The 56,377-nt window shown below is 54.3% G+C and carries 55 protein-coding genes and 1 pseudogene (1 of these 56 running past the window's edge); 14 read left to right on the forward strand and 42 right to left on the reverse strand.

The window, feature by feature from the left end; translation table 11 throughout:
- The 4 genes in view from ACLBWT_RS19595 to ACLBWT_RS19610 are tightly spaced (at most 38 nt apart) and all read right to left on the reverse strand, a layout consistent with a single transcriptional unit that may run on beyond the window.
- Nucleotides 1-269: the 5' portion of a molybdopterin-binding protein gene (locus ACLBWT_RS19595; RefSeq protein WP_447664858.1), read on the reverse strand. Its footprint begins 739 nt before the window's first position; the window shows 269 of its 1,008 coding nt (coding positions 1-269); the start codon lies at nucleotides 267-269; its stop codon lies off the left edge, out of view.
- A 2-nt stretch (nucleotides 270-271) separates the two neighbouring features.
- Nucleotides 272-766: a MogA/MoaB family molybdenum cofactor biosynthesis protein gene (locus ACLBWT_RS19600; protein WP_048748657.1), complete on the reverse strand. Its 495-nt coding sequence runs from the start codon at nucleotides 764-766 to the stop codon at nucleotides 272-274.
- 31 nt (nucleotides 767-797) lie between these two features.
- Nucleotides 798-1,319, reverse strand: coding sequence for a cyclic pyranopterin monophosphate synthase MoaC (gene moaC, locus ACLBWT_RS19605; RefSeq protein ID WP_049869274.1), 522 nt, complete (start codon nucleotides 1,317-1,319; stop codon nucleotides 798-800).
- Nucleotides 1,320-1,357: 38 nt separating this feature from the next.
- Nucleotides 1,358-1,978: a 5-formyltetrahydrofolate cyclo-ligase gene (locus ACLBWT_RS19610; RefSeq protein WP_447664806.1), complete on the reverse strand. Its 621-nt coding sequence runs from the start codon at nucleotides 1,976-1,978 to the stop codon at nucleotides 1,358-1,360.
- Nucleotides 1,979-2,124: 146 nt separating this feature from the next.
- Here ACLBWT_RS19610 and ACLBWT_RS19615 point away from each other — a divergent pair, with 146 nt between their 5' ends.
- From ACLBWT_RS19615 to ACLBWT_RS19625, 3 genes are all read left to right on the forward strand, one after another.
- Nucleotides 2,125-4,074, forward strand: a complete 1,950-nt coding sequence (locus ACLBWT_RS19615; protein ID WP_447664807.1) for an ABC-F family ATP-binding cassette domain-containing protein — start codon at nucleotides 2,125-2,127, stop codon at nucleotides 4,072-4,074.
- A gap of 1,010 nt (nucleotides 4,075-5,084) precedes the next feature.
- Nucleotides 5,085-5,510 (forward strand): hypothetical protein, encoded by a 426-nt coding sequence (locus ACLBWT_RS19620; RefSeq protein WP_447664808.1) that lies wholly within the window; start codon nucleotides 5,085-5,087, stop codon nucleotides 5,508-5,510.
- On the forward strand, nucleotides 5,510-6,586 hold the full coding sequence (locus ACLBWT_RS19625; protein ID WP_447664809.1) for a phosphodiester glycosidase family protein: 1,077 nt from the start codon (nucleotides 5,510-5,512) through the stop codon (nucleotides 6,584-6,586). Before ACLBWT_RS19620 ends, ACLBWT_RS19625 begins: the two co-directional genes overlap by 1 nt.
- A gap of 115 nt (nucleotides 6,587-6,701) precedes the next feature.
- Here the strand turns inward: ACLBWT_RS19625 and tsaD are convergent, their stop codons facing one another.
- From tsaD to ACLBWT_RS19650, 5 genes are all read right to left on the reverse strand, one after another.
- Entirely contained in the window at nucleotides 6,702-7,769 is a 1,068-nt protein-coding gene (gene tsaD / locus ACLBWT_RS19630) for a tRNA (adenosine(37)-N6)-threonylcarbamoyltransferase complex transferase subunit TsaD (RefSeq protein ID WP_447664810.1), read from the reverse strand.
- Nucleotides 7,766-8,284, reverse strand: coding sequence for a ribosomal protein S18-alanine N-acetyltransferase (gene rimI, locus ACLBWT_RS19635; protein WP_234993094.1), 519 nt, complete (start codon nucleotides 8,282-8,284; stop codon nucleotides 7,766-7,768). The genes tsaD and rimI overlap by 4 nt, the downstream gene beginning before the upstream one ends.
- Nucleotides 8,285-8,288: 4 nt before the next feature.
- Nucleotides 8,289-9,221 carry a tRNA (adenosine(37)-N6)-threonylcarbamoyltransferase complex dimerization subunit type 1 TsaB gene (tsaB, locus tag ACLBWT_RS19640; RefSeq protein WP_447664811.1) on the reverse strand — a complete coding sequence of 311 codons (933 nt, stop codon included), beginning with the start codon at nucleotides 9,219-9,221 and terminating at the stop codon, nucleotides 8,289-8,291.
- Nucleotides 9,221-9,709: a tRNA (adenosine(37)-N6)-threonylcarbamoyltransferase complex ATPase subunit type 1 TsaE gene (gene tsaE, locus ACLBWT_RS19645; protein ID WP_447664812.1), complete on the reverse strand. Its 489-nt coding sequence runs from the start codon at nucleotides 9,707-9,709 to the stop codon at nucleotides 9,221-9,223. The genes tsaB and tsaE overlap by 1 nt, the downstream gene beginning before the upstream one ends.
- Nucleotides 9,710-9,964: 255 nt before the next feature.
- Nucleotides 9,965-10,840, reverse strand: coding sequence for a YitT family protein (locus ACLBWT_RS19650; protein WP_447664813.1), 876 nt, complete (start codon nucleotides 10,838-10,840; stop codon nucleotides 9,965-9,967).
- A 297-nt stretch (nucleotides 10,841-11,137) separates the two neighbouring features.
- Here ACLBWT_RS19650 and ACLBWT_RS19655 point away from each other — a divergent pair, with 297 nt between their 5' ends.
- Nucleotides 11,138-11,341 (forward strand): hypothetical protein, encoded by a 204-nt coding sequence (locus ACLBWT_RS19655; protein WP_447664814.1) that lies wholly within the window; start codon nucleotides 11,138-11,140, stop codon nucleotides 11,339-11,341.
- On the opposite strand, the gene ACLBWT_RS19660 is transcribed toward ACLBWT_RS19655, so the two are convergent.
- Both ACLBWT_RS19660 and ACLBWT_RS19665 read right to left on the reverse strand, forming a co-directional pair.
- A complete protein-coding gene (locus ACLBWT_RS19660; protein WP_447664815.1) occupies nucleotides 11,338-11,535 on the reverse strand; it encodes an H-type small acid-soluble spore protein in 198 nt (65 codons plus the stop codon). The genes ACLBWT_RS19655 and ACLBWT_RS19660 overlap by 4 nt on opposite strands.
- Before the next feature lie 13 nt (nucleotides 11,536-11,548).
- Nucleotides 11,549-11,884, reverse strand: a complete 336-nt coding sequence (locus tag ACLBWT_RS19665; RefSeq protein WP_346775657.1) for a hypothetical protein — start codon at nucleotides 11,882-11,884, stop codon at nucleotides 11,549-11,551.
- 149 nt (nucleotides 11,885-12,033) lie between these two features.
- Between ACLBWT_RS19665 and ku the strand changes: the two genes are divergently transcribed.
- The 3 genes from ku to ligD are packed head-to-tail and all read left to right on the forward strand — an operon-like array spanning nucleotide 12,034 to nucleotide 15,025.
- On the forward strand, nucleotides 12,034-12,966 hold the full coding sequence (ku, locus tag ACLBWT_RS19670) for a non-homologous end joining protein Ku (protein ID WP_447664816.1): 933 nt from the start codon (nucleotides 12,034-12,036) through the stop codon (nucleotides 12,964-12,966).
- Entirely contained in the window at nucleotides 12,966-14,105 is a 1,140-nt protein-coding gene (locus ACLBWT_RS19675; protein WP_447664817.1) for an ATP-dependent DNA ligase, read from the forward strand. The genes ku and ACLBWT_RS19675 overlap by 1 nt, the downstream gene beginning before the upstream one ends.
- A gap of 5 nt (nucleotides 14,106-14,110) precedes the next feature.
- Nucleotides 14,111-15,025, forward strand: coding sequence for a non-homologous end-joining DNA ligase (ligD, locus tag ACLBWT_RS19680; RefSeq protein ID WP_447664818.1), 915 nt, complete (start codon nucleotides 14,111-14,113; stop codon nucleotides 15,023-15,025).
- Nucleotides 15,026-15,391: 366 nt separating this feature from the next.
- Here ligD and cls read toward each other — a convergent pair whose 3' ends face one another.
- A complete protein-coding gene (cls, locus tag ACLBWT_RS19685) occupies nucleotides 15,392-16,819 on the reverse strand; it encodes a cardiolipin synthase (RefSeq protein ID WP_447664819.1) in 1,428 nt (475 codons plus the stop codon).
- 310 nt (nucleotides 16,820-17,129) lie between these two features.
- Between cls and ACLBWT_RS19690 the strand changes: the two genes are divergently transcribed.
- Together ACLBWT_RS19690 and ACLBWT_RS19695 are read left to right on the forward strand one after the other, a co-directional pair.
- On the forward strand, nucleotides 17,130-17,657 hold the full coding sequence (locus ACLBWT_RS19690; protein WP_447664820.1) for a bactofilin family protein: 528 nt from the start codon (nucleotides 17,130-17,132) through the stop codon (nucleotides 17,655-17,657).
- Between the two features lie 175 nt (nucleotides 17,658-17,832).
- Nucleotides 17,833-17,970, forward strand: a pseudogene (locus tag ACLBWT_RS19695) (family 16 glycosylhydrolase); the annotation flags it as partial.
- Between the two features lie 94 nt (nucleotides 17,971-18,064).
- Here ACLBWT_RS19695 and ACLBWT_RS19700 read toward each other — a convergent pair.
- Nucleotides 18,065-19,660 (reverse strand): extracellular solute-binding protein, encoded by a 1,596-nt coding sequence (locus ACLBWT_RS19700; RefSeq protein ID WP_447664821.1) that lies wholly within the window; start codon nucleotides 19,658-19,660, stop codon nucleotides 18,065-18,067.
- A 91-nt stretch (nucleotides 19,661-19,751) separates the two neighbouring features.
- Here ACLBWT_RS19700 and ACLBWT_RS19705 point away from each other — a divergent pair, with 91 nt between their 5' ends.
- Nucleotides 19,752-21,512 (forward strand): sensor histidine kinase, encoded by a 1,761-nt coding sequence (locus tag ACLBWT_RS19705; RefSeq protein WP_447664822.1) that lies wholly within the window; start codon nucleotides 19,752-19,754, stop codon nucleotides 21,510-21,512.
- Nucleotides 21,490-23,097 carry a response regulator transcription factor gene (locus tag ACLBWT_RS19710; RefSeq protein ID WP_447664823.1) on the forward strand — a complete coding sequence of 536 codons (1,608 nt, stop codon included), beginning with the start codon at nucleotides 21,490-21,492 and terminating at the stop codon, nucleotides 23,095-23,097. Before ACLBWT_RS19705 ends, ACLBWT_RS19710 begins: the two co-directional genes overlap by 23 nt.
- A gap of 65 nt (nucleotides 23,098-23,162) precedes the next feature.
- On the opposite strand, the gene ACLBWT_RS19715 is transcribed toward ACLBWT_RS19710, so the two are convergent.
- The 29 genes from ACLBWT_RS19715 to ACLBWT_RS19855 form a co-directional block, all read right to left on the reverse strand.
- The gene (locus ACLBWT_RS19715) at nucleotides 23,163-26,828 is read right to left on the reverse strand and encodes a carbohydrate binding domain-containing protein (RefSeq protein ID WP_447664824.1); all 3,666 of its coding nucleotides are present in this window, start codon (nucleotides 26,826-26,828) and stop codon (nucleotides 23,163-23,165) included.
- A 238-nt stretch (nucleotides 26,829-27,066) separates the two neighbouring features.
- Nucleotides 27,067-27,870, reverse strand: coding sequence for an ABC transporter permease (locus ACLBWT_RS19720; protein ID WP_447664825.1), 804 nt, complete (start codon nucleotides 27,868-27,870; stop codon nucleotides 27,067-27,069).
- A complete protein-coding gene (locus ACLBWT_RS19725; RefSeq protein ID WP_447664826.1) occupies nucleotides 27,863-28,819 on the reverse strand; it encodes an ABC transporter ATP-binding protein in 957 nt (318 codons plus the stop codon). The genes ACLBWT_RS19720 and ACLBWT_RS19725 overlap by 8 nt, the downstream gene beginning before the upstream one ends.
- A 188-nt stretch (nucleotides 28,820-29,007) precedes the next feature.
- Nucleotides 29,008-29,256 carry a hypothetical protein gene (locus ACLBWT_RS19730; RefSeq protein WP_447664827.1) on the reverse strand — a complete coding sequence of 83 codons (249 nt, stop codon included), beginning with the start codon at nucleotides 29,254-29,256 and terminating at the stop codon, nucleotides 29,008-29,010.
- Between the two features lie 435 nt (nucleotides 29,257-29,691).
- On the reverse strand, nucleotides 29,692-30,195 hold the full coding sequence (locus ACLBWT_RS19735) for a DUF1854 domain-containing protein (protein WP_447664828.1): 504 nt from the start codon (nucleotides 30,193-30,195) through the stop codon (nucleotides 29,692-29,694).
- Between the two features lie 2 nt (nucleotides 30,196-30,197).
- Nucleotides 30,198-32,504: an ABC transporter ATP-binding protein gene (locus tag ACLBWT_RS19740; RefSeq protein ID WP_447664829.1), complete on the reverse strand. Its 2,307-nt coding sequence runs from the start codon at nucleotides 32,502-32,504 to the stop codon at nucleotides 30,198-30,200.
- 37 nt (nucleotides 32,505-32,541) lie between these two features.
- The gene (locus tag ACLBWT_RS19745; RefSeq protein ID WP_447664830.1) at nucleotides 32,542-32,997 is read right to left on the reverse strand and encodes a signal peptidase I; all 456 of its coding nucleotides are present in this window, start codon (nucleotides 32,995-32,997) and stop codon (nucleotides 32,542-32,544) included.
- Nucleotides 32,998-33,010: 13 nt separating this feature from the next.
- Entirely contained in the window at nucleotides 33,011-33,289 is a 279-nt protein-coding gene (locus ACLBWT_RS19750) for a PqqD family protein (protein WP_447664831.1), read from the reverse strand.
- Entirely contained in the window at nucleotides 33,286-34,089 is an 804-nt protein-coding gene (locus ACLBWT_RS19755) for a hypothetical protein (protein WP_447664832.1), read from the reverse strand. Before ACLBWT_RS19755 ends, ACLBWT_RS19750 begins: the two co-directional genes overlap by 4 nt.
- A 102-nt stretch (nucleotides 34,090-34,191) precedes the next feature.
- Nucleotides 34,192-34,401 carry a hypothetical protein gene (locus tag ACLBWT_RS19760; protein WP_447664833.1) on the reverse strand — a complete coding sequence of 70 codons (210 nt, stop codon included), beginning with the start codon at nucleotides 34,399-34,401 and terminating at the stop codon, nucleotides 34,192-34,194.
- A gap of 32 nt (nucleotides 34,402-34,433) precedes the next feature.
- Nucleotides 34,434-34,646, reverse strand: coding sequence for a hypothetical protein (locus ACLBWT_RS19765; RefSeq protein ID WP_447664834.1), 213 nt, complete (start codon nucleotides 34,644-34,646; stop codon nucleotides 34,434-34,436).
- Between the two features lie 37 nt (nucleotides 34,647-34,683).
- Nucleotides 34,684-34,890 (reverse strand): hypothetical protein, encoded by a 207-nt coding sequence (locus tag ACLBWT_RS19770; RefSeq protein ID WP_447664835.1) that lies wholly within the window; start codon nucleotides 34,888-34,890, stop codon nucleotides 34,684-34,686.
- Nucleotides 34,891-34,936: 46 nt separating this feature from the next.
- Entirely contained in the window at nucleotides 34,937-35,437 is a 501-nt protein-coding gene (locus ACLBWT_RS19775; protein ID WP_447664836.1) for a hypothetical protein, read from the reverse strand.
- A gap of 30 nt (nucleotides 35,438-35,467) precedes the next feature.
- Nucleotides 35,468-36,031, reverse strand: coding sequence for a VanZ family protein (locus tag ACLBWT_RS19780; RefSeq protein ID WP_447664837.1), 564 nt, complete (start codon nucleotides 36,029-36,031; stop codon nucleotides 35,468-35,470).
- 34 nt (nucleotides 36,032-36,065) lie between these two features.
- Nucleotides 36,066-37,019, reverse strand: a complete 954-nt coding sequence (locus ACLBWT_RS19785; RefSeq protein ID WP_447664838.1) for an LCP family glycopolymer transferase — start codon at nucleotides 37,017-37,019, stop codon at nucleotides 36,066-36,068.
- Nucleotides 37,019-38,164 (reverse strand): nucleotidyltransferase domain-containing protein, encoded by a 1,146-nt coding sequence (locus tag ACLBWT_RS19790; protein ID WP_447664839.1) that lies wholly within the window; start codon nucleotides 38,162-38,164, stop codon nucleotides 37,019-37,021. Before ACLBWT_RS19790 ends, ACLBWT_RS19785 begins: the two co-directional genes overlap by 1 nt.
- 10 nt (nucleotides 38,165-38,174) lie before the next feature.
- Entirely contained in the window at nucleotides 38,175-39,512 is a 1,338-nt protein-coding gene (locus tag ACLBWT_RS19795) for a UDP-glucose dehydrogenase family protein (protein WP_447664840.1), read from the reverse strand.
- A 15-nt stretch (nucleotides 39,513-39,527) separates the two neighbouring features.
- Nucleotides 39,528-40,898, reverse strand: coding sequence for a sugar phosphate nucleotidyltransferase (locus ACLBWT_RS19800; protein ID WP_447664841.1), 1,371 nt, complete (start codon nucleotides 40,896-40,898; stop codon nucleotides 39,528-39,530).
- A 25-nt stretch (nucleotides 40,899-40,923) separates the two neighbouring features.
- A complete protein-coding gene (locus tag ACLBWT_RS19805; protein WP_447664842.1) occupies nucleotides 40,924-42,360 on the reverse strand; it encodes an oligosaccharide flippase family protein in 1,437 nt (478 codons plus the stop codon).
- Nucleotides 42,361-42,373: 13 nt separating this feature from the next.
- Nucleotides 42,374-43,408, reverse strand: coding sequence for an NAD-dependent epimerase (locus tag ACLBWT_RS19810; protein ID WP_447664843.1), 1,035 nt, complete (start codon nucleotides 43,406-43,408; stop codon nucleotides 42,374-42,376).
- Between the two features lie 28 nt (nucleotides 43,409-43,436).
- Nucleotides 43,437-44,699, reverse strand: coding sequence for an O-antigen ligase family protein (locus ACLBWT_RS19815; protein WP_447664844.1), 1,263 nt, complete (start codon nucleotides 44,697-44,699; stop codon nucleotides 43,437-43,439).
- The gene (locus tag ACLBWT_RS19820) at nucleotides 44,696-45,916 is read right to left on the reverse strand and encodes a glycosyltransferase family 4 protein (protein ID WP_447664845.1); all 1,221 of its coding nucleotides are present in this window, start codon (nucleotides 45,914-45,916) and stop codon (nucleotides 44,696-44,698) included. The genes ACLBWT_RS19815 and ACLBWT_RS19820 overlap by 4 nt, the downstream gene beginning before the upstream one ends.
- Before the next feature lie 30 nt (nucleotides 45,917-45,946).
- The gene (locus tag ACLBWT_RS19825; protein ID WP_447664846.1) at nucleotides 45,947-47,089 is read right to left on the reverse strand and encodes a hypothetical protein; all 1,143 of its coding nucleotides are present in this window, start codon (nucleotides 47,087-47,089) and stop codon (nucleotides 45,947-45,949) included.
- A gap of 40 nt (nucleotides 47,090-47,129) precedes the next feature.
- On the reverse strand, nucleotides 47,130-48,296 hold the full coding sequence (locus tag ACLBWT_RS19830) for a glycosyltransferase family 4 protein (RefSeq protein WP_447664847.1): 1,167 nt from the start codon (nucleotides 48,294-48,296) through the stop codon (nucleotides 47,130-47,132).
- Between the two features lie 20 nt (nucleotides 48,297-48,316).
- Entirely contained in the window at nucleotides 48,317-49,018 is a 702-nt protein-coding gene (locus tag ACLBWT_RS19835) for a sugar transferase (RefSeq protein WP_447664848.1), read from the reverse strand.
- A gap of 6 nt (nucleotides 49,019-49,024) precedes the next feature.
- Nucleotides 49,025-49,924, reverse strand: a complete 900-nt coding sequence (gene galU / locus ACLBWT_RS19840) for a UTP--glucose-1-phosphate uridylyltransferase GalU (protein WP_447664849.1) — start codon at nucleotides 49,922-49,924, stop codon at nucleotides 49,025-49,027.
- 275 nt (nucleotides 49,925-50,199) lie between these two features.
- The gene (locus ACLBWT_RS19845; RefSeq protein ID WP_447664850.1) at nucleotides 50,200-50,895 is read right to left on the reverse strand and encodes a CpsD/CapB family tyrosine-protein kinase; all 696 of its coding nucleotides are present in this window, start codon (nucleotides 50,893-50,895) and stop codon (nucleotides 50,200-50,202) included.
- The gene (locus ACLBWT_RS19850; protein ID WP_447664851.1) at nucleotides 50,876-51,628 is read right to left on the reverse strand and encodes a YveK family protein; all 753 of its coding nucleotides are present in this window, start codon (nucleotides 51,626-51,628) and stop codon (nucleotides 50,876-50,878) included. The genes ACLBWT_RS19845 and ACLBWT_RS19850 overlap by 20 nt, the downstream gene beginning before the upstream one ends.
- Before the next feature lie 28 nt (nucleotides 51,629-51,656).
- Complete coding sequence (locus tag ACLBWT_RS19855; RefSeq protein WP_447664853.1) at nucleotides 51,657-52,022, reverse strand: hypothetical protein; 366 nt, start codon at nucleotides 52,020-52,022, stop codon at nucleotides 51,657-51,659.
- Between the two features lie 291 nt (nucleotides 52,023-52,313).
- Between ACLBWT_RS19855 and ACLBWT_RS19860 the strand changes: the two genes are divergently transcribed.
- From ACLBWT_RS19860 to ACLBWT_RS19870, 3 genes are all read left to right on the forward strand, one after another.
- The gene (locus tag ACLBWT_RS19860; RefSeq protein WP_447664854.1) at nucleotides 52,314-52,682 is read left to right on the forward strand and encodes a helix-turn-helix domain-containing protein; all 369 of its coding nucleotides are present in this window, start codon (nucleotides 52,314-52,316) and stop codon (nucleotides 52,680-52,682) included.
- A 256-nt stretch (nucleotides 52,683-52,938) separates the two neighbouring features.
- Nucleotides 52,939-53,097, forward strand: coding sequence for a hypothetical protein (locus ACLBWT_RS19865; protein ID WP_447664856.1), 159 nt, complete (start codon nucleotides 52,939-52,941; stop codon nucleotides 53,095-53,097).
- A gap of 621 nt (nucleotides 53,098-53,718) precedes the next feature.
- On the forward strand, nucleotides 53,719-56,377 hold a 2,659-nt coding region (locus tag ACLBWT_RS19870), incomplete at its 3' end, for an RCC1 domain-containing protein (protein ID WP_447664857.1).

The raw sequence follows: 56,377 nt of genomic DNA on the forward strand, positions 1-56,377 counted from the left end.
GGCTCGCCGATCCGCGTTCCTTCTCCTTGAAGAGCCTTGGCCATCCTCAGAGCCGCATCGTCCTCGTGCAGCTCGTCCTCGGCCAGCTCCATGACATAGATATGGGCTTTGCCGATATCCAGCAGGGCCGGTATATCGGCTGCTTCAATGACATGGCCTTTCTTGAACAGCCTGCCCTTGAAGCTTCCGGGAACGATTCGCGTCAAATCATGGGCCAGCCGGAGGCCGAGCGCATGCTCGACAGGCACTTCGCGCAGCTTGGTTTTCATGGTCACCCTTCATGCTCCCCTTCCCGGCCCGATACGATGCCGAGAGCATGAGGCAGCTGGTCGATGACCGCCATCAGGCATTCATGGACGCCCTTGGGATTGCCCGGCAGATTGATGACCAGCGTCCGGCCCCGGACGCCGCTGACGCCGCGAGAGAGCATCGCCTTGCGTGTACGCGACATCGTGCTGCTGCGCATCACTTCCGATATGCCGGGAACCAGCCTCTCGACGACCTTGAGCGTCGCCTCCGGCGTCACATCCCGCGGTCCAAGCCCTGTGCCTCCGGTCGTAAGCACCAGGTCGGCCTGATAATAATCCGTCATTTCGATCATGGCCGCCATGATTTCGTCCTGCTCGTCGGGCACGATCCGGTAATCCACGATATCCCCGTGCAGCTCCTCCTCGACCAGCTCGCGGATGACCTGCGCGCTCGTGTCCTCCCGCTCTCCCCTGAAGCCCTTGTCGCTTGCTGTGAGAACCGCTACCTTCCATCGCATCTGACGTTCCTCCCGTCCCCTGTCGCCGTTCTTATCCCCGCATGAAATCCCCGTTTTTGCCGCCTGACTTGGATACAAGCTCGGTCGGACCGATCACCATATCCTTTTGCATCGCCTTGCACATGTCGTACACGGTCAGCGCAGCGGCGGATACCGCCGTAAGAGCTTCCATTTCCACTCCGGTCACGCCTTTGGTCTTCACTGTCGCCTGGATGTAGAGCTTGTCCTCGCCATTATCCGAGAAGGCGATGTCTATGCCCGTGAGCGGGAGCGGATGGCACATCGGAATCCATGACGACGTGTTCTTGGCCGCCATGATTCCGGCCACTTGAGCCACGGCCAGCACATCCCCCTTGGAGATGCCGCCGGATTTGATCCTGGCCAGCGTATCCTCCGCCATCTGCACGGTTGTCCGCGCCGCAGCCGTTCTCGACGTCGTCTCCTTGCCCGTCACATCCACCATCCGGGCCCGTCCCTGTCCATTGAAATGGCTCAGGCTGTCCGCCTCGCCGCCATCCACGCCAGCAGGCAGCCTGTCATCTGCAGTCGCCATCCGCTTCCCCAGCTCCCTTCAACTATCGTTATCCGCCGTCAAGCCTGACGGGCGAACCATTGCATGCCCTCTTCCGTAATGAGGCCGTCCAGCTTGGCGTCATGCGGCTCCATCGGTACGGCATCGACGATCTGGAACGCGAACCCGATGCCGATCCATGGAGGCGGCTCTCTCCCGGCCGACCGGGCAGCATGCTCGAGCTTGAGGCGGTAGCGGTCGTAATAACCGCCGCCGTAGCCGAGCCGGCCCCCCTTGCCGTCGAAGCCGGATCCCGGCACCAGCACCGCATCCGGCAGAAATCCTTCCGGTAGCGCCGGCGCGACGGCCGGGTCGGGCTCCAGGATTCCATAGGCTCCGGGCTTCAGCTCCTCCCAGGAAGCAAGGCGATGCAGCGTCATCGACCGGTCCGGCAGCGACGCGCGGGGAACGAGGACATCGATTCCGGCTCGCCAGGCCCATTCGATCAGCGGCGACAGATCCAGCTCGGAGCGGAAAGCCGCATAGGCCGCCAAGCTTGCGCAGCCGCTTCCCTGCAGCCATTGGGCCGCTCGGTGGCATGCAGCCGCGGATGCGGCCATCCTTGCTTCGGGAGAGGCGGAATCCCGAATGTGAAGAAGACGTGCTCTTACCGATGTTTTGTCGTCCGGATGATTGCCCATCGTTCGAAGTAACCCCTCGCAGGCTCTTGGTCATAATTGTCTATAGTTTACCACTGAGACCTTTGTTTCGCCAATAAGGGTCGATTATGGCGGTCAATTGCGTTATTCTTAATAGAAGAAGAACGATTGAAAGGAACTTGGGTTCTATGCTGCTGCAAGTAAACGATCTGACCAAAAGCTACGGCATCACAACCATACTCTCCCGCATCTCCCTGCAGATCCAGGAGCGCGAGCGCATCGGACTTGTCGGGGTGAACGGCGCCGGCAAGTCCACCCTGCTCCAGATTCTGGCCGGCGTCCAATCGGCCGACAGCGGCGTCATTCATCGCGCCAAGGAAACCCGCATCGGCTACCTCGCCCAGAACAGCGGCCTGCAGTCGGGCAAGAGCATCGACGAGGAGATGCGTCTGGTTTTCGCCCATCTCGTGGAAGCCGAGCAGGAGCTGCGCAGGCTGGAGCATGAAATCGCCGATCCTTCCCTGCACGGGGATGAAAAAAAATACAACGACACCCTCGAGCGCTACGCCCGCAGATCCGACTGGTACCGGGATCAAGGCGGCTTCGAGATGGAGACCCGCATCAAAAGCGTGCTGCACGGCATGGGTTTCGGGGATACGGATCCCGCCACGCCGGTCTCGACGCTGAGCGGAGGACAGAAAACCCGTCTCGCGCTGGCCCGGATTCTGCTGCAAGCCCCCGACCTGCTGCTGCTGGACGAGCCGACCAACCATTTGGACATCGCGACGCTGACCTGGCTGGAGGATTATTTGCGCAGCTATTCGGGCGCCATTCTCATCGTCTCCCATGACCGCTACTTCCTGGATGCCACGGTCGGCACGATCATCGAGATCGAGCGGCATCAAGCCCGGCGTTATGCGGGCAATTACTCCCGCTATGTCGATCTCAAGGCGGCGGAATACGAATCGGCCATGAAGCAGTACGAGAAGCAGCAGGACGAAATCGCCCGCATGGAAGAATTCGTCCGCCGCAACATCGTGCGGGCATCCACGACCAAGCGCGCGCAGAGCCGCCGCAAGGCGCTCGACCGCATGGAGAGGATCGACCGCCCCGCGGGCGATCTCAAGCGGGCCAGCTTCCGCTTCGAGATCGAGCGCGCGACGGGGCGCGACGTGCTGGAGGCGCTGGATTTGTCCGTCGGCTTCGGAGACAGCGTCGAGCCGGTCTTCCGCGACGTCACGCTGCGCCTCGAGCGAGGGGAGACCGTCGCCCTCGTCGGCCCGAACGGAATCGGCAAGTCGACCTTGCTCAAGGCGCTGATGGGCAAGCAGGAGCTGCTCGCCGGCACGGTCCGGTGGGGCACCCATGTGAAGCTCGGCTACTACGACCAGGAGCAGACGGAGCTTAGCGGGACCAATACCGTCCTTGAAGAGGTATGGAAAGCATTTCCCGGCGTGGAGGAAGCCCGGATCCGGACGATCCTCGGCAACTTCCTGTTCAGCGGAGACGATGTCAAGAAGCGGGTCGGCTCCCTCAGCGGCGGAGAGAAAGCCCGCGTCGCCCTCGCCAAGCTGATGCTTCAGCAAGCGAACGTTCTTATATTGGACGAGCCGACCAACCATTTGGATCTGTTCAGCAAGGAAGTGCTCGAATCTGCGCTGCTCGACTTTGAAGGCACGCTCCTGTTCATCTCCCATGACCGGTATTTCCTGAACAAGATCGCGGAACGCATGATGGAGATGAGTCCGTCCGGCACAGTCGAATTCCTCGGCAACTACGACGACATGATCGAGAAAAAGAAGGAGATCGCAGAGCTTCTGCTTGAAGCCCGCGAGGCTTCGCGCCCCGCGGCCGGCACCTCTGCGGAAGGCGGCTCTGCGGTTCCGGCCGGCAGCGCTTCATCTTACGAGGCCGACAAGCAAGCTCGCCGCGACGAGCGGGCGAAGCAGCGCCGGATCGAGCAGCTTGAAGCCGACATCGCCTCGCTTGAGGCCGAATCCGAACGCCACGAGGAGCAGCTGGCGGATCCTGAAGTTTACCAGGACTACATCCGCCTTCAGGAAGTGCAATCCAGCCTGGACGCCGTCCGGGTCCGCCTGCAAGCAGCGTACGAGGAGTGGGAAGGACTTCTTGCCTGAGCGAAAGCCGGGCGGCTATAGGCCGGTTCCTTCCATTCTGATCAGCAAAAGAACCTTTCGGCCTTGGAGCCGAAGGGTTCTTTTGCGCTGGCATTTGCAGCATGTGCGAAAATTAGTTTCAGTCCAACACTTGCAATTCACTCATTTCAGGCGTATAATAAGTCCTATTGATTAACCCGCCTATTCCCCTTCTTTAGGAATCGATCATAACCCCCGATTCCGCCGTTTCTTGTTTCCCTTTTGATGAGACTGGCCTTAAAGAAATTCTGATTCACGCTGGCGCGGTCATTGGAGCCGCAAGGACGGAAGAGAGGTAGGGCTTCCGTTGTTTTGGAATGCGCAGTACGTAGAGAGCAGGACCAGACAAGCAGTTGCAGATGGAAAAGAAGCAGGAATGCAGTCGTTCTTCCGGGCCAAGCGCCGATCACCCGGTTGAATGGGTCAATCATAGACACGGACGCAGCAAGCTCCGTACATCAGGAACCGGCATGCCGGTAAGCCGCATGAGGCGCACGCAATTTAAATAGAAGGCCCTCCGCCTGAGCCCGCAAGGGGCCGGGAAGAGGGCCTTCGTCCATTTCATGCTGCCGCTTTCAGTTATGCACAGCGTTATCCACAACCCTGAATAAGTTGTCAGGCAATTCTGTTTTGAAATTCAATTCAGACGCCGCATTGCACTTGGATCCCCAGATCGGCATCGATCGAAGAACGGAGCTCCGACAAAATTATCCTCACTATCCACATTGTCCACAAGGCTGTATTGAAAAAAATATCCCCATTTTCTGCACAGCGTTTTTCCAGCAAGGAAGCGGCTGCAGCCCAGCTGTCCACAGATAAGGCCGGTGTTGTGGGCAATATCGTTCAGCAGCCGGGAAGACTGTCCGGGGTGACCGGGCAGGAAGGCTATGGTAGAATAGGACCCACACAGGAAATGGATGCAACATGTTCCAGTCTTTTGCCGTCATAGATTCAGTCAAGCTATACCGCAATGATCAAGAGGTGATTCCAGCATGAACCAAGACACGCCGGCCGTCTATTCGCGAATGGAAGCGGCCGTTCCCCGACGCACCGCCCGCAGGTCCCCCGTACCGTTCCTGATCGCCTGGCTCCTCATCACGGCTGCAGGCATAGCCGGAGCCTGGTTCTATACACAGCACTTGCAGCAGCAGATGTCCTTGCAGATCCAGCAGCAGACCGACATGCAGATCGCCGAGCTCCAAGCCAGGTACGACGAGAAGCTGGACATGCTGGAATCGGGTTACCAGACCGAGCTCGCCGCCTTGAACAGCAAGGTGCAGAGCCTCAATGAGCTGCTCGCTTTCACCCGCGACAACGCCAGCGGCAAGACCGACAACAGCAACAAGCTGTTCACCCAGCTGAGCGAAGTCCAAAAACAGCTCGACGAGCTGAAGAAAAACCTGGATGTGCTGAAATAATGCGGGGCATCGACGTGCGCGTCATCAATCGGCGCATGCTGCTCATGACCGCCCCATTCCTTGGAGCGCTTCTGTTCCTGCTGCTGCATCAGCCTGAGGTGAGGCTTCCCGGCTCGACGGCTGCTGTTCCCGCAGCGCCCAAGGACACGTCCGGACAAGTCCAGGCCATCGGGACCGGATTCGAGCAGGCCAAGACCAGCGCCGTCCATACGGCCGGCTCCATCCAGAAAGCCGCTGCGCTGTACAATCAGACCAGCCAGCGGATGAACGTCATTGCAGGCATGGCGCGCTCCCAGAGCGGCCGTCCGCTCGCCGTTTACGACCGCCGCATCAGCATTCCGCTCGGAAGCCCGTCGGAGACGATCCAGACGGACAAGCTTACCGCACAGCTGTTTTTCATCAAAGCCCAGAACTTCAACGGCTACGCGCTCAAAGTGAGGCTCAAGCAAGAGGGAGCGATGAAGCTGGCGATCGGCGGAGACAAGCCGGGCCGGGCGGAGACGACGCTCGCAGCCGTCAAGCGCTACAATGCCGTCGCCGGCATCAATGCCGGCGGATTCGCCGACGACGGCTCCGGCCGCCGGTACCCGCTGAGCACGACCGTCATGGAAGGGAAATACATCGGCGGATTCGAGCCGTCCTACAAGGATCTGTTCTTCGTCGGCCTGAGCAAGGAGCGCAAGCTGATCGGCGGAAAGTATTCGAGCCGCCACCAGCTGGACCGGGAAAACCCCGAATTCGGCGTCTCGTTCGTCCCTGTCCTGATGAAAGGCGGCGTCGCCCAGCCGATTCCGCTGAAGTGGCAGCTGAGCCCGCTGCGGGCGCCCCGTACCGTCGTCGCCAACTACAAGGACGACCAGCTGCTGTTCATCGTCGTGGACGGCTACAATGAAGCCGGCAGCTCCGGGGCTACGCTCGGCGAGATGCAGATCCTGCTCTCCCGCTTCAAGGCCGTGGACGGCTACAATCTGGACGGCGGCGGCTCCTCGACGCTCGTATTCAACGGCCGCATCGTCAACCATCCGTCGGACAAGAAGCTCCGTCCGCTTGCGACGAATTTCCTTTTCTTTTCTTGAACAGCAAAGGGGCAGTCGGCCAAGTCATTCCACCGGCTTGGGTTGCTGCCCCTTTTATCAGGAGTGCAAAGAGGCTGGCGCCTTCATGGCGCCAGCCTCTTTGCTTGAAAGAAAGTTATTCGGCCGGCATCGCAGGCCTGGCCTCGCGGACGGACCACTCCTCGAGCGACAGGCCGGGATCGGCCTTCAGATCGAAGCCGGTGAACTGGCTCCGCGTCCACTTCAGATGGGCGGCGGCGCCGATCATCGCGGCATTGTCCGTGCACAGCGAATGCGGAGGAATGAGCAGCGGCAGCCGCTCCGCGGCGCACAGCTCTTCCAGCCGGCTGCGCAGGCCGCGGTTGGCGGCGACGCCGCCGCACAAGAGCAGCTGCCGCGCTCCGAACTCCTTGGCGGCACGGATCGCCTTCACCGTCAGCACTTCGATGACGGATTCCTGGAAGCCGCGCGCAAGCGCAGGCACATCAAGCTCCAGCCCTTTCATTCTGGACTGGTTGATGGCTGCGAGCACGGCGGACTTCAAGCCGCTGAAGCTGAAATCGTAGGAGCCCGGCTCCAGCCAGGAGCGCGGCAGCTCGGCGGCATGCTCCGCCGCCGCTGCCTGCCGGTCGATGTGAGGACCGCCGGGATAAGGGAACTTCAACGCCCGGGCGACCTTGTCGTAGGCCTCGCCGACCGCGTCGTCCCGCGTGCGGCCGACAATGCGGAAGACGCCCTCCTCCTCCAGCATCACGAGCTCGGTATGGCCGCCGGATACGACAAGCGCCAGGCATGGATATTGAATCTCGCGCACGAGCGCATTGGCGTAGATATGCCCTGCGATATGATGGGTGCCGATAAGCGGCACGTCAAGCGCCATCGCCAGGCTCATCCCGGAGACGATGCCGACGAGCAGCGCGCCGACAAGTCCCGGCCCCTGGGTGACGGCAATGGCTGACAGATCCTTCGCCTCGATGCCGGCTTCGGAGATCGCCTGCTCGATAATGAGCGTGATGACTTCGACATGCTTGCGGGAGGCGACCTCCGGCACGACGCCGCCGAACTGGCGATGCGTCTCGATCTGGCTGGAGACGATATTGGAGAGAATCTCGCGTCCGCCGCGGATGACCGCTGCGGACGTCTCGTCGCAGCTGGTCTCGATGGCTAGAATAAGTTCGTTTTCCCTGTTCCGCTGTGCGCTCATTGGGCTTGTCCCTCCGCTTGCGGCTGCCCAAGCTCCGCCCACATGATCAGGGCGTCCTCGTTGTTGTCGGAATAGTAGCCCGGACGGATGCCGGACGGCTCGAAGCCGAATTTGCGGTACAGCGACTGGGCCACCTCATTGGTTACCCGGACCTCCAGCGTCATCCGGACGGCTCCGAAAAAGACCGCGAGCTTCTTCAGCTCGGACAGCAGCCGCGCTCCCAGCTTGCGTCCGCGGAACTCCCGGCTCACCGCGATGTTGGTCACATGAGCCTCGTCCATGATCAGCCACATGCCGCCATAGCCGATAATTTCTCCATGCAGCGTCATCACCATGTACCGCGCGAAATGATTATGTGTAAGCTCGTTCACGAAAGCATCGGAGGTCCACGGAGAAGTGAACGCCTCATGCTCGATCGCGATGATGGACGGGATGTCGTCGAGCTTCATCGAACGGAACACCAGGTCATCCTCGCCGGATGCAGCGTGAAGCTGCATGACGTCGTAATCCGCCATCGTTTTACGCCTCCCCGGGTTTCTCCAATAATTTAGCTTCCGCTTCAGCCAATTGCGTGTAGTTTGGAACAAATGCGTGCGCGTCATCCGCTTCACCTCCGGCTAGCCGCCTGCTTCCAAGCCAGGCTGCGCTGCGCCCTTCCATGACATGAGGCTGCCTTGCGACAGCAGGAGCTCCTCCGGGCAAGCCCGCAAGGAGGGATTCCAGCATCGAGATGGATTCCTCATGCTTTTCCAGGTCTCCCGTAAAGACAATCCGTTCCGGCCTCCCAGCGGCATCCGTAATCTCCAGCCGTTCATAAAGCCTGCGCGCCCAATCCGAAGCGAGCCGGATGGCGTCCGTTTCCAGACGTCGCCAGCCTTCCCTATCGGAAGCGGCAAAGAGAGCCGTATAGGCTTGTCCTCTCCGGGCGTCGATCAAGGGAACGGCCCAAGACGCTCCGACCGCATCAGCGGACCTCGCGGCATCATCCGCTTCGCCATGGCTGGCTACAGCCTCGGAGCTTTGGCCTGCATGCTCGCGCCATGCGCCGACGGCCATCGCCTCAAGCGTCGACACGCCGACGATCGGCAGCTTCCAGGCCCAGGCCAGCGTCTTCGCGACGGATGCCGCTATGCGGACGCCCGTGTAGGAGCCCGGGCCGATGCCCGCAGCGATGCCGTCCAGCTGCCCGGGGGAGATGCCGGCATCGGCGAGCAGCTTCTGTACGGCCGGCACGACATGCGCCGAATGGTTGCGCTCGGCCGGCGACTGGACGCTGGCGAGCACTTCGTCGCCCCGCGTCAAGGCGGCGGCAAGCACCGCCGTCGCCGTGTCCAGCGCCAGGACGAGCAGCTCTTCCCTTGGCTTGGCCTGCCTCAAGCTCGTGTCCGTTGCGCCATCAACTCGCGGAGAGCTCTCCGCTCCGGCTCCTGCGGCCGGATCATGCTCCGTCATTATACTGCTCCTCCCGTCTCGGCGATAAGCCTGCACCATTCCGCATAAGGGAGTCCGCGGCCTTCCAGCCGTATCCGCCTCTCGCTGCCTCCCAGATGCTCGATGTACAGCTCCAGCCTGGATTCCGGAATCAGTTCCGGAATCAGGCTCGCCCATTCCACGAGGGAGACGCCGCTTCCGTAGAAATACTCGTCCAATCCGAGCTCGTCGGCCTCTTCCTGCGACAGCCGATAGACATCCATATGGTACAGCGGCATCGTTCCGCTGGCATACTCTTTTATAATCGTAAAGGTCGGGCTGTTAACCACGCCCTTCACCCCGATCGCGGCGGCGAACGCCTGCGAGAACCGGGTTTTGCCCGCGCCAAGATCGCCATCCAGCGCGATCACCGTTCCGGGAGCGGCCCATGCTGCCAGCATTTCCGCGAGCCGGACCGTGTCCGACTCCTCCCGCGCGCGCCAACTGGCTGTTGCTGTGGCCTCTGTCATCTGTGTATCCCACCTTGCTTATGTTCCGCTTTCATCCGCTTCCGGAATCTTGTTCTCATTATATCGGCCCCCTTCCTCTGCCGCAACCGCAGCCCGGCGGGCTCCGCACGGACATCCGAACGCCATGGCGGACAGCAGCCGGCCGTCCTTCGCGGTGAGCCGTCGACGCCTGCGCTTGCCTGACGGCAGCGCACAGAAAAAAACTCCGCAGGCAGATGTCTGCCTTGCGGAGCATGCGTCCTGCCGTCGAGCGCGCTAGTGAATATCGCGCTTCTTGAAGCGGCCGCCCTTGACGTCATGGATATTGCCGACGGCCAGGAAGGCGCCGGGGTCCATGTCGGTCACGATCGATTTGAGCTTGGCTTCCTCGAGGCGCGTCACGACGACGAACAGCACTTTCTTGTCGCCGCCGGTGAATCCGCCCTCGCCGTTGAGATAAGTGACGCCGCGGCCCAGACGGCTCATGATGGCTTCCCCGATGTCGCGGTACTCGTCGCTGATGATCCAGACGGCCTTGGATTCGTCGAAGCCCTCGATGACGATGTCGATCATCTTATAGGCGATATAGTAGGCGATGAGCGAGTACATCGCACGGTCCCAAGAGAACACGAAGCCCGCGCTCGACAGGATGAACAGATTCGCGAACATGACGATCTCGCCGACCGAGAAAGGCAGCTTCTTGGAGAGGAGGATCGCGACGATCTCCGTTCCGTCGAGCGAGCCGCCGAAGCGGATGACGAGACCGACCCCGACTCCGAGCACCATGCCTCCGAAGATCGAGGCGAGGAACTCGTCGATCGTGAGCGGATCGACTTCATGCAGCAGGTAAGTCGTCAGCGACATGACGGCTACTCCGTACAGAGTCGACAGCGCGAAGGTCTTGCCGATCTGCTTATACCCCAGGAAGAGGAACGGAAGGTTGAGGAGGAAGAGGAAAAGTCCGAGAGGAACGTCAGTCAAATAAGAAAGCATGATGGAAATGCCGGTGATGCCTCCGTCGATGATGTTGTTCGGCACCAGGAAAATCTCCAGGCCTACCCCCATCAGGACGGCTCCGACGGTGATGAACAAGACCCGCTTGAACACTTCAAAGAATGGCAGCTTGAGATGCTGCCCCTGCGCTGTTACCATGCCCCCACACCCTTTCAATCTGTCTTGCTTATGACCTTTATGCTAATTATAAAGTATTTTCGCTCTAAATTAAAGGAAAAGGGTGGATTTAGCTAATTTTTAACGTATTTCTCCACAAAAAGACTCGTTATCTCCGGTTATCGATGGTTATCTTTCTTTATCTTGATTTTAACCCTGACATGACCGTCTAAAGCTTGTATCCCCATCTATCTATATGTATTTTCGCCCCTTCCCGTTATTCCGATCATTTGGTATCGTTGGGGATGCCGGACATTTCCGGCGGAAGGGGAAACAGCCATGTCAGCAGGCCGTCACAAGCCGTCATCACCGCCATCGGCTCGCGCCCAGCACGAGGTCGATCTCGCGAGGGGAACCTGGTCCCGCAAGCCGGCTACGCAAGTGCAGCCGAACCGCAAAAAAGAACAGCGCCGCTCTTGGTGCCGCAAAGGCAACGGGAACGACGCTGTTTTTTTGTTTTCACGAATTCAGCGCGGCCTTTAGTTTTCTCGGTGCGGCTGGCCTTCATGAAGCTGTTCGACCGATACGGTCTGCGTGTTCTGAGGGGTCGTGCCGACCTGCACGGTCGCCATGCCGTTCGCCTCGTCCACATTCTCGATCCAGACGGAGTGCCCGCCCAAGTGGACGGTCACCATATCCTTGGAGCCGTAGATTTCCATCGCTCTTTTTACATCCACCGCGAATTCCCTCCTATTCTCCGTCCTCTGCTTCTTCCTTCAGCATCATCGTATCCGTCGTCGACTCTCCGATATGGCCGTTGTGGATCGTGACCTGGCCGCCTCCGAGACCTTCGCCCACCATCCGGTCGATATCCATCTCGTAGTCGACCCTGCCGCCATGGTCGGCCGTCCGGCCGACGCCGGCATCCGTCATCGTGCGCGCTCCGCCTTCCTCCAGCGAGCCGTCCAGCTCCGTGCTCATTTCGGCAGCCAGATCCGGAAGGCTCTTCTCGTCGCGGCTGCTGGCCAGCATATGGCGGCTGTCCAGCCTGCGCTCGAGATGGCGGCGTATTTCCTGCTCGTCCATTCGCCTCACGCCTCCTTTCCGGGGCTGTCGTCAGCCTTAATGAGAAATATGCCCGCAGCAGCCGGGCTTCATGCATGGGAACCCCCTCCGGATGGGCACACTGGTAGGAAATAATGCCGGAACTCCGGCTGCAAGGAGGCGCGATAGCTATGCATACCGTATGGAAAGGCGCGATCAGCTTCGGACTGGTGCATGTGCCCGTCAAGATGTTCTCCGCCACGGAGGACAAGGACATCTCGCTGCGCATGCTGCATTCTGTCTGCGGCAGTCCGATCGCCTATGTGAAGGAATGCCCCGTATGCGACAGGCGAATCGAAACGAATGAAATCGTCAAAGGCTATGAATACGAGAAAGGCCGCTTCGTCACCTTCGAAAAGGAAGAGCTGGACCAGCTCGGCGGAGAGAAGTCCAAAACGATTCAGATCATCGATTTTGTCGCCTTGGAGGAGATCGATCCGATCTATTTCCAGAAAACCTATTACCTCTCCCCCGATCAGGCGGGTGGAGGAGCTTATTCGCTGCTGATGGAAGCGATGAAGGAATCCGGCAAGATCGGCATCGCCAAAATTTCCATCCGCTCCAAATCAAGCCTCGCCGCGATCCGCGTCCTCGACGGCTGCCTCGCGATCGAGACGATCTTCTATCCCGACGAAATCCGTCCGATCCAGCAGGTGCCGAACCTGCCCGGAGCGGTCGTTCTGAATGACAAGGAGCTGTCGATGGCCAAGCTCCTCATCGATCAGTTGACGACGCCGTTCGAGCCCGAAAAATACACCGACGATTACCGGAGCGCCATGCATGATCTCATCCAAGGCAAGATTGCCGGCGAAGACGTCCGCATCGCGCCGCAGCAGGAGCCCGCACATGTGCTGGATCTGATGGCCGCCCTGCAGGCAAGCCTGGAATCGGTCAAAGGACCTGCCGCAGCGCCCGTGCTCGATACCGGTGCAGCGGACAAGCCCAAGAAGAAAAGCGCGAAAGCGCCGGCAGCCGGTCTGGCGGACTCCGGAGAAACCGATAAGCCCGCGAAGAAAGCCGCCAAGCCGCGCGCCAAGAAAACCAAGGAATCCGGCGTTTCCTGATGCGCGCCGCGAAAGGCAGCCTTCCGCTCGGCCTGACGGCGCCGATGGCGCCCATAACGAGAGCCGATCTTCCGCAAGGAGAAGACTGGGGCTACCAGATCAAATGGGACGGCGTCAGGCTGCTTGCCGACATCGGCTCCGACGGCAAGGCGCTGCTGTATTCGCGCCAAGGATTGATCAAGAACAACATTTACCCCGAAGTTGTCGTCGTAATAGAGAAGGCTGCTCTCGGCCGCTGCATTCTGGACGGAGAGCTGATCGCCTGGACGGGCAGCAGGCCCAGCTTTCAAAAGGTTCTGCAGCGCGAGCGCATGCGCGGCAAGCAGGGCGGAACCAGGCTGACGCCGCTGCGGAATCCGGAGGTGCCGGCGGAGGCGATGGCCGGAGGCGCGGGCAGCAAGCATTCCGCCCACGACCTTTCCGGATCGGACGACAGGTTGCTGCGGCCGCAGCCTTCGCAACAGCATCCCGACATCGACAACCATGTCGATGCTGCCGATCGGCCGCAGCCTTCGCAGCCTCCCGCCGGACTCGCCTACGTGCTGTTCGATATGCTGGCGGCGGGAGGCCAGGATCTCAGAGGCCTGCCTTATCTGCAAAGGCATGAAGCCCTCCTGAGCCTCTCTCCGAGGCTGCCGGACGGCATGCTGGTGACGGAGCTTTACAGCGACGGAGAAGCTCTGTGGCATTGGGTCGCGGAAGCCGGCTGGGAAGGCGTCGTCAGCAAGCGCCTGAACTCTCTTTATAAGGAAGGCAAGCAGCACAAGGATTGGTTCAAGAAAAAAACAGCCCTGCTGCTGGATGTGGACATCGTCGGCCTCAAGATTCGGGATGGAATGGCGGCAAGCCTCGTCATGAGCGCCGAGGGGCAATATTTCGGCAGCGTATCGCTTGGACTGACCGGCGAGATGCGCGCGCTCCTGACAAGCCAGCTTGTGCCGGAAGGCGCATTCGCCGGCGGCTCTCTGCAAGCGGGGGCGGCCCTTCCTTTCGCCGCACTCCCGGATGACCTGAGAAAGGAACGGGTCGTCTGGCTTCAAAATCCTTTTCCTTGCACAGTTACCGGGCTGGAGATCACCGAGGCCGGCCAGCTTCGCCATCCCAAGATCGCCGGATTCGGCCGCCGGAGAGGAGATTAGCGTCCATGCCAACATCCAAAGGCTATCGCAGCGAAAAGGGAAGCATTACGCTGGACGGCCATCAGCTGACGATTACGAACCCGTCCAAGCCGCTGTGGCCGGAGATGGGCATCACCAAGCTCATGTATCTGGAGAAGCTTGTCCAGCTCTCCCCATTCCTGATTCGGCATTGCCGCGACCGCCATTTGACGACGATCCGTTATCCGCACGGCATCCATGACAAGTCCTTTTACCAGAAAAATTGCCCTGAGCCGCGGCCCGAGTTCGTCCGAACCCGGTCCGACGGCAGCATCGACTATGTCGTTCTCGACTCGCTGCCGACCCTGATCTGGCTCGGGAATCTGGCTTGTCTGGAATTCCACGCTTCCTTCGACCTGGCGGACGACCCTCAGCATCCGACCGAATGGGTCATCGATCTCGATCCTTCCGTCGAAGAGGAGCCGAGAATCATGGAGGCCGCATGGCTGGTCGGCGAGCAGCTGAGGGGCCTTGGCATCGAATCGATTGCCAAGACGAGCGGCGCTACCGGCGTACAGCTCATCGTGCCGCTGGCGGACCGGCTGAGCTTCGACGAACTGCGCTCCATCGGGATGTTCGTCGGGGGCTATATGACCCAGAAGCATCCCAAGCTGTTCACGGTGGAGCGGCTCAAGAAGAACCGCGGCGATCTGATCTATTTCGATTACCTGCAGCATTATCAGGGCAAGACGATTGCCGCTCCCTACACGCCGAGAGCCAGAGCCGGAGCGACCGTCTCCACTCCGCTGGAATGGGACGAAATCAGGCAAGGGGCGCAGCCGCGCGACTTTCACTTGCTCAATATCCATGATCGTCTCCAGCAGTGCGGGGATCTTCTTGCGCATGCCCCCAAGCAGGCGCTTCGTCCGATTTTGGATTTTTTGAAAAGCAGGACACTATAACCAAGATATGTTATAATATGCTACATTATGTATCATTCAATTGAAACATATGGGGTGAACGGGTTGAGTCTGGCTGTCGTCAAAGTGATTTGCTATAGCTGCGGGAATGCGGATTCATTCCCTTCCCTTAAAGACAAGCTAGGCTTATCCGACCCGGCTTCGAGAGAGCAAATAGCCGCAGGCTTGGAACGGAAAGCCTTGTTCCACACCTGCAGCCACTGCTGTACGCTGTTTAGAATCATAGAAGCCGATCTTGTTCCTCGGCCGCCTGCGCTTTGAATCTTCGAATCGCTGGCTTGCCGGCCGCATCATCTCTTCGGCCCGGCTCCTCCCGGGCCGGCTCATGCCGGTTCTCAGGCCAGCATTCTACAATAGCGGCGACAGCATATGCGCCGCCACTTCCGCCGCCTTCTGCGTCCACGGACGCGCCTCGAATTCGCCGAGCTTCAGCTCGTAGCAATCCTTCAAGTCAAGCATGAAGTCCTCCTCCAGCCTTCCGATCGCCTTGCTCCCGAACAGATTCGCATTGATCTCGAAATTGCTGAAGAAGCTTCTCATATCCATATTCGCCGTTCCGACCGACGCCATGAGCCTGTCCACGATCATGACCTTCGCATGGATGAAGCCTTTGCGGTAGCGATAGATGCGGACGCCCGCCTCCAGCAAGTCCTGGACATAAGAGAGCGAAGAATAGAGCACCAGCCTGGAATCCGACTTGTGAGGGAGGATGATCCGGACATCCACGCCGCTCAGCGCCGCCGTCCGCAGCCCCATCAGGACGCTCGGGTCGGGAATGAAGTAAGGCGTAGCGATGTAGAGCTTCTCCTTGGCGGCGCTGATTGCGGAAAATACGCTCTCCAGAATGGAGTCCGCGCTCGTATTCGGTCCGCTGGCGACGATCTGTACCTGCTCGCTGCCGCTGCAGCCATGCTCAGGAAGATAGGCGGGATGATCCAGCCTCTCCCGCGCCGTGAACCACCAGTCCCGCATGAACACCAGCTGCAGATAATAGACCGCATCCCCTTCAATCCGCACATGCGTGTCGCGCCAGAAGCCCAGCTTCGGATTTTTGCCGAGATATTCGTCCCCGATGTTGATTCCTCCGACGAAGCCGATCTTCCCGTCGACGACGACAATCTTCCTATGGTTCCGGAAGTTGACGCGCTTGTCGAAGAAGGCGAAGCGCGGGGCAAGGAAGCACTGCATCTTCACGCCGCCGTCCAGAAGCTCCTGCACATAAGCGTTTTTGAGCTCCAGACTGCCGATCCCGTCGTAAATGACCCTCACCTCGACGCCTTCGGCGGCTTTGCGGAGCAGCATCGCCTTGAACTTGCAGCCGATCTCGTCATGGCGGATCGTATAATAATCGAGGTGAATGTGATGGCGGGCGGAATCAAGCGCCTGCAGGATCGAGGCATAGGTCGGCTCCGCGTTGGTGAGGATCTCCGTCCGGTTGCGGCCGGTGACCGGCAGCATCGAGAAGCTGCCGAGCAGGTTGAACAGCCGCACCTCATGCTTGAAGTCCGGATTTTCCATGTCTCCGGGCCGATGGATGAGAGCGCTCTGCCGCAGCGCCTTGAGCTGGACCTCCTGGGCGATGACTCCCCTTCGCCGGACCGTCCGCCTCGTCTGGTACTCGCGCGCGACGAAATAGTACATGACAAAGCCGATGATCGGCAGCACGAACAGGATGAGCAGCCATGCGACGGTTTTGCCCGGCTGGCGGTACTCGAGAATGAGGATCGTCATGATTTGGAAGAGAAAGATGAACAGGGCAAGCACGAGCCAGAACATGGGGCACCTCTTTTGCGGATTGGCGGAATATAATTGCTCTCCATAGATATAAGTATCAACGGACAACCATCTTTTAAAGCAGAACCTGCAGCAAAGTTGCGGCAGCCGCCGTGAACATGCGCGCTGCGCATTGTCATGCGGCTTGATATCAGTCCGCTGCCTTCCGCTCGGCTTGATCAGCGCCTCTTCGCTGGCAGACCGTCTGTTCGGTCGCGGGCATCCTGTCGGCTTCTTCAGGAATGAAGCCGGTTCTGTACGAATATATACAACATAGCACGTATCCGAATCCATTCCAGGGAGGCGAATATCCATGTTCAAGGAAAACAAGCGCTGGTCGGCTTCGGACACCCTGATCGGCCAGGGCACCCGGGCGGAAGGAACCTTATCCTGTCAGGCAAGCCTGAGAATCGAAGGGGAGTACAGGGGCGACATCGATTGCAAGGAGGATGTCATTGTCGGAGAGAGCGGAGTGGTTCGCTCCAATATCTCGGCCAAAGACATCACGATCTCCGGCAAAGTCTACGGGGATGTCACCACGACAGGGCGCCTGACGATCATGTCGAGCGGCCAGCTGCATGGCAGCGCGGCCGTCGCCTCGCTCATCGTCCAGGACGGCGGCATTCTGAGCGGCAGCTGCCGCATGGAGCAGCGTGCTCCCGAGCAGGCTCAGCATCAGTCTGAGCAGCAGGTCCAGCAGCAATCCAGCCATCAGACTCAGCCGCATGCTAACCAGCAAGCCCAGCAGCAGCCGGCGCGCCCGATGGCGGCAGATGGTGTCCGCGAAACCCGCGATGCCGTGCGCGACGGAACGGTCAAGGAGCGCCGGCAAGCGGGCTGACCGGCATTGAGCAGGGAAAGAAAGAACCAGCAGCGGTTTCCGGGATCCTCTCCCGGAAACCTGTTTTGATTTCGGGAAAAAAGTTGCGATCTTGGTACGCAGCTTTGTTTTTTATGACAGCGCTATCGAAATCGGGAGTACCATTCACATGTAACCAATATAGCACGAAGGGTAGGAAGTCAACATGAAGCCTGCCAAGAACACCGGCATCGTATCCTCCTTTTTCACTTATACCGGTCCATCAGACGGAATTCCCTGGGATGAGATCGACATCGAATTCCTCGGCAAGGACACGACCAAGGTCCAATTCAATTGATTTACCAACGGAGCAGGAGGTACGCTTCCTACGACTGGCTGAAGTATACGAGCAACTGACAGGCCGGCATGACAAGAGAAACCGGATGCGGCTAGGAGGAGCCGCGTCCGGTTTGCTGTTTCTCCCGATACCATTCATTGACTTCATGCGTAATCTGCTCTCCGCCGTATTCGTACCACAGCCGCACGAACGAATCATGCTCGGAGGGCGATCCGCTGCCATATAGAATGTTCTCGAATGTTTTCTGCTCCAGCTTCTGCAGCAGCTCCCACTTGGTTCTCATGGTCGGCGTCAACGGCCCGGTGAAAGCTTCTTTGACGGATGAACCCTGCTGGGAAAGCAGGACAGGAACAACGGGATCCGATACGGCTTGGGTGAATGAGGAAGGAATGCGCGCCCCGTCGAAGGTCAATGTATAGGACGCTACCCGAACTCCGCCATGCGGAAGGAAGATGGGATCCTTGGTCGGAACGCCGTTCATTTTTATCCAGTCGTAACCTTCGCCGAGGCCGTTGGCCAGATCTCCGCTCGGAACGGCATAGTGGTCGAACAAATAATTCTGGTAGGTGAAAAAGATTTCCGGGTTCTTCATGTTTTTGTGGATGAGCACGGCTCCATTGATCGGCAGCGTGCCTCTGCGGAGAACCCTTCCTCCCGGTCCTGCCGGCAGCGGAATTGCCTTGATATCGGCAGCCGGATTAAGCTTGATCAGATCGATGAGCGGCCAACCGGACATCCAGTATGGCCCTGCGATCATCCCGGCTTTCCCTTGGACGAATGCCTCGGCTGCCCGCTCCTCGTCATGCCACTGGCTGTCCCCGGACAGATAGCCCTTTTGAATCCAGTCCTTCATCATTCGCAGCGCATCCTGGGCTCCCTTCGACACGGAGCCATATTCCAACAAGCCGCCGCTCCCCGCATTCCATTGCTTGGGTACGGCTCCGTAAGCCCCGAATAGCCAGCTGCTGTCACCCATCCAGGTGCTGGAGCCGTTGGCAAAGCTGATGGACAAGCCGTAGGTGTCGCTCAGCCCGTTGCCGTCCGGATCTCTGTTCCTGAACGCATCCATCACCTTCTCCAGTTCATCCAGAGTAGTTGGAGCTGCCAGCTTCAGCCGGTCCAGCCAATCCTGCCGGATCCATAACACGGGATCGGAAGCATAGTCGTAATCCAGAATGGGGATGGCATAGTTCTTTCTGTCCCTTTCCGTGAAATCCCATACCGACGGGTCTTCCCTCATCGCGTTCTTCCAGACAGGTGAGGCCAGCCGGTCAAACAGCTCTCCGACCTCCATGAACTTGCCGGAATCGATCGCCTCCTGAATGAAGTCCTTGTCTCTGACAGCGACGATGTCCGGCAGCGTGCCCTGAGCAAGACCCAATCGGAGCTTGTTGACATAGGCATTCGCTGTATCCGGGATGCTCCATTGGTACTGGAGCCGGATGCCGAGCCGCTCCAGCGCCCAGCGGGTATGGACATTGTCCTCCAGGCTGTCTCCGTTGATGAACGAGACATCGGGATTGATCGCTCCGACCGTTGTCAGCGCGACAGGAGGACTATATTTGCCTAGACGGCTGTCATAATGAACGGTGGATTCCGCGTTCTCTGCCGGCGATGCAGCATCGGAGCTTCTGCATGCCGTGCAGCATAAGACCAGCAGCATGATGACGAGGACTGCTTTTGACAAGTCTATTCCTTCTTTCGTCGAATTCACCCACTCTATGACAACGCAATTATACTATACTGAGAGTAAACGGAATCAAATCGCTTCCAGAAGGGTGATCCCTTTGTTCGCGCGCCTCAACCTGTTTCTTAAAATCCTCTCCATGCTCGTTGCGATCATAGCGATTACAATGCTCTTCTACGGCAGATCGCACCGACAGGATATCGATGTCATTACCGGCCAGCTGACCGCCACCGATCTCAACCACCTCGAGTACTTCACTCAGCAGCTGGACAGCAGCATCGATCAGTTGTCTACGAACGCCCACATGCTGCAGAGAGATCCGACGCTGCGGGATTATGGACAGATCAGCGGGCTCGGCCATCTGGTTGACCAGAACCGTACGATCGCAGGCGTGCTGGAGAAGCTGTCGCTCCTGAGCAGCTCAGGCAATCTGAACAGCCGGATCATGCTCTACAACGTCCAGACGCGTGAATCCCTTTCTCCGGACTCATCCTTTCAATTCGACGAATCGCTTCTGGAGCGGCCGCTTTCATCCGGCTGGGAGTACATCCCTCCGGACAGCGGCTCCGGAACAGAGGGGGAGTTCCGGATGATTCTGGCCAGTCCTTCGCATGCCTCTGAAGCTCCGATGGATGCGGATCTCATCATGGAAGTTCGCTTTCCTGCTGCCAATGTGCAAAAGTCAATCCAGGATTACCAGGTTCGATATACCGGCGATACCTTTCTTTACCGTCCAGGCACAGGCCTCGTGCATCAGCAGTCGGCCGATTTGAAGCTGGTGGACGAGCTCCTGGGCAAAGCAGGCTCTATGGAGCCGGGCCGGAACAAATCCGCCATCGTGGAAGCAGGCGGCAAGCGGTATTTGACCAGCATAGTCTGGTCCCCTTCGCTCGGTTGGCATGTGGTGCATTACTCGGCGCTGGAACAGATCCTCAAGCCGCTTGAGAGCAGCCGAAGATCCTTTTACACGGCTTCTTTCATGCTGCTGGCCCTTGGCGTCATGTTCTCCTTCCTGCTGTTCCGCCAGGTCCAGCGTCCGGTCAGCATGCTGATCAAGGCGGTGCACAGGCTGAAGGAACGGCAATGGTCGACCCGGATCCATCTCAAGTCATCCACTGAATTCTCCCTGCTGAACGAAGAATTCAATGAAATGGCCGATCAGATCCAGAAGCTTATCGAACGGGTCTACGCAGAGGAGCTGAGGGTGAAGGATGCTTATCTCAAGCAGCTGCAATCTCAGATCAATCCGCATTTCCTCTATAATTGCCTCTACTTCATGAAGAGCAAGGCCCGAATCGGAGATACCGATTCCGTGGAAGCGATGGCGCTGAATCTAGCGGAATACTTCCGCTACATCACCAGGCTGGATGCACCGAGCACGACGATCCGCGAAGAGCTCGCCCTGCTGGACAATTACCTTTCCATCCAGAATCTGCGCAAGCAGCGGCTGGACTATCGAATCGATGTGCCGGAAGCGTTGCTGGACGAGCCTATCGCAAGGCTGCTCCTCCAGCCTCTCGTCGAGAACAGCATCGTTCACGGCATCGAAAAGAAGCCCGGAATCGGGTGTATTCATATCCATGGCGGCATCGACGGGAACATGCTGCATCTTGCGGTAGAAGACAGCGGCCCCGGACTCCAAGCCGATGAGGCCGAGCGGCTATCCGGCATGATCAGCAACCCGGTCCGGCAGGAAGGCAGCTGCGGGCTGTGGAATGTCCAGCAGCGCCTCCGCACCCAATACGGCCCCGGCTCCGGGCTGGCGATGGAGCCATCCCGGCTGGGCGGACTCAAAATAACCCTTTGCATCCAGAGAAAAGAGGACATGCATGCTGCAGCTGCTTCTGGTTGATGACGAACCCTATGCCGTAGATGATCTGTCCATTGCGCTGCCTTGGCTGGAGCTGGGCTTCGACCCCGTGCACAAAGCCTACTCCGGACAAGAAGCGCTTGCCATTCTCGACCTTCATCCAATCGATATCGTCGTTACGGATATCAACATGCCTGCCATGAGCGGCCTGCAGCTGCTCGAGCAGATCCGCATGCGCTGGAAGCGTATCAAATGCGTGCTGCTTACCGGACATGCCGACTTCGACTATGCCAAGGAAGCGGTACGGCAGCAAGCGAGCCGATATTTGCTTAAGCCAGTGGCCGATGCACAGCTCATCGATGTCCTCCGGCAGCTCGCGCTGGAAATCCAGCGGGAATGGGAGGCATTGTCGTCCTATCAGCAATCGGTCAAAACTCTCCAGGAGCATCTGCCGCTTCTTCGAGACCGGCTGCTCAACGACATCCTCCAAGGAAATCGCCGCCTGTCTCAAGCCCGGCTCTCCGAACTGATGCTCACGTACCGGCTGCCTCTGAAGATCGGCGATCCGATGGCTCTGCTCATCGTGCGCCCGGAAGAATACTTCCAGAGGCATGACCAGAAGAGCCTGGATCTGTTCGAATATGCGATCGTGAATATCGCGGATGAGCTTTTTGCGGAGCATTTCCATCTGTGGAGCTGCAAGGATTCCTATGATTATCTCGTGTTTCTGCTCATGCCCAAGTCTGGTGCCGATGCGGCCTCCAGCAGCAGACGGCTGGAGCAGACGGCTTATCATCTGCAGCAGAAGGTGAACAGCGTCATCGGAGGGGGGATATCCGTCGTCACGAGCGGCTGGGGACCGTTCCCCGGCAGGGCGCGATCTCTGTACCAGCTCTCGATAGCGCGGATCCGCCAACAGATCGGGCCCGAGACAGGCGTTTTTCTCTCCGGAGAAGAACCGCCCCCTGCATCGGAAGTACAGATGCTGCAATCGCTCTATGAGCCTCCGACCTTGTTCCATCTGTTCGAGACGAGCAGCTGGGATGCGATCGAAGAAAAGATCAGAGCGGTATTCCATGAGCTGAAGCAAAGCACCGATCATTCCACCGAGCATATCCAGGAGGCCAGGCACTACTTGGAGGCCGCCTTCTACCATGTCGCCCACCGCAACAACAAGCGGCTTGGAGACATCCTGGGACAGCCGTTTCATGACCAGAAAACCTTTCACACTCCGGAGCGGCTTCTGGATTGGGGAATACGCGCGCTGCAGCAGATCAAGCTCCACTTCGACTCGCAGCGCAAGGATCTGCGTTCCGAGATGATTCGGAGCGTTCATGAGTACATAGAGCAGAATCTGCACTATATTTCCTTGCCCTCCATTGCCGAACATGTCGGACTTCATCCCGTCTATCTGTCCAAGATCTACAAATCCGAAACCGGCCAAAAAATCAGCGATTACATTTTCTCCTGCAAAATGGAGAGGGCCGCGTACTTGCTGTCTCATTCCCCTCTCAAAATCTATGAAATTTCCAGCATGCTCGGCTACTCCAACGCCCATTATTTCATCAAGCTGTTCAAAGAGAGCAACGGGATGACACCCCAGGAGTTCAGGGATAGGGGGAGATAGCAAAAGACAGCCGCTTCAGAAGCAGCGTTCCTGCTCTGAAGCGGCTTGTCTTCTTTTGGCTGCCGTCAGCCGGCGGCCGAATCTCCGTCAAGGGTCAGGATGACATCATCGATATCGATGATATTGGTTCCGCCCTCCATGCCCGTTATCCTGCCCAGCTCGAAAGACAAGCGGCCGATGAGGGTGCTGTCCGGGGCGACATCGAACGTATAGGAGTAGGTCTGATACTCGGTGCCGAGCTCGAACACTTTGCTGCCGTATCCGTGCCAAGCGTAGTTGTCGGCCGCATCCAGCCAGCCGATGCTGATATTCATGCTGCGCGCCGTCTGCGCCTTGGCCTTGAAGCTCAGCGTGTATCTGCTGCCATTGCTGTAAGGAATGCCCTCATAATAGACCTGGCGGTCCCAGGAATTGTCCCCCGAGCTGCCGAGCTGGATCTGCAGCGTCTCCTGCCCGCTCTGCCGGATAGACAGCTGAGAGTCATCGGTCGAGTACTTGTTCCAGCCTCTCAGCGCTTCGGCAAAATCACCATTCGGCACGAGATTCTCCCCGCTGACCGTCTTTTTCACAAGCCGCACATTGTCCAGGCCGAGTTGTCCCGAGCTGCCTCCTGCCAGAATAGCCAGAACCGCTTCTCCTGCCGAGCTTCCTTTGCGCAGCTCGATCTCTTTGCTGTACGTGCTCCACTGATCGGTAATCCCGATGACGGAACCGCCGGCATACAGAATCTCCCCGTCCGCTCCCGCATTCAGAGAGAGGCCGATCGTGCGGTCACGGTCCGCGACAGCATCGAAGGTAAGCACGTACAAGGTGTTTTCCTTCAAAGGAAGCTGCGGCTGATAGATTTTGACCGCATCGACAGAGTCTCCTCCATCCGTCAGATCCATCTTGAGCCGTCGTTCCATGAGGGGGAATTTCAGGTCATTGGTGACGTATACGTTTGCTCCAGCCCCGTCAGCCTGCGACCAGGACCAATAAGCGAGGCGGCCGCTGCCCTGATCGAAGCCGCCGTTGTAGATTAGGTTGCCGTCCGGCAGCGCCGTTCTCTTCTCGGCGGGCCGTTCGGTTTCGACGACGGAAACATTCGTGAAATAGACGGCCGTCGTGCTTAGGCCCAGATTGAACTCGAACCGGGCGTTATTGTCCGAGACCGCATCCATATTGAACGTATATTCGTACCGCTGCCACTCATCGGACAGATTGATGCTCCGCTCCTGAGAGTAGGCGTTCCAGTTGCCGCCGAACTCCGTCAGCTTGGACATGATCGTGCGGGGAGCATCCGCTTTGGCGTCAAAGGAGACTTTATATGCTTTGCCCTTCTGCAGGAACATCGGCATCTGGGTCAGCTGCACCGAGTATTTCTCGGAACCCGCCTGCGTAGGCGATACCTTGACAGCGCTGCCCTTGGCCGGGTCCTCCAGGACGCTGACCTCTCCTGCGCCGCCCGCATTGAGCAGGAATTCCCAGTTCTGCGGCACGCCGTCGACGACGGGCGAACCGAAGTTGCCGTTATGGATCTGGTTGCCATCCGGCATCGGCGAACGCTGCGGCTGCTCCGCTCCCGGATTCTCGGGCCTCTTGCCGGTTACATCGGGCCAGCTCGCCAAATCGTCATATTGATAGACGCGAACGTAGTCTACCATCATTTCGTCCGTCTGGAATTCATCCTTGGGATTGCCCGGCCAATCTCCCCCGACGGCCAGATTGAGGATGAGATGGAACGGACGGTCGAACGGAGCCGGATACGTATAATAATCCGACTGCCCGATGCCCTTCGTACCCCAATCGCTGGTTTCAAAATACAGATTGCCGTCAACATAATAGCGGATCAACCCTGGCAGCCATTCCATGCTGAACTCGTGGTAATCGTCCGCAAAGGTATGTCCTTCGGGGAGAACATATTTCTCGGTCTGGTAGGCATGCGGATTATCGTAGTGAAGAGAGCCATGGACGGTTCTCGGATACAGGGAAGCATTCGCCGCATCTCCTGCAACCGGGCCAGTCAATTCCATGATGTCGATCTCCCCGCTGCCCGGCCATGGACCGTATTGCTCCAGCTCATCGGTCGGCATCATCCAGATTGCCGGCCACATGCCCTGCTGAATGGGCAGCTTCGCGCGGATGACGAACTTTCCATACGTCCAGTCGCCCTTCATTTTGCTGGTCAGCTTGCCGGAAGTATATGCCTTCCCGCCATAGGACTCTCTTTTGGCCTGAATCTTGAGCACGCTGTTGCCGCTATCTTGGGCGATATCGGCATTTTGAGGAAGATAATATTCCAGCTCGTTGTTGTATACCGTACCTGTATCCATCACGTTCCACTTGCTCGTGTCGATCGCGCCTCCGTCGAACTCATCGTTCCATACCAGGCTCCATGACTGCGCCGGAGCCGGCGTTGCAGTCGGCGCTGCCGTCGGGGCTGCTGTCGGCGTTGCAGTCGGAGCTGTTGTCGGCGTTGCCGTCGGGCCTGTTGTTGGTGTTGCTGTCGGCGCTGCTGTCGGCGCTGTTGTCGGCGCTGCCGTCGGGGCTGTTGTCGGCGCTGTTGTCGGGGCTGTCGGGGCTGTCGGCGCTGTCGGCGTTGCCGCCGGAGCCGCTGTCGGCATCCCTGCCTCCTCAGGCAGCGCCATTACTGTTCCCTTGGCTGCGGCCTTCCCGTTGACTGTGACTCCATCGGCCTCAATGCTCAGGCGGCCGATGACTCCTTCCGTCGTAATAGACGAACCCTTGGCCGAATCAAGAATCCGGACGTCTGCCGCCTTCGAGCCAGCCTTCACGACCAGAATCGAAGGCTTGTCCACGACAAGGCTGTCAGCGAGAGTCTGTCCTTCCAGGACGACGCGCACTTTTCCTTGCCGTTTCCCGATTGTCGCAAGCTTCAGCCGGGAGCTGCTGAACGTAACCGAGTTCTCTCCTCCCCCGCGGATCCATACCGCTCCCCGTACCTCGATGCCATCCAGCAGCGCATCGCCATCTCCCGCCCCTTCCGAAATGTACAGGTTGGCTGGGATCATGCCGCTGCGCAGCGTGACGCCTGGCTGATTGATTACGGCATTCCCGCTGCTTTCCCCCAAGCTGAACTCTCCGGGTTCTCCGGCGATCCAGCCGAGCATGCGATCCAGCAGGACGGCGGCTTCCGCGCGGGTAAGAGCCTTCCGCGGCAGCACTTTCCCTGAAGTCTCGCCCTTCAAATAACCGGCCGAAAGCATCGCATGCACAGCAGATCTCGCATAACCGGAAAGATCTCGTTCATCGGCCAATTCCCCCGTAGCCGGAAGCGGTCTCTCCAGACTGAAAGCTCTCGTCAGGAGAACAGCCGCGTCCTGTCTTAGGACGGCTTCCCCGGGATGAAAACCGCCGTCTTCATAGCCTTGGATGACACCGGCATTCCGGACCTTGAGCGCCGCCTCCGCGAACCATGCCGTTTGCGGCACATCGCTGAACGCCTCTCCTTCAGACTTGCCGTAATGGAACACACGATCCAGCAGGACGGCGAATTCTGCGCGGGTGACTAGCGCATCCGGCTTGTAAAGACCATCTCCATACCCGGCTAAGACGCCGGCTCGAGCCAGCCGATCAGCCGCTGTCGACGCCCAGTGGCCGTTCATATCCGCAAAATGGATATTCCCATCCTTTACCGGCTTGTCCGCCGGGCTGCCGGCCGCTGCCGGAGCCGCAACAAGCGACAATATCAATGAGATGCTTAAAGCCGCCGAAAATGCTTTCTTGATCAATCTGATTCCCCCTTTACGGCATGCAAGCCGCAGACTCTTGCCTGATTATAAAATCGGGCTCCCTCCGAGGACATACCAATTCATTAGCATGCATACCAAAATCTTAACTCCCGCAGATTCGGATGCTGTTTTCCAGGAAAAACACAAAAAAACCCGGCATTTGCGCGACGGGGTTCAAAAAGGAAGAACTCCAAGTCGGCAAATACAGGGGTATGGATTCAAACTGACGCAAGCAGCGTCAAGCCGCAACATCGCGTCTCGTAAACACGAACCATGACAAAGCCATGAAGATGACATAATAGCCGGCAAGGACGGCGAGAGAGAAGCCCAGCGTCATGCCGTCGCTCGCCCCGCTGGAGCCCATGCCGATGTATCGGGTCAGATCGAGATGCTGGAACAGCACGTAATCGACCCATTGGCGGTCGATCAGCCCGAACAGCTGGCCGAGCGTCTTGCCCATCAGCACGACGAACAAGGAAAGTCCGATCGCCAGGGCGCCGCTGCGGAACACCGATGAAATCATGAAAGCCAGCGTGACGGTCACGATCAGAGAGATGAACTGCATGATGAAGGACTGGTTGAAATACGACCAGGCCGACAACGTCGGGTCCGCGGCTCCGAACACCTGAGCCGCCTTGATGCCTTTCTCGTAGCCGAAGAAGATGATGTTGACCAGCAGCAGCGCGGCATACAGCAGCGCCATGCTGAAAAATCCGAACAGAAGCGTCGCCGCGTACTTGGACAGCAGGATTTTCGAGCGGGACCAAGGGCGGATCAGCAGCAGCTTGATCGTTCCCGCCGTGAATTCTCCCGCGACGATGTCAGCGGCGACAATGACGGCGAAAATGCTGACCAGCGGCATCATCACGATCGTCTCGATGCCGACCATCTGCCACATGGAAGGCGTGTTCACACTGGATGAATAGGCGATTCCCGATACCGCGGCAATCGCAAGGACCATGAGTCCCCACATGATCCATACCCGGGCGCGCCGGTAGATCTTCATGTTCTCGTTGAGCACGAGATTCCCGAAATCAAACAACCGACTCACCTCCCGTCACTTCCAGGAATTGATCCTCGAGCGACTTGGCCTTGGACCGGATTCCGTATACCCGGATGCCTTCCTTCACCAGGAGAGCGTTGAGCTCCGCTATATCCTCGCGCAGCGCGTCGATGACCAGCAATCCGTCCTTTACCGATGCGCGAATCTCCCTGCCCCCGTCGTCTCCGGCAGGACGGATCGACTGGCGGATGATCGCCAGCGCATCGTCCGGACGGTCGAGCTCGAACTGGACCGGTACGGGCATCGCTTCCTGCGATCCCTCGCCGCTGCGCAGCGAGCGGATATCGATCAGCTTGCCGGCCTGGATGATGGCGACCTGATCGCACATCAGCTCCATCTCGGAGAGCAGATGGCTCGAGACGAATACCGTAATCCCTTCCTCTTCGGCGAGCCTGCGCAGGTAATCCCTCAGCTCCCGGATGCCGGCAGGATCAAGGCCGTTGGTCGGCTCGTCCAGGATCAGCAGCGACGGCTTGTGCAGCAGCGCCTGGGCGACGCCCAGCCTCTGCCTCATGCCCAGCGAGTAGGTCTTCACCTTGTCGTGGATCCGCTTGTCCAGCCCCGCAAGACGGATGACTTCGTCGATGCGGTTCCTCCCGACTCCCGGAATCATGCGAGCGAAGTGAAGCAGGTTCTGGTATCCCGTCAAGTATTTGTACATCTCCGGATTTTCGACGATAGCCCCTACATGGCGGATCGCCTTCTCGTAATCCGTGGCGATGCTGGCTCCGCCGATGCGGATTTCGCCTTCCGTCATTCTCATCAGGCCTACCATCATCCGGATCGTCGTCGTCTTGCCCGATCCGTTCGGACCGAGAAAGCCGAATACTTCACCCCGCGGCAAATCCAGAGTGAGGCCGTCGATAATGGTCTTGCCTCCTATTTTCTTGGTCACGTTCCTGAATTGAACGATTGCGCTCGTCTCCAAACCCGCACCTCCCATATGGCCTTCCAGCTCTTTACATATCCTGTAGTATTATAGACCATCAAGCAGGGAAAGTGGAACCTGGACCTTGGTCGGGAAAGCAATTTGAAGGCTGCCGCACGCAAGGCAAGAACAGATCCGGGCAAAAAAAAACCTGCCTTGCCCAGGCAGGATCAGCCTCTCTGGAAAAGTCAGGCAGTAAGAATCTTGCCGCGCCCGATAAATCCGCTTCCCTCTCTCGTCCTGCGCTCCGCAGGCAAGGCCACGATCTCGAAGTGGGAACCACCGCTTCCCGAATCTTCCGCATCCAGGCTCATAGCGCAGGAACGGCAGTAGCCGAGACGGTAGGAACGGCGATAGAAACCGGTTTTGAACAGGATCTCCGCTTCCTGGCGGGATACCAACTTCTCGCAGCACACGCAGTGGAATTGCTCGGTCAAGCTGCATCTCTCCTTAGATGAAAAAATGGGACGGCTTAGGTTACGAACTGTATCTGATTCCTGGCCGAAAGCTCAGGATCGCGGGCGATTGCTTCTTGTCGGCTGTAACCTTGCCAGAACTTAAATCCGATCTGACGACTTCAACGGCAAAGGTTTTTGCGTAATACGGGGAGCTTGCATCCTGCTCGCAAGCAGCCGATGCATTGTTACAAAATGTATCATAAACTCCTTCTATAATTTATGACAAATCTCGATTCCCGTCAAGGGCTAAAACTCATTTTTTTGTCGAAAGCGTTCTCAAGATGAATACGCTTACATATTTGACGAATATAGCTGAATTCCTTCTCGTTATATTATCAAATAGCCCCGGATGCAATACCGTTAGGCATTGCATCCGGGGTTCGGCTTATCCATCCAACAGGCTCAGGCTCGTCCTCAACTGATCTTGCCCCACTGCTCCCGGCTGTTCCGGTCCATCCGCTCCAGCCCGGACAGCTCGTACCGCCGTTCGTCATCGTCCGTCACGATCCACCTGCCGTCGGACAGCTCATGGATGCCTTCGTGGAGGATGCTCATGCGCAGCGTGCTCGGGCCATAATCCGTCTCGACCGACCAGATCCACTCCGAACCTTTTTTGCGGATGGCAGCGATCCGTTCGATCCGGGGAATGATATAGCTGCGCTCCAGCTCCAGGACGGCGGCCTGGCGGCTTTCCTCCTCCAGCTGATCCAGCTCGGCCAGCAAGGCGATCTCCACATTGTCTTCATAGGATCGAATGGAGATGAGCCGATCCGGCAAGGAATACGGGAAGCAGCGGACCAGCTTCACCCTCCCCATCTGCTCGCCGCCGCGCACCGCCTTCAAGTATCCTTCGCGGTTGTGGTACAGCAGCACATCATCCGGCTTGGAGCGGTTCATATAGACGAGATTGTTCATCATTCCTATCCCACCTCCGAAGGCGGCTCGGTCATCTGCTTCTGCGACTCGACCAGCCTGTAATACGTCCCTTTGCTCTTGTACAGCTCGTCATGCGTGCCTGTCTCGGCTATGCGGCCATTGTCCAGCACGATGAGCCGGTCCGCCCCGCGGAGCGTAGACAGCCTGTGCGCGATCGCGATCGTCGTCCGGCCGCGGATCAAGCGGGCAAGGGCTTCCTGAATTTCACGCTCCGTCTCGGTATCGACCGAAGCCGTCGCCTCGTCGAGGATGAGGATCGCCGGATCGAGCAGCACCGCCCGCGCAATCGCGATCCGCTGCTTCTCCCCGCCCGACAGCCGGTGCCCGCGCTCCCCGACCCTCGTCTCGTAGCCTTCGGGAAAGCCGCAGATGAACGTATGGGCGTTGGCGATCCGCGCCGCCTCGATGATCCGCTCGGGAGTCGCGTCCTTCATGCCGTAGGCGATATTCTGGGCGATCGTGCCGTCGAACAGGAACGTCTCCTGGAGCACGACCCCGATATGGGAGCGCAGGCTTTCCTGGCGGATATCCCGCAGATCGACCCCGTCCAGGCTGATGCGGCCGTCATCGGGATCGTAGAAGCGGCAGACCATGTTGATCAGCGTCGTCTTGCCCGCTCCGGAATGGCCCACCAGGCCGACCATCTCGCCGGGCCGGATGGCGAGGTCGATTCCTTTGAGAACCGTGCGCTGCTTGTCGTAGCCGTACCTCACGCCCTCGAACCGGATCTCGCCCTGGACGGCCGGCAGCGCCGCCGCGTCCTCCCGATCCGGCGTATCGCTCGGCGCGTCCATGATCTCGAAGATCCGCTCCGCCGATCCCATGACCCGGTTGATCATCCCGAGCGAAGCGCCCATGAACTGCAGCGGGCCGAAGAACATGACCAGGTAGGAAGCATAAGCCGTCAGCGATCCCAGCGACATGCTGCCGTCGAGGACATGCCTGCCCCCCATATACCAGACGAGCAGGCCGAAGGCGGCAATGACGAGAGAGAAGACAGGCGAGATGCCGATCCACATATTGCCCATGGAGATCATCTTTTTGACGAGCAGGTCGTTGGCTTTGCCGAAGCGCTCTTTTTCCCGCTTCTCCTGGGCGAATGCCTTGATGACCCGGATGCCTTGAAGCGTTTCGCCGATGACGTTGTTGACCCCCATCGTGCCCATCCACTGCGAGTACCACATGACCTGCACGCGCGGCCACAGCCAGATCATCCCGAGACCGAGGAAAGGGAGCGGAATCAGAATCATCCAGGTCAGAGGGGCGCTCAGGTAGAACAGCAGGCCCAGCACCCCGACCGCCATCAATACCTGGGACAGAATCTGGATGAAGCCTTCCGTCAGGAACTGCTTGAGCTCCTCCGTATCGTTCTGGACGCGCCCGATGAACTGGGATACCTGCCTCCGGTCGAAATATCCGAGCGACAGCCGCATCAGCGAGGCGAACGCATCCTTGCGGATATCGCCCATCAGCTTGCCGCCGAAGCGCAGGCCGATGTAGCTTCTGGCCATGGACAAGCCCGTTCCCGCCAGATGAGCGCCGGCCATCGCGCCGATGAGCAGCAGAAGCAAGGAAGCATTTCCACCTGCTGTGAAGTTGTCGATCAGGAGCTTCATGAGATAAGTAGGGAGCAGTTCCAGGAGAATGCTCAGCAGCAGCAGGATGCCGCTGGCCTTCATCAGCTTGCGGTGAGGCGAGGCATAAGCGAGTATGCGCCGGAACATCCGGGCCTTGTTGCTGCAGCGCAGGCACTTGGTCCGCCGGTGCAGCAGGCGCCTGCCGCAGACGGCGCAGGCTCTGCCCGTCCGCTGGAGGGCGTCCGCGGCCGGTTCATGCCCCGCTCCGCCACCGTCGTCCTGCCCGCTGTCTGACGCGGGCGCGGACGGCTCCTGCCCCGCAGCGAAGCCCGGCACAGGCACCGGCTCGTCGAGCCAGGCTCTGATGGCCGGCATCGCCTTGGCGCATGCCTCCGCATGGGCGGCGGAGAACCTGCCCGCTTCCCGCATGCCGTCCCTCGTCATCAGGATCAAGGCTCCGCCCGACAAGGCCTGGCGGAATTCGATGTCATCGATCGTTCCTTTGGGGTATCTCCGCTGCAGCTGCCCCCTGTCGTTCAGGACCGCAACCTCCCGGTCGGTGAACAGAACGCGGTAGGATTCGAACTGGCGCGCCTCGTTGATGTCTCCGCTCAGCTTGAGCCAGGCTTGATCCAGCCTCAGCCTGAGAGCGGAGGCCGCTCCCGCAGCCTCGCCCTCGAGTATTGCCTTGTGCTGCTTCGGTGTCCTTGCCATGATTGCTACCGGCCTTTCCGCGCTCAGCTCCGGCGCACTAGGATGTGGAGCGGTAGAGAGGCTTCCTGGACATGCTCCAATTGCCCAGCTTGCGCAGCACCTTGCGCGTCAGCGGGATTCGAAGCACCAGAGTCGTCATCATCCACGCATACAGACCAGGATCCAGCGTCCATTTCGCGCCGCGCCTGACGCCGGTCCATTTCGCCAGAATCGCTTCGGCAGGAACGGGATCATCCGGAATATAACTGGTATCTCCGCGGAAAATGTACGTTGTTTCCCCGTCTTCGCCCTCTATGCCGACCAGTCTATGACCGGTCATGATCCCATAGCGGTTCACGAACAAGCATATATCCCCTATTCTCAGATATTCAGGGTCCGTCTGGATGAACCGGCTGACGTCGCCTTCCTGGATTAAGGGATACATGCTCATCCCGAAGGACGGCAGCTCGATGCTGCCGCGCTTGCACAGCAAGGCGGCAACGATCGGAGCCATATCCTCGCCCCTGCTATCCATGCGTGACCAGTCCTACTGCGATCAGCTCCGCGATGAACGCTTCCGCATCCCGTCTGGCGACCTCGCGGTCCACATCGTACTCGGAGGCGATCATGTCGATGAGCTGCTCGATCGTGTTGTGATGCTCCAGCTGCTCCCAGATATAACCGCCCATCTCGTTGACCTTGGTAATGGAGTGGCTGTCGAGATCAAGCAGCACCCACTCCCCGTCCATCTCCGCCGACTCGACGGATTCCTGCCGGCGCAGGATCCGGCCTGCCGATATCGTCATGAAATCTGCCCCCAGAACGCATCGTTTTTTTGAAAATAGAGATTGTACGCAGGCACCTTCTCGACGACCTCGCGGCATGCCGCGATCATCTTGCCCGTCTCCAGCTTGCTGTGCTTCCAATAGAACACCTTGTCCATGAGGCCGATCAGAGTGTCCACCTTGCCCAGCCGGACTCTGTGCACATCCGGCGATTGGATGAGGAAATGGATGCCGCCAAGCGGGCAGTTGCTCGCCTCGCCCCGCTCCTCGTTCTCGCTGCGCAGCGGCGAGTCCTGGATGACGATGCCGCCCTGGCCGTCGAACAGCAGGAGAGTCGCCTCGTCGGACAAGATCGGCCGCGGCGCCGACAGCTCGGCGACCGTGGACTTGCCAGCTCCGGAGTGGCCGACGAAGATCCAGGCCTTGCCGTTCTCCACGACGCAGGAGGAATGGATCAGGAGGCCTTTGCGGCGGTGGATCAGCCAGGCGCTGTACCAGGCGATGAGCGCATGCTTGAGCGCCAGATCGTCGAATACCTTCAGATCGACGCTGCCGTAATCGGCCGAGACTTCCATCCGATAGTCGATCCGCTTGTACGTCACCGTCTCGCCGTTGTCTTCGATCTCCACGGGACCGTCATCGTACATGGAACCGTAGAAATCCGTTATGTACAGATGGATCGATTCAACGGCTTGACCGCTGCCATCCGTCGACTCATCCATCTCTTCCGGGAACCGGCTGGCGATCCATTCCTTCAGATGCTCGGTCTGGACGGTGAAGACAAGCCGATGATCCCTGATTCTTGACGTATACAGATACATATTGTATCACCCCGTATGTGACAATTCGCCGCATCGATGCTCCGAGAGAGGGGAACGGACGGCCTATGGCCCGTTCCCCCTCAGGATTGCCGGTGCGGTGGATTACTTCGGACCGTCGTAACGGTCCAGATACCCGAGCGGCTTGCTGCAGCCGCAAGGATTGCCTGGGTTCGAGCCGTAGAACAGCTTGCAGATGAACGGCCTCATCCCTTGGCTGACACACCATTTGTAGAACCAGTTGTTGCTGATATTGACGGTTCCGAACTCGACCGTCTGATGCATAAGTACAGCTGGAGCCATATACGGCTTCATCGACATCCACCTCATCCGGAAAGCTGATCGACCTATTTTTTCGGAATCCAGCCTTCCGGGAAATCAAGCGGAGTGGAGATGCCTGATGCTCCTTTGGGGCCGATATTGCCATAAAACAGCCTGCAAATGAACGGCTTGAAGTTGTAGCATTTGCACCATTGATAGAAGAAATTATTGCTGATATTGACGGTGCCGAACTCAACCGCCTGATGCATGATGATCCGGGGAGACTGATACGACTTCATGACACCCACCTCGCGTCCCGCTCCTATTGGTTTCGACTCACTTAGGCGTTCCCTTCACACCGTCAAACGGTGCATGGATGCCGTTCGCTCCGCCGATGCTTCCGCTGCCGTAGAACAGTCTGCAAATAAACGGACGGAAGTTGAACTGCTTGCACCACTTGTAGAAAAAGTTGTTGCTGATGTTGACCGTTCCGAATTCAACGGATTGATGAAGGATGACCTTAGGAGGATTATACGCCTTCATGATTTTCCACCTCCTTTCTCCAATTTACGATACATTTTGTATCACGTCAAGAGGATTCGTTCAAGGAATTCCCTTGATATGACCAGAGGATCTTCCATTCATCGCCTTCCTTCGCCGCGTAGACCGTCTGCTCGAGATCGAAAACGCCAAAGCTGCTCTCATACAGCATCGTCACCGGCACGGCATAGACCTCCGGCAGCGCCGGACTGTCCGCGCTCATATGCCAGCCGCTCACCGTCTTGCCGCTTCCGAGCTTGAAGCTGAAGGTGTTGACGCCGAAGTCCTGCATGAATACATGGGCTCGCTTCTGGATGTAGCTGTCCTTGGTGAAATGCTCCTTCATCTGGGAATGGAACAGCTCCCAGGACCCTCCGAAGTTGCCCTCCCGCTCCATCGTGTAGAAGCTCTCCACGACTTCGCGGGCGTCCCCCGAACCGTTCCCCTCCGCCAGTCCCGTTATGCCCCTGATCAGCACCCAGGCCGCAAGCAGCCCGGCTACAGCAAGCAGAAGCTTGAAGACCGGAAATCTCCTTCTTCTCCGGAACAACGACATGACCCCCTGTCCGCCAAAAGTGCCTTAGGATATGCGGGCGGACAAGGATCTAGACCAGCGGAGGCCGGTCGAGACTGCATATAGAATAAAGACCCCGAGGCTGCCGCCGATCAGATCGATCAGCACATCCTCGGGGTTCGGGGTACGCATGGTTGAGAATTGTTGGTTGAGCTCATCGCCACAGGCGACCAGGAGCGTGAGGGCGACGACGTTGAAAAGCAGAATCGGCGGGTATACGCGGTAGACTCGCTGCAAAGACCAGGCAAGACCGGCAAGCACCGCGTAGACGAACAGGTGCGCCGACTTGCGGAAGATGAACTCCATGACGTCGTAGGGATCGACGGCCGTGTCATACTCATGCCGGCTGTAGGTGAAACCGAGGTCGGGCAGGAACGCCGTTGCCTGCTCGGCGGTGAAGCTCCTCTCCAGCGCGGGCTTGATCGTCTGCGTCTGGTAGGACTGCGACGAGAACAGGAAGATCAGGGCAATCCAGGCGGCCAAGGATAACCATAACACCGGCTTCAGCCATGCTGTGCCGGCAGCAGACGGTTTCTTGGCCATCGCTGGCGCGTAGTAGGCTCCCTTCATCGGCTGAGATCCCCCTTTCGAGCTATGGAACGTCTTAATTCAACGAAGGCTGGGCTTCCTGCTCCTGATGCTTCTTGAGCAGCTCGTGGATCTTGTCCCGCTCGCCTTGATCGACGATGTAGTACCAGATCCCATTCATCATCTTGCCTTGGCCGCTGATCTCCTGCTGCTCGATCTTCTCGATCTTGGGCCGGTAATTGATCAGCATATCCTTCATCGTGTCGAAGGAGATGTCCGTCTTCACGTTGCTGCCGATCTCCTCCAGCATGTCGCTGGCCTTCGTCAGGCTGCTGACCGTAAGAGCGTTCTTCATCACCTGCTGGATGATATCGCGCTGGCGAGCCGTGCGGCCGAAGTCGCCTCGAGGATCGTCGTAGCGCATGCGGGAGTATAGCAGCGCGGATTCACCATCCAGCTTCAACTTGCCCTTGTCGTACTTTTGTCCGTCAATGGTGAAGCTGAACGGATTATTGACTTCAACTCCGCCCAATAAATCAACGATTTTTACGAAGCCCTCCATGTTGACCTTCACATAGTAATCCACCGGGAAGTCCAGAAAACTCTCTACCGTCTGCACCGACATGTTCACGCCCCCGAAGGCGTACGCGTGGTTGATCTTGTCTTCAACGTCGCGACCGACGATCGTCGTTCTCGTGTCCCGCGGAATGCTCACCATGAGCAGGTCGTTTTTTTGCGGATTTGCCGCGAGCAGCATCATCGTATCGGAGCGCCCCTGGTCTCCGGGTCGTTGATCGACACCCATAACAAGTACGGTAAAGGGCAGATTATCCGAGTTCCCGGTCTGCGCCGTTTTGATCACACCAGGATCTTTGCTTACGTAATTCGTGCGGCTGGTCGGCTCATAGACCTTCTGGGCCGTCCCCTTCAAATTGTTGTAGAGATACCAGCCGAAACCGACCACAGCAAGTCCCGAGACCAGCAGGATGGAAAGAACGGAAATCAAAACCCGCTTTTGAATGGTGCTCATCAGGTGTCATACTCCTTTGTGCCGGCTCGCATCGTTCTGCCTCCGAATACATTCCGCAGCCGGATCCGGTAAATTCGTGCGTACAGGGACAGCAAAGAGCCGCCCTTGTCTTCCCTGAATTGGGATCGCGCGTAATCGCGGGGCGGCAGGAAGAGATATCGCAGATGATTCAGCATCGCTCCCGCAGAATCATACATGACGAAGATCGACATGAGGCGAAAGAAATAATACCGACGGCTTTTGAGGCCAAGACCGGATTCCCTCATCAGATCTTCGTTCCAGAGAGGCCATTTTTTGCGATCCGGCAAAGGCTTGATTGTTTCCAGCGATGGACATAGAGAATATACCAGAGACAAAACCGTAATCAGTTTTGAGCAGTTTCCGTCTTTCCGAGCACGGGCCATCATCGTTGCCCATCTGAGTGCAGGAGCTGTTTCGACAACAAGCCGCGCTACATCCATGATATATTTCAGCGACAGCATCTGATGGTTGAAGCCGTGCAGGCAGATATGATACAAGCTGTCTTCGTCGGACAGCTCCCTCACCCCGGCATAACCCGGATAGGGCTGGGACCTATCCCATAAACCTTCGGTATCCGTATCCGAGGCATGAGACCGGAGTATGTCCCAGTGCAGTTCTACCGCAAGAAACGGGAACATCGGATTGTCATAGAACTTATTGAACAGAAGATGGAAGTGGTCGCTGTCGGGACTGTCATCCTGTTGGAAGTCCATGCCGGACAGCAGCTTCGACGCTCTCTCCAAATCCTGCGGACGCACCAGCAGATCGAGATCGGTCGTCGGCCTCGCGGCGAAATGGCCGAAATATCTTTCTGCCATTCGAATCCCTTTGAGCGTTATGACCGGGATCCCGGCCGCATCGAATGCCTTGAGCAGCTTCTTCAGCTCCGAGCGGATCAGCATGTTCTGGAACAGGACCCGATCCGCTTCCGCCTTGAGCTCGCTCTGCAGCCATGAGGGGACCAAGTCCATCCGGTCCGCACGCAACAGATGATAGAATTGGGTCCCAGTGAACGAATCCTGAATATCCGCCCAAGCCTCTCTCCAGTTCTCCTCTGTCATTCCACTCAAGGAATGCCGTCCATGAATCCGGTCCAGCAGCTTGACCGCTTCGCTTCTGTTCATAAGTCCTCCGTTAAAATAAAAGTGCGGGGCTTTGCTCTTTTACGCCTTTGTTCAGGTTCGGCCTGCCGACGGAATAATAGATGAAGGAAGTATCCGCGAGTTCTTCTTCGGTGAATTGATTTCTTCCGTCAATAAGAACGGGCCGCTTGAGCAGCGTCTCCAGTCTCGAGAGCGGGAATTCACGGAACTCGGCCCACTCCGTAAGCAAGCAGAGGGCATCCGCTCCGGAAGCGGCCTCTTCCGCCGAGGAGCAGTAGTTGACATCCGGTTCATTCAGCAGGCTGCGGAAGTTTTCTTGAGCGACAGGATCATAAGCACGGATCTTTGCCCCTTTATTCAGCAGGGCTTGAATAATTTCGAAGGCCGGCGCATCGCGCACATCATCCGTCTCCGGCTTGAAGGCCAGCCCCCAGATGGCGACCGTTCTGCCGCTCAGCTCGCCCAGAGTCGTTTCCAGCTTGCGGATGACGTTGAACCGTTGATCGCGGTTCACATCCACGACCGACTTCAGCAGTTTGAATTCGTAATCCACATGTCCGGCGATCTGAATGAGAGCTTCGGTATCCTTGGGGAAGCAAGAGCCGCCATACCCGATGCCGGCCTTGAGGAAGGACGGCCCGATCCGATTGTCGTACCCCATGCCTTCGGCCACCAGCGTCACATCGGCTCCGACCTTTTCGCAGATGTTGGCGATTTCGTTGATGAAGCTGATCTTTGTCGCCAGGAAGGCATTCGAGGCGTACTTGATCATTTCCGCGCTGCGGATATCCGTTACCAGGATTTTGTCCGTAAGCGGACGGTGAAGAGCCTTGAGCCGCTCCTTCGCCATGACGCTGTCAGCGCCGATGACGATTCGATCCGGGTTGAGCGTATCCCTTACCGCAGAGCCTTCGCGCAGGAATTCGGGGACCGATGCGATATCAAAGTGATGGATCGAAAATTCAGCCAAAATGGAACCGATTTTTTCGTTCGTTCCTACCGGAACCGTGCTCTTCGTGACCACGATTTTGTAACCGTTCATCGCCAGCGCAATTTCTTGCGCGGCTTGCTTGATATAGCTTAGATTCGCCTCTCCATTCGGAAGAGACGGGGTGCCGACAGCCAGTATCACGATATCCGATTGCTGGACGGCAGCGACCAGATTCGTCGTGAAGCTGAGCCGCCCTGCCTCGGTGTTTCGTTCGATCAGCTGCTTCAGTCCCGGCTCGTAGATCGGCACCTCGCCCTGCTTCAGCATCTCGATTTTGGCCTCGATCTTATCCACGCAGACCACTTCGTTGCCGAGCTCGGAGAAGCATACTCCCGATACGAGCCCGACATAGCCCGTTCCAATGACAGCCAGTTTCATCTCTTTATCCGCTCCTTATCCGATATGCTGCACGTATTGCAAAATGTCTTCCCAGCTCATGCACAGCCGGACGATATCCTCCTCGACCAGCTCCTGGCCGCTCTGGACTTCGATCATCTCCAGATTCGTGACGGCTCTGACGCTATGCATCATTCCTGCCGGAACGAGCACCACATCACCCGGGAGAAGCTCCCGATGCTTGCCGTCCAGGATGAGCTCGCCGCGGCCGGAGGTGATCGTCCACACTTCGCTGCGCCGGGTGTGATACTGATAGCTGAGGTTCTTCCCTTCCGCTATGCAGATCCTCTTGGTCAGCACTTCACGGCCATCGTCATACTTGACGTAGTCGACCACCTTGTACGAGCCCCATCTGCGCTCTTCGAACATAGGCCGCTGGTCTTGGCTGCCATTGACGTCCTTGATCCGCGAGCTCACGGACTTCTCCGATACGAGAATGCCATCCGGGCTTGCTGCCACTACGATGCCGGATAGGCCCATGACCGTGATGGGAATATCCAGCTCATTGATGAGATGGGTATCCTTGCAATCCTGCGTGACGATCCCCTTGCCGATTACGCGATCTTCCATCTCGTCGGTCAAGGTGTTCCAGGTGCCGAGGTCGCGCCAGGTTCCGCTGTATGGGATGACCACAAGATTGCTCAGCTTCTCTACCACTTCATAATCAAAGCTGTTCTTAGGCATCTTGCGATACTGCTTCACCATTTCGTCGTATTGGATCGGCAGGTTCAACGATATGAGGAGATTAATAATAAGGTCCAGCCGAAAAGCAAAAACCCCGCAGTTCCAAAGCGCTCCCTGCTCAATCAGAGCAGCCGCTTCTTCTCTTCGGGGTTTTTCTTTAAAGCTATTCACTTTTCTCAGTAGCGGGCTGGATTCAGTTGCCGGTACAATATAGCCGAAGCTCTCCGATGGATGGTCCGGCACGACGCCGATCAAGGCGAGATCGGCTTCCGAGAGGCTGACAGACTCTTCCAGAACCTTGAAGGCATCAAAGAAGGAGTCATCCACAAAAGGATCGACAGGCATGATGGCAATGACCTCATTCAAGGGCACGCCTGCAATGGAGTACAGATAAGTTGCTGCCAGCGCAATGGCTGGGAACGTATCTCGACGTTCTGGTTCCACAATGATTGGAACCTCGTAGCCGAGCTGGCTTTGAAGAACCTCGACCTGCGAGCGGCCGGTTGATATGTAGCTGCCCTTCGCAAGTCCGACCTGCTTCAGTTGTCGCCAAACGCGCTGGACCATTGATTCAGCCGTTCCGTCTAGTCCTTTGAGCAGAGGCAGGAACTGCTTGGAACGGAGGTCGTTGGACAGCGGCCAGAGACGCTTTCCGGAACCTCCGGAGAGTAATATTATTTTCATATTTAATCCTCCAAATTAACACTTTTTAATTCTTATCAACCAAAATTGATTTTTTATGACCTTGCTTGCTCAACCTTGATTTGACTTCATATTTCAATTGTTCATCGATAACGCACAAGATCAATATAAAAATAAATGAGATTGCTAAAATAGATATAACCGGAAATATATTGACATAACGAAGCAACGCTCCCACCGTAATAGCTATCAAAAGAGCTATACCGGGGCCCCGTGTTCCGGAAATAAAAATACGAAATCCATCTGGTTTTAATAAAACTAGTCCACAAAGGTTCACAATTTCAACTAATAATGCGACTACTGCAGCACCAACTGCTCCATAATGCCTCCCAATTAACACATAAAAGACAAATGCGAAAAATAGGACAAATAATTGAAAAGTCGATCGTCTTTTGTGAAGTCCTTCTGTCGCAAGTCCATCCGACAATGGAGAACTGACGGCTTGAAAAACAACTAAAAAACTTAGGATGCTAAGAACGGGAGCAGCCTTGGTCCATTGTGTCCCTAATAATAACTGAATCCACCATTCAGAATAGAAAATGAATGGTAGACTGATCAAAATGGATAACGAACTCATAAATTTAATTTGAGCAACATTTAAAATTTGTTTTTCTTTCATGCTGTTTGTATTGGCGAGTTTAAACAACATAGGATAGAACGCTAACGCTAGTACATTAGGAATTTGATACAGAATACTGGGAATTCGGTATGCCGCAGCAAAATAACCAACTTCCTCAAGCGTACTCGAACGTTCCAATGTAATAGTTCCAAGTTGTGGAAAGATCATTACAACAAAAGCCGAAAACGAGAACGCACCTAGGCCATTTAATATTGACTTGTTTAAAACAAATTTCATTTTGATCCTGCGAGTTGCCAGGAAAAAACTCAATGCACCGCCTAAAACAATGGAAAATCCATAAATAGCAGAAAAGACAACGAGGTCAACCTTGAACAAAATCCCCAAAAAAAGAGCTAACGCAGTGAAACATCCAGTCGCAGCTCGAATTATTGCAGTGAACATCATTTTTTGAATAACTTGAAAGTAAGAAACTCCAAAACCGGTAAAAACCGAACCGATAATTGATGGAACAACAGCCCATAAAAGTATTGCTTGTTGTTCCATTGTGTAGAAGCACCTAATGCCGATTATAGAAACAATTAAAGTTATTACCCCTAAAGTTGAACGAGAGAGGAAATAAGTCCCCATCAGTTCTGACATCTTGGAATTCGGTCGTGTACCTTCACGGATAAGCGTGTGAGTTAAGCCTATTTCGGTAAAAAATGCGGTCACAATAGTGAATGAAATCGCTAGGCTAAGAAGTCCGTACTGAGTTGTATCCAAGTATCTAGCAACCAAAATCGTTGCTATAGCTGTTAAAAACCGAACAACAACATGACTAAAAAAAAGATAGATTGCATTTAAAATAATGCTTTTGATTTTCATTTAAATACTTCTTTCACTTTTTATTTGTCGTTGCTGCTTTTTGGTAATAGGATTCATACCAAGTTACAAATCGGTCCAGCCCCTCCTCAATACTGACCTTTGGCTTAAATCCTGTTTCAGATTCCAAGGCGCTTATATCTGCATATGTTGCGACAACATCCCCAGACTGCATGGGATGATAATCTTTAATCGCCGAGATCCCGATTCTCTTCTCCAATACTTCTATGAAATGCCCCAGTTGAACGGGCGTATTATTACCAATGTTAAACACTTTATATGGAGCATAACTGCTTGAAGGATCAGGATTTTGACGATCCCAATTATCCTTTGGCTGTGGAGGATTATCTATTAACTTATTGATTCCCATAACAATATCGTCGATATATGTGAAATCACGCATCATCTTGCCATGATTAAACACTTTAATTGGTTCTCTGTTGAAAATTGCTCTTGTAAAGGAAAAGTAAGCCATGTCAGGTCTTCCCCATGGGCCGTATACGGTAAAAAATCTCAGACCAGTTGTCGGAATTCCAAATAAATGGCTATACGTGTGTGCAAATAGTTCATTAGACTTCTTAGTTGCTGCATAAAGACTTACGGGGTGATCAACATTATCATGAACTGAGAAAGGCATTTTTACATTGGCTCCGTATACGGAACTCGATGAAGCATAAAGCAAATGATCCGTTCCGAAATGGCGACAAGCCTCTAGTATATTGACAAATCCAGTAACATTGGAATCAATATAAGATTGTGGATTAATTAAGCTATAACGCACACCTGCCTGAGCGCCGAGATGAATAATAATCGATATATCTTTATGATCTTTAAAAATTTCAAAGAGTCTGTCCTTCTCTTTCAAGTCATCAGAATAAAAATAAAAAGCGCCTGATTTTAGCAGGCGCTTTTTTCGGTCGTTTTTTAATTGTACATCGTAGTAATCATTCATGTTATCAATTCCGACGATTTCATATCCGTCAGCGAGTAATTTTTCGCAGAGGTGATAACCAATAAAACCGGAAGAACCGGTGATAAGAATTTTCCTCATGAAATTCTCCCCTATTCATATTATTGAGTTAAATAATTACGGTTTTTCCAACTTTATAGAGGGGCATTATTTGTGGCGAAGGTTTGGATTCTTTTTTTTCTGATTTCAACGTAAATATAGCAGCAGAAATAAAAAACCAGTAGGGATAACTATATATATTATCTTGAACAGCATTGGAAAGGAAAATAGAGTAATAAATGCAAACGGATATAATTTTAATTAAGGATCTTGATTCTAATCTGGTTCTGTAAAAACGAACGGAAATATAAATAAATATTAGGATATGCAAGGAAAAATAAAATATCCCCCCATCAATTAACATAGAGAGGAACCCATTCTCAGTTACTTCAGGTAAAGAATCAACCAATCGACCTCCTACTTTCAGTCGAAAACTAACTTGGTCAATTGTGCTAGCATAATTCCCAAATCCAATGCCGAATAATGGATTCTCCTTAATAAGTTCAATGCAGTGTTTATTTATCGCTTCCCGTAACATATTTGTCTCTGTATATCGAGCGTCCATCTCACTCATTTGATTTCCAAGCATATAGTTCACAGAGATAACAATCTGCTTAGGAAGGTAATCACTAAACAAGGCAAATGACAATGAAATACCAAGTGAAATAGAAATTATAAAAACCATCATTTTCATCCTGTTCACTAACTTATAAATAAAAATTACAGCAACAAGACTTAATGCAACACTTAATAGTAAAGTTTTTATTTGTAGTATAAAAATACCTGAAACAATAAAACATATCGATGTAAGAAGATAAACCAGTTTCCTTTTAATAATAAGAGATAAAATTGAGATTGGGATAGCTACATTATACAAAACATTGTAATAAGACTTATCCATTAAAGTGAAGGAACGAACATTAATTAGATCCATTCCCATAGACATAATTTTAGCTGCGGCAACAAAGCTATCTAAAGCAAAAATCAGGGAAATAATAGCTACGATTTTAAACAAATTTTCTATTGACTTCTCTTTCAGATTATTTATGAGAAAGAATATTATCAAGACATACATAATTGTTTTAATAACAGAAAAATTCATTCCTCCACTATATGAACTTATAAAAATAATAAGAATCATAAAGTATAGAATGATATAAATAGGTGTACAATTTTCTATATAGTTTTTCTTAACAGCAAATATAGTTCCTAAAAAAAATATAATAATTATAGGGACTATGGTTATTGAAAAGTTGTTTGGAAGGTTTATAATATTATTCAAGACACCTGAACAAAGAGAAAGAATTAAACTAATCGAAATTAACTTTTTCATACGAAACCTTCTATTGAGATTGAATTAGAATTTTTAATTAATAAGGTTCTATATGTATTAACATAATTACTGACTGTGAGATTAATATCGAACCTATCCACTTCCGACAAAATATTTTCCATCATTTCTTCTAAGATAAACGGTTGATTCTCAATTTGATGCAAAATATTTAATAAACCGTTTTGATCATCAGGGTCATAAATAAATCCAGTTCGTCCTTCTATAACACTTTCCATATTTCCGCCTCTATTGGTCGCAATCACAGGCTTGCCATAACTGTATGCTTCCATTACGGCTCGAGCTAAAGGCTCATGCCAAATAGACGAAACTATTACTGCATCGGTTGAACGTATCATTTCTTGAGGATTTATAAAACCTAAGAAATGAATATTATCTGGGAACTCATTTTTTTTTATTTTTTGTTCGATTTCAGCATCAGAAATTCTTCCTGCGATATATAAATCCGCTTGAGGGAAATTAATAAAAGTATTAATTAGATGATGTGCACCTTTTTCTTTTTCAACACGTCCCAAAAACAAATACTTCATTCTTTCTTTAGGATCATTATGGGTTCGGACTAACTTACTAGATGGAACTGAACCGTTGAAAATTCTTTTATAAGGAATACCTTGAAAAAAACCGTTATCTTTATGCCTATTTACTATAAATTCCGAATTCCCGACTACCATATCAACTAGACTCAAACTCTTTTTCCTTTTTAAAGCCGAAAACACTTTACAACCAGAGCAGATTTTTGTGCAATTCATATTTTTTCGATACATAGTTCCTTTTGGACACATTAATGAATAATCTCTCAAAGTGTGAATCACCGGTATTTTCTTTTCCTTAGCAACAATCCAAGGAACAATCGAAAATCCCGTAAGATTATTAGTATGAATGATATCAGGCATTTCAATTCCTATAATTTTTTCAATCGTCTTTTTCATAAAAGGATTTTGTATATCAAGTGTATGCCAAACAATTTTCTTTGCTTTTCTTAACTTTACGTTATCATCAGCCATCCAATATAAATTATTTGGACTTGTATAATAGACCTTTACTCCGTTAATTTCCTCAAATCCGCTTTCAGGCCCAATTGATATAACAGAACATTCATGACCAAGCTCGATTATTTTCTCCGCAAGGAGTTGAACCGATTTCTCTGCCCCTCCGATCTGGTAGGGTGAGTATAGAGTATTAACGAACATTATTCTCATACCATATTACTCCTTAAATTGTATAATTATTTAAATCAAAACACTGGAATACCACTTAATATGCATTTCACTAATCGTATTCCAATTAGGACTTATTCCTTTTTTTTGTTCAGGAAATTTATATTCTAAATAATTCAAGATCAAATTAGTAACCATTTTATTATCCATTTTTTCTTTTTCCTTTGGAATAAATGCTACTTTATTATCATTGGTTAGTTGTTCGATATCTAAAATACCATTAAATTCGTTTCTATTTTCGCAACTTGTCGTTATGACAGGTATTCCTAATTCAAGGACATACCAAAAACTACTTCTGCGAGTAGTTAGTCCATCTGCAAATAAAAGAAGAACAACATTACAGGCAGATAATATATGTGCCAGTTTAACCTCATCTTTTATAAACCCATGCATAACAACATATTCACCCAAATTATATTCTTCTATTTTGTTTAAAAACTTCTTTCGTTGTATGATATGATCGTCGGGAAAATCGCCTGCAATTACTAACTTTGCAGAAACCTCTCCGTAATCATTTATTCTTTTTATTATTTCAAGCATCTCATAAGGCTGTTTAAAGTCATAAATAAATCCGAAGTATCCTATTATTATTTCTCTTTTTGAATTTATTTGATTTGAGGTGTATTCATCTCTAATTTCCAATACTTTGTTCTTGTTTATATCAGGAATTAAAAGATTCACCCCAATAGGTATTACAGATGTCGGTATTGAAGATATTTTATTAAAACTTGATTTCATGAACTCTGATTGCTCATGATTTGAAACAAATATCAATCCGTCATTTAAAAGTGATAAGGGAATTACACTTCCCTTTCTTAAATAATGCATAGATGACCATTCATGAAAGGTAGCAATAACTTTCTTTTGCTTATTCCTTTTTAATATTTTAGCGATAACCGGATAAACTCCAGGCATAATGCTGTTTCCCCAACCTTCGATTGGATATTGCAAATGGATCAAATCATATTTTTTTTGCAATGCATTAAAAAGTAACATCCATTTTAAAGGGTTTTTTTCTCTGATTACTTCATGGTTAAAAGAAAACTCAGTTTGGTCGATTTTATTTAAAGTAGAATGGAGCATTTCTGAATATTGACCAACTGCATCTTTATCAACTTCCGGGTTATATCCAGTTAAAATTGCTATATTTTTCATTGAAAACCTCTACTTCCGAGGGATAAATTTGATTTCATTGTTAAACAAGAACCCTTATCGACTCTTTATCATCTTGATTCATCTTCTTATTACTTGATTCATTTAACCCATGTATGAGATTAATAATGGATACCTGAAATTTCTCTTTAGAGAAATTTAAAGCATTTTCCCTGCAATCTCTGGTGTTCAATCTCATACCTTCAAATCTAGCAACTGCTTCATTAATTGCATTTACTGATTGTTCATAAAAAAACAGTCCCGTCGCCCCAGTCGTATGACTTTCTATATCACGAACCGTCTCAAGAGCCCCTCCTTTTCCGAATGCAATAACAGGAGTACCGCAAGCCTGAGCTTCAACGGGGGCAATTCCAAAATCCTCTTCTGCAGCGAAAATAAAAGCTTTTGCTCGCTGCATATGATCTTTAAGTACATGAAATGGCTGATACCCTAATAACGTCACATTAGAACCAGCCTTGCTCTTAATCTTATTAAAGTCAGGACCTTCACCGATTACGATGAGCTTCTTGTCCGGCATTTCCGAAAATGCTTCTACGATTAGATCAATTTTTTTATAGGGAACCATCCGCGAAGCCGTTAGGTAGAAGTCTTCTTTTTCTTCTTTAAACTCAAAGCCCTGGATATCTACTGGAGGGTAGATGACTTTAGCTTCACGCCTGTACACCTTCCAGATTCGCTTAGCGATAAACTCCGAATTGGCAATGAAGTAATCCACTCCACTAGCCGTCCGATAGTCCCAAATACGGAGATTTCCAAGCATCCACTTGGCTAACCAGCCCTTCAAGCCTGTTTGAAGATTGGACTCTTTCAAATATTGATGCTGCAGATCCCATGCATACCGGATGGGCGAATGGGTGTATGAAACATGGAGTTGATCCGGACCTGTTATAACCCCTTTGGCTACCGCATATGAGCTGGAAATGATCAAATCATATGAGGATAAATCAAACTGCTCGATGGCCAGGGGCATGAGAGAGAGATAATTGCGGTACTTGGATTTTGCAAAAGGGAGTTTTTGAATAAAGGTGGTATGAACATTTTTATTCTTGATAAACCCTCTTTTTTCGAGCGGTAAAAAATCGACAACGGAATACAACTCCGCTTCAGGAAAAATATTGATCAGTTCCTCAAGCACTTTCTCAGCGCCTGCATAGGTCACGAGCCAGTCGTGGATAATCGCCACTTTCATTCTACTCACCTTCTGCTCTTTTAATAAGCATCTTTCTTTGACCCTGTCAGCATCTTAACCGTCTTAAAGATGATGGAAAGATCATTTCGGATACCGCGCTGATAGATATATTTAAGATCAAGCTCGACCATTTCGTTGAAGTTCAAGTTATTCCTTCCGCTCACCTGCCACAACCCCGTGCATCCAGGAGTAACCTTCAGTCTCTGCTTGTCATAAGCCGTATACTCGGCAACCTCTCTCGGCAGCGGCGGCCGCGGCCCGACGAGCGACATATCCCCGCGCACCACATTCCACAGCTGCGGCAATTCATCGATGCTGGTCTTCCGGATGAACTTCCCGATCCTCGTGATCCGAGGATCATCCTTCATCTTGAACATGGCGCCTTGAATTTCGTTCTTCTCCAGCAGATCAACCAGCAGCTCCTCCGCATTGGAAACCATAGAGCGGAACTTATACATATTGAAGTTCTTTTCTCCCTTGCCGACTCGCTTCTGGGAGAAGAACACCGGTCCCTTGGGATCCTCGAGCTTGATTGCGATAGCTAGAACGAGAAAGATCGGCGCGAGAAATATCAATCCAATCGAAGCCGCCACGATGTCCATCGCACGCTTCATCATCAGATAACCCGTCAAATTCCTTTTGTTCTCCACTGCGTAGGAGGAGTAGTAGGCACTCGATTCCAAGACAGCTTCCGCTTCCTTGCTGTTCGGGTTCAGGCTCATCTTCGATCACCCCAGCTTGATAGGATTGGTTGTATTGGAGTACTCTTCAATGAGCTCTTCAAGGGCGGTCAGCAGCGGATGCTTCAGCTCATCATTGCGCAGCGCGAAGTCGATCGTCGTCAGGATAAACCCAAGCTTCTCTCCGACGTCATACCGTTTGCCATCAAAGTCGAAGGCATATACGCCTTGAGACTCGTTCAGCTTCTGGATCGCATCGGTCAGCTGGATCTCTCCGCCGGCTCCGATGTTGTGTTCGCCAAGATAATCGAAGATTTCAGGCGTGAATACATACCGGCCCATGATGGCCAGATTGGAAGGCGCTTGCCCCTTGGCAGGCTTTTCCACGAATCTCTTGACTTGAACGAGGCGGCCCATCGTTTCGAGCGGATCCACGATGCCGTACCGTTCTGTCTGGTCGATGCCCACTGTCTGGACGCCGATGACCGAGCGTCCGGTCGCTTCATATTGCTCGATCAGCTGTCTCGTGCAGGGAACCTCTCCCTGTACGATGTCATCGCCGAGCAGAACGGCGAACGGCTCGTTGCCGATGAAGTTGCGCGCGCACCAGACCGCATGGCCGAGTCCCTTCGCTTCTTTTTGCCTTATGTAATGGATATCCACGTTGGAAGATTTCTGCACCTCGCTGAGCAGGCCGAGCTTGCCCTTCTCCATCAGGCTGTGCTCCAGCTCGAAGGCGATATCGAAGTGATCCTCAATCGCTCGCTTGCCCTTGCCTGTGACGATGATGATGTCTTCGATGCCGGATTGCACCGCTTCTTCCACAATGTACTGGATGGTCGGCTTGTCGACGATCGGCAGCATTTCCTTCGGCATCGCCTTGGTCGCTGGCAGGAACCGGGTCCCCAGGCCCGCAGCCGGAATAATCGCTTTACGAACTTTTTTCATACCGTCACCTATCCTTATCTTTTTTCTCTCTGGCTCTTCTGATCCTATCCTTGTAGAAATGCCAAAAAAACGAATCACGTTTCAATGAAAGCGGAAACATAACTCGTTTTTCAGTCATTTAGGTTGTAAAACCGGGGCATTCAACCCCTCCTCACACCATACCATCGACGATTCACGTCTAAGGCCCACTCAAGAGCCCACAGCACGGCCGAGTGCCTGCAGTGATAAAGGTGCAGCAGGCCTTACCTGAAATTTGGAATTGGAAGGAATCGGCGTTACTTTTCTTCTTTGGTTCCGTAGTAGTAGTAGGTGTACTTGTCGCCCTTCTTGCTCTTCATGTTGTTGAGGACGACGCCGAGGATCCGGGCCTGCACATGCTCCAGGTTGCTTTTGGCTTTGCGCACGAGCTCGCTCTTCACCTTGCCGGCTTGCACGACCAGGATGACGCCTTGGCAGAGGGATGAGATAATCAGGGAATCCGTCACGGCGAGCAGCGGCGGCGTATCGAAGATGATGATGTCGTATTGAGCCTGCAGCTCCTGCAGAAGAGACTTCATGCTCTGGGAGGCCAGCAGCTCGGATGGGTTGGGCGGGATCGGACCGGATGGGAGGACATCGAGCTGCTCGACATGGGTATCCTGAATCGCATCGACCCATCGGCATTGGCCGGATACAACCGTAGACAACCCAACCCGGTTGGAGACGGAGAACACCTGGAAGACGGATGGCTTGCGAAGATCCGCATCGATCAGCAGCGTCTTTTTGCCCTCTTGGGCATAGGTGACCGCCAGGTTGGAAGCCGTCGTGCTCTTGCCCTCGCCGGGATTGGCCGAAGCAACCATGATGACTTGGATCGGTTCATCGAAGGAAGAGAATTGGATGTTCGTGCGAAGGGTGCGGTAGGCTTCCGAGATCGGAGCCTTCGGATCGTAATAGGTGACGAGGCTGGATTCACTGGTTGAGCGTGGCATAGGAGCCCTCCTTGACCGGACTTGGCTTGGACGCGGACGGCTTGCGGGACTTCGAGCCGTACTTGTCGATCTTCGTAATCTGAGCCAGCATCGGCAGCTCGAGCTGTGCCTCTACATCCTTCTCCGTCTTGATCGTGTCGTCCAGATAATGAATCAGGAAGACAAGTCCGACCGAGAGCATGAACGAGACGACGAAGCTGATGAAGATCAGCACGATCGGGCTGGTGTTGATGCTCATGGCGGCCGCATCCGGATTGGCCTTGTTGAGAATGTTCACGTTGTCGACTTTCATGATGGAAGGATTCGTTTCTTTGAAGGTTTGGGCGATGGCATTGACGGCCTTGGCCGCCTGAGGATAGGAGGTGCCGGTGAAGGAGAGATCCATGACTTGAGATTCTGCCGAGGAGCCTACGCCGAGTCCGCTTCTCAGTTCAGCTGCCGACATCTTGAGATCGGGGTACTTCTCCGCGACTTTGTCGAGTATGGCCGCCGATTGGATGATTTCCTTGTAGGAGTTGATGACGGTGATATTGGTCTGCATCGTGCTGAGATCCAGCATCGACATCCCCTGGTATTCGAAAGCCTGATTGACGATCAGCTTGGCTGATGCGGAATAGATCGGCGTTGTATAGAAGAAGCTTTTGAATCCTGTCGCCAGGCAAGCGATCAAGACGATGGCCGTAATGAGCCACTTGCGCTTGGCCATGATAATCAAGTATTCTTTAAGTTCCACGTCGTCGAGCCTCCGTAATAGGAAATGTTTACTTCCGATAAAGATAGTGGGCTGTATAGGGATGCCGGCCCGGCTGTGCGCGAAGCAGCCACTCATTCAATTCACGGATCCATTCGAGCCGGCTGACGGATCGGCCGGTGATGTCCAGCTCGTAATGATACAGATTGCCGGACTTCGCTCTGGATCCAACCGTGCCGGTGATGGAATACATTTGCCGGTTGAGCATGAGGGTAAGGGCAAGCCGGTAACCGTTCTGGACGGGGAACAGCAGCGTGGTGGAGAATTCTATCCGATCCGGGCTCATAGTATGTAACAAGACTTTGCGCGATCGGGATTGTACCGCTCTTCCCCGTACTTCGGAGATGCGGATATCCCCAAGAAGCTTGCGGTCCATGCGCGCCTGACTTATTCTGTCAGATCGGGGCTCCAAATTACGACGAACGACCATCCTTCACCTCCGACAAAATGCTGCTGGCCAGCAAGAATAAAGGAGCTCTGAATCGGGAATCATGACATATATATGATACAGAATGTATCTTTAACATCTCCAACTTTACGATACAATTCGTAACATGTCAAGCGATTTTACATCCCTGGCTCCAAAAATGCGACTATTCGTATCAAATCATCCATAACGCTCGTTTCCGTATTAAACTGGGTTATATAGAGATCTAGGAGGTACTTAATGGACATTGGAACTCGGATCGCGAGACTAAGAGAAGAACGAGGCTGGACTCAGGAACAGACCTCTGTAACGCTCGGCATTTCCCGCGCGGCCTTGTCTCATTATGAAAAAAACCGGCGGGAGCCGGATACCGATACGCTGGCGAAATTTGCGGATTTATACCGTGTGTCCATCGACTATCTGGTCGGAAGAACCGACAATCCCGCCGGTGTTCTCGATGCGGGGGTTGGAGAATTCGTCTCCAGCCTGGAGCTGTCCGATCAGGAAATGTTGGAGAAATTCGCCTTCTCCATCGACGGCCGCAAGCTGACTGCTGAAGAAGCGAAGAGGTTCATTGCCTTTATCCGCGCCGAACGCGCGATGAGGTGAATGGCCCGCCAAACCGCTCCAACCCGCCTGTTTTCAGGCGGGTATATTTTTTATATGGCCCGGTTGTTGACTGCGGCAGGCTTATAGCAGCGACAAAAGCCTGACCCGAAGGACCTTGTTTCGACAATAAGCAACCTAAATTATCCATACCCGCCCTTCAGAATCCGACAGCTTTTGCGTCATGAGTCATTTATACTATCTACTATGTTCCCAAGTAGAGATATTAAATGAGTGAAATGGGAGTGGGTTGAAGCATATGGTTAACAACGATCAAGACGGCAAGGAACAACCGCTTAAAGTGGAGCTGGACATCATGCATGTTCTCGAACAGCTCGGCTTGAACAGCAAGCTCGCCATGCAGCAGGTTTTCAATGACTCATCCTCCCCCCCAGAGTGCGAAGAAAACAAGAAGTAAAACCCGTTTCTTGGACTTGCGATCCCATCTGCTCCACCCTCTCGAAGCCGTCCTGTCACCCATTGAAGGAGCCGATTTTGCCAGATGTTAAGCTTGAAGCTGCTTGCCGGCGTTACAAGATGTATAGATACATACAGTATCAGACACGGAACCGATTTCACTGAGCAGCCAATTTGGATACAAAAAAGAACCGGCACCTTCCTTTAGGGAAGATGCCGGTTCTTGCTTTAAATTCAAACAGATGTCACCCGATTCAAACCATTTGGCACTGGAAGATTGTCCCTGCACATTTCGACAGCTTCTGCATCGTGAGACTTTTATATTAACTCTATGTGCCCAAAAAGATCATATAAATGAAAGCAAAGGGGGTGGGCCGAAGAATATAGCAACCAATGTCCGGACGGCATTGATCAACCGCCTGAATTCCTGCGCCGTACGGACTCATCCTCCCTCTAAGTGGCTTGTTCAACGGCACGAGTGCAAAAAAAGCGCACAAGCAAAACGGCTTCGCCGTCTTTTATGGCGATGAACTTTTGCGATGGAAATACGAGAAATTTAGCCGATTAGGTTATAAATTCTAGTATGATGAATAATCAATTTTCCTTGGAGGAATTACTTAAAATGGAAATAAAATTAAAATTTGAGGCAAGGTTTCTAAAATGGAGCAAGGTTTGGATCGCCCTTCTTTTGTTATGGTCTTGCGCTGTACCTGCCGTCATTTCGGCAAAAGCGGCTCCATCGGGCAGTTGGGATCGGGGAACCATCCGACAGATTGCCGCAGGAGCCGACCATTCCTTAGCGCTGAAATCGGACGGCACCGTCGTCGCTTGGGGAAGGAATAGTTTTGGTCAAACGGACGTGCCGTCGGATTTGACCGGAGTCGTCGCCATAGCCGCAGGATACAACCATTCCTTAGCGCTGAAATCGGACGGCACCGTCGCCGCTTGGGGAAGGAATGACAATGGTCAAACGGACGTACCGGCGGGTTTGACCGGAGTCGTGGCCATAGCCGCAGGAGGCTACCATTCCTTAGCGCTGAAATCGGACGGCACCGTCGTCGCTTGGGGATGGAATGATAATGGTATAACGAGCGTGCCGGCGGGTTTGATCGGAGTCGTCGCCATAGCCGCAGGAGGCAACTATTCCTTAGCGTTGAAATCGGACGGCACCGTCGTCGCTTGGGGATTGATTAATGATAAAACGAGCGTGCCGGCGGGTTTGACCGGTGTCGTCGCCATAGCCGCAAATGGCTTACATTCCCTAGCGTTGAAATCGGACGGCACCGTCGTAGCCTGGGGAGGGAATAATTTTGGTGAAACGAGCGTGCCGGCGGGTTTGACCGGTGTCGTCGCCATAGCCGCAGGATACAACCATTCCTTAGCGTTGAAATCGGACGGCACCGTCGTCGCTTGGGGACAAGATTATCAAGGTCAAACGAGCGTGCCGGCGGGTTTGACCGGTGTCGTCGCCATAGCCGCAGGAACCCACCATTCCTTAGCGTTGAAATCGGACGGCACCGTCGTCGCTTGGGGATTGAATAATTTTGGTCAAACGAGCGTGCCGGCTGGGGTCGCCACTCCTGTCAAAGGGAAATCGATAGCCGCAGGAGCCGACCATTCCTTAGCGCTGAAATCGGACGGCACCGTCGCCGCTTGGGGATGGAATAATTATGGTCAAACGACAGTACCGGCGGGTTTGACCGGAGTCGTCGCCATAGCCGCAGGAGACTACCATTCCTTAGCGTTGAAATCGGACGGCACCGTCGTAGCTTGGGGAGATAATTATTATGGTCAAACGAGCGTGCCGGCGGGTTTGACCGGAGTCGTCGCCGCAGCCGCAGGAACCTACCATTCCTTAGCGTTGAAATCGGACGGCACCGTCGTAGCTTGGGGAAGGAATGACATTGGTCAATCGGACGTGCCGGCGGATTTGACCGGAGTCGTCGCCATAGCCGCAGGAGACTACCATTCCTTAGCGTTGAAATCGGACGGCACCGTCGTAGCTTGGGGATGGAATAATTTTGGTCAAACGAGCGTGCCGGCGGGTATGACCGGTGTCGTCGCCGTAGCCGCAGGAGGCTACCTTTCCATAGCGTTGAAATCGGACGGCACCGTCGTAGCTTGGGGATGGAATGACATTGGTCAAACGGACGTGCCGGCGGATTTGACCGGAGTCGTCGCCATAGCCGCAGGATACAACCATTCCTTAGCGTTGAAATCGGACGGCACCGTTGTAGCTTGGGGAGATAATTATTATGGTCAAACGAGCGTGCCGGCGGGTTTGACCGGTGTCGTCGCCATAGCCGCAGGAACCTACCATTCCTTAGCGTTGAAATCGGACGGCACCGTCTTAGCTTGGGGAGATAATCAAAATGGTCAAACGAACATTCCAGGCAGCGCTGACCTAAGCTGGTTATCCTTGCAAGAGGGCACCTTCGATTCGTCATTTCAACCCTATGTCACGACATATGCGTCCTTCATCGGCCCATCGGTTTCGAGCGTACATGTAACCGCGACACTTGCCGATTCTTCCTATTCCGCCTTGTATGTCAACAATGCGGCACAAACGAGCGGCAGCGTGGCATCCGTCCCTGTGACGGGGCCGTCGACCGTGATCCCAGTTCGCGTTGAACCGAATCTATTGCCAGCCCAAACCTATACGATTACCGTACAGAGAGATTCCACGGCCCCGGATATCCAATTCAGCGTGAACGGAAACGCTGTACCGTCGCAAACCGCTGAAACCGTGGTGACCATTGCCGATACGCAAAGCGGAGTAAATCCTGCTTCGCTGCAATATGCGTGGACGCAAACTGCCGCCGTTCCCGCAAGCGGTTGGTCGGCTTTCACAAGCGGAAGTACGCTGACGAAAACCGGAGCAGACGGGGATTGGTATTTGCACATTCAAGCCAAGGATAACGTCGGCAATACGGTGAATTCCGTGTCGAACCGCTTCCTGCTGGATAACACAGGACCGTTGGTTAACATTACGATGACGAAGGAGGACGATACGAATCCCTATCCAGATAACACATGGACGAATCAGGACGTCACCGTTAGCGCAGTCGCATCGGATCCAAGCAGTGTCACTTCGATCACGTATTCGATCAACGGCGGTGCGACATGGAGCGATTACACCGCCTCCATCGCGCTGCAAAATGACGGCGTCCACTCGCTGTCTTTCAAAGCTGTCGATTCGGCGGGCAACGAAACGGTTGAACAGCGCACGGTGAAGATCAGCACAAGCGGGTTGAGGCTGACGCCGACGCTGACGAAAGCAG

Source organism: Paenibacillus sp. D51F (genome assembly GCF_053345695.1).

Coding starts and splice junctions, on each gene's coding strand:
- ACLBWT_RS19600 (WP_048748657.1), bottom strand. CDS start 766: ATGCGATGGAAGGTAGCGGTTCTCACAGCAAGCGACAAGGGCTTCAGG.
- moaC (WP_049869274.1), bottom strand. CDS start 1,319: ATGGCGACTGCAGATGACAGGCTGCCTGCTGGCGTGGATGGCGGCGAG.
- ACLBWT_RS19610 (WP_447664806.1), bottom strand. CDS start 1,978: ATGGGCAATCATCCGGACGACAAAACATCGGTAAGAGCACGTCTTCTT.
- ACLBWT_RS19615 (WP_447664807.1), top strand. CDS start 2,125: ATGCTGCTGCAAGTAAACGATCTGACCAAAAGCTACGGCATCACAACC.
- ACLBWT_RS19620 (WP_447664808.1), top strand. CDS start 5,085: ATGAACCAAGACACGCCGGCCGTCTATTCGCGAATGGAAGCGGCCGTT.
- ACLBWT_RS19625 (WP_447664809.1), top strand. CDS start 5,510: ATGCGGGGCATCGACGTGCGCGTCATCAATCGGCGCATGCTGCTCATG.
- tsaD (WP_447664810.1), bottom strand. CDS start 7,769: ATGAGCGCACAGCGGAACAGGGAAAACGAACTTATTCTAGCCATCGAG.
- rimI (WP_234993094.1), bottom strand. CDS start 8,284: ATGGCGGATTACGACGTCATGCAGCTTCACGCTGCATCCGGCGAGGAT.
- tsaB (WP_447664811.1), bottom strand. CDS start 9,221: ATGACGGAGCATGATCCGGCCGCAGGAGCCGGAGCGGAGAGCTCTCCG.
- tsaE (WP_447664812.1), bottom strand. CDS start 9,709: ATGACAGAGGCCACAGCAACAGCCAGTTGGCGCGCGCGGGAGGAGTCG.
- ACLBWT_RS19650 (WP_447664813.1), bottom strand. CDS start 10,840: ATGGTAACAGCGCAGGGGCAGCATCTCAAGCTGCCATTCTTTGAAGTG.
- ACLBWT_RS19655 (WP_447664814.1), top strand. CDS start 11,138: ATGTCAGCAGGCCGTCACAAGCCGTCATCACCGCCATCGGCTCGCGCC.
- ACLBWT_RS19665 (WP_346775657.1), bottom strand. CDS start 11,884: ATGGACGAGCAGGAAATACGCCGCCATCTCGAGCGCAGGCTGGACAGC.
- ku (WP_447664816.1), top strand. CDS start 12,034: ATGCATACCGTATGGAAAGGCGCGATCAGCTTCGGACTGGTGCATGTG.
- ACLBWT_RS19675 (WP_447664817.1), top strand. CDS start 12,966: ATGCGCGCCGCGAAAGGCAGCCTTCCGCTCGGCCTGACGGCGCCGATG.
- ligD (WP_447664818.1), top strand. CDS start 14,111: ATGCCAACATCCAAAGGCTATCGCAGCGAAAAGGGAAGCATTACGCTG.
- cls (WP_447664819.1), bottom strand. CDS start 16,819: ATGTTCTGGCTCGTGCTTGCCCTGTTCATCTTTCTCTTCCAAATCATG.
- ACLBWT_RS19690 (WP_447664820.1), top strand. CDS start 17,130: ATGTTCAAGGAAAACAAGCGCTGGTCGGCTTCGGACACCCTGATCGGC.
- ACLBWT_RS19710 (WP_447664823.1), top strand. CDS start 21,490: ATGCTGCAGCTGCTTCTGGTTGATGACGAACCCTATGCCGTAGATGAT.
- ACLBWT_RS19735 (WP_447664828.1), bottom strand. CDS start 30,195: ATGATGAACAATCTCGTCTATATGAACCGCTCCAAGCCGGATGATGTG.
- ACLBWT_RS19740 (WP_447664829.1), bottom strand. CDS start 32,504: ATGGCAAGGACACCGAAGCAGCACAAGGCAATACTCGAGGGCGAGGCT.
- ACLBWT_RS19745 (WP_447664830.1), bottom strand. CDS start 32,997: ATGGCTCCGATCGTTGCCGCCTTGCTGTGCAAGCGCGGCAGCATCGAG.
- ACLBWT_RS19750 (WP_447664831.1), bottom strand. CDS start 33,289: ATGACGATATCGGCAGGCCGGATCCTGCGCCGGCAGGAATCCGTCGAG.
- ACLBWT_RS19755 (WP_447664832.1), bottom strand. CDS start 34,089: ATGTATCTGTATACGTCAAGAATCAGGGATCATCGGCTTGTCTTCACC.
- ACLBWT_RS19760 (WP_447664833.1), bottom strand. CDS start 34,401: ATGAAGCCGTATATGGCTCCAGCTGTACTTATGCATCAGACGGTCGAG.
- ACLBWT_RS19765 (WP_447664834.1), bottom strand. CDS start 34,646: ATGAAGTCGTATCAGTCTCCCCGGATCATCATGCATCAGGCGGTTGAG.
- ACLBWT_RS19770 (WP_447664835.1), bottom strand. CDS start 34,890: ATGAAGGCGTATAATCCTCCTAAGGTCATCCTTCATCAATCCGTTGAA.
- ACLBWT_RS19780 (WP_447664837.1), bottom strand. CDS start 36,031: ATGAAGGGAGCCTACTACGCGCCAGCGATGGCCAAGAAACCGTCTGCT.
- ACLBWT_RS19785 (WP_447664838.1), bottom strand. CDS start 37,019: ATGAGCACCATTCAAAAGCGGGTTTTGATTTCCGTTCTTTCCATCCTG.
- ACLBWT_RS19790 (WP_447664839.1), bottom strand. CDS start 38,164: ATGAACAGAAGCGAAGCGGTCAAGCTGCTGGACCGGATTCATGGACGG.
- ACLBWT_RS19795 (WP_447664840.1), bottom strand. CDS start 39,512: ATGAAACTGGCTGTCATTGGAACGGGCTATGTCGGGCTCGTATCGGGA.
- ACLBWT_RS19800 (WP_447664841.1), bottom strand. CDS start 40,898: ATGAAAATAATATTACTCTCCGGAGGTTCCGGAAAGCGTCTCTGGCCG.
- ACLBWT_RS19805 (WP_447664842.1), bottom strand. CDS start 42,360: ATGAAAATCAAAAGCATTATTTTAAATGCAATCTATCTTTTTTTTAGT.
- ACLBWT_RS19810 (WP_447664843.1), bottom strand. CDS start 43,408: ATGAGGAAAATTCTTATCACCGGTTCTTCCGGTTTTATTGGTTATCAC.
- ACLBWT_RS19815 (WP_447664844.1), bottom strand. CDS start 44,699: ATGAAAAAGTTAATTTCGATTAGTTTAATTCTTTCTCTTTGTTCAGGT.
- ACLBWT_RS19820 (WP_447664845.1), bottom strand. CDS start 45,916: ATGAGAATAATGTTCGTTAATACTCTATACTCACCCTACCAGATCGGA.
- ACLBWT_RS19825 (WP_447664846.1), bottom strand. CDS start 47,089: ATGAAAAATATAGCAATTTTAACTGGATATAACCCGGAAGTTGATAAA.
- ACLBWT_RS19830 (WP_447664847.1), bottom strand. CDS start 48,296: ATGAAAGTGGCGATTATCCACGACTGGCTCGTGACCTATGCAGGCGCT.
- ACLBWT_RS19835 (WP_447664848.1), bottom strand. CDS start 49,018: ATGAGCCTGAACCCGAACAGCAAGGAAGCGGAAGCTGTCTTGGAATCG.
- galU (WP_447664849.1), bottom strand. CDS start 49,924: ATGAAAAAAGTTCGTAAAGCGATTATTCCGGCTGCGGGCCTGGGGACC.
- ACLBWT_RS19845 (WP_447664850.1), bottom strand. CDS start 50,895: ATGCCACGCTCAACCAGTGAATCCAGCCTCGTCACCTATTACGATCCG.
- ACLBWT_RS19855 (WP_447664853.1), bottom strand. CDS start 52,022: ATGGACCGCAAGCTTCTTGGGGATATCCGCATCTCCGAAGTACGGGGA.
- ACLBWT_RS19860 (WP_447664854.1), top strand. CDS start 52,314: ATGGACATTGGAACTCGGATCGCGAGACTAAGAGAAGAACGAGGCTGG.
- ACLBWT_RS19865 (WP_447664856.1), top strand. CDS start 52,939: ATGGTTAACAACGATCAAGACGGCAAGGAACAACCGCTTAAAGTGGAG.